This is a genomic window from Methylobacterium sp. 88A (assembly GCF_000376345.1).
GTDB lineage: Bacteria > Pseudomonadota > Alphaproteobacteria > Rhizobiales > Beijerinckiaceae > Methylobacterium > Methylobacterium bullatum.
Genome location: NZ_AQVT01000001.1, coordinates 3,712,550 through 3,769,765, shown reverse-complemented (window position 1 = coordinate 3,769,765; position 57,216 = coordinate 3,712,550). Strand labels below are relative to the sequence as shown.

49 protein-coding genes and 1 tRNA gene (1 of these 50 running past the window's edge) are annotated in these 57,216 nt (G+C 67.7%); 28 read left to right on the top strand and 22 right to left on the bottom strand.

Features of this window, described 5'->3' with window-relative positions; translation table 11 throughout:
- The 6 genes from A3OM_RS0118045 to A3OM_RS0118020 form a co-directional block, all read left to right on the top strand.
- Positions 1-400: the 3' portion of a UDP-N-acetylmuramoyl-L-alanyl-D-glutamate--2,6-diaminopimelate ligase gene (locus A3OM_RS0118045; protein ID WP_018045178.1), read on the top strand. Its footprint begins 1,070 nt before the window's first position; the window shows 400 of its 1,470 coding nt (coding positions 1,071-1,470); the start codon falls outside the window, past its left edge; its stop codon occupies positions 398-400.
- Positions 401-659: 259 nt separating this feature from the next.
- Positions 660-2,123 (top strand): UDP-N-acetylmuramoylalanyl-D-glutamyl-2,6-diaminopimelate--D-alanyl-D-alanine ligase, encoded by a 1,464-nt coding sequence (locus A3OM_RS0118040; protein ID WP_018045177.1) that lies wholly within the window; start codon positions 660-662, stop codon positions 2,121-2,123.
- Positions 2,124-2,249: 126 nt separating this feature from the next.
- Positions 2,250-3,332: a phospho-N-acetylmuramoyl-pentapeptide-transferase gene (gene mraY / locus A3OM_RS0118035; RefSeq protein ID WP_018045176.1), complete on the top strand. Its 1,083-nt coding sequence runs from the start codon at positions 2,250-2,252 to the stop codon at positions 3,330-3,332.
- 136 nt (positions 3,333-3,468) lie between these two features.
- Entirely contained in the window at positions 3,469-4,827 is a 1,359-nt protein-coding gene (murD, locus tag A3OM_RS0118030; RefSeq protein WP_018045175.1) for a UDP-N-acetylmuramoyl-L-alanine--D-glutamate ligase, read from the top strand.
- A gap of 227 nt (positions 4,828-5,054) precedes the next feature.
- On the top strand, positions 5,055-6,281 hold the full coding sequence (locus A3OM_RS0118025) for an O-antigen ligase family protein (RefSeq protein ID WP_018045174.1): 1,227 nt from the start codon (positions 5,055-5,057) through the stop codon (positions 6,279-6,281).
- A 184-nt stretch (positions 6,282-6,465) separates the two neighbouring features.
- Positions 6,466-10,125 carry a PAS domain S-box protein gene (locus A3OM_RS0118020; protein WP_018045173.1) on the top strand — a complete coding sequence of 1,220 codons (3,660 nt, stop codon included), beginning with the start codon at positions 6,466-6,468 and terminating at the stop codon, positions 10,123-10,125.
- Between the two features lie 10 nt (positions 10,126-10,135).
- On the opposite strand, the gene A3OM_RS0118015 is transcribed toward A3OM_RS0118020, so the two are convergent.
- From A3OM_RS0118015 to maiA, 3 genes are all read right to left on the bottom strand, one after another.
- Positions 10,136-10,459: a hypothetical protein gene (locus A3OM_RS0118015; RefSeq protein WP_018045172.1), complete on the bottom strand. Its 324-nt coding sequence runs from the start codon at positions 10,457-10,459 to the stop codon at positions 10,136-10,138.
- A 60-nt stretch (positions 10,460-10,519) separates the two neighbouring features.
- Complete coding sequence (locus A3OM_RS0118010; RefSeq protein ID WP_018045171.1) at positions 10,520-11,851, bottom strand: NAD(P)/FAD-dependent oxidoreductase; 1,332 nt, start codon at positions 11,849-11,851, stop codon at positions 10,520-10,522.
- A gap of 116 nt (positions 11,852-11,967) precedes the next feature.
- Positions 11,968-12,612, bottom strand: a complete 645-nt coding sequence (maiA, locus tag A3OM_RS0118005) for a maleylacetoacetate isomerase (RefSeq protein ID WP_018045170.1) — start codon at positions 12,610-12,612, stop codon at positions 11,968-11,970.
- Between the two features lie 184 nt (positions 12,613-12,796).
- Between maiA and dgcN the strand changes: the two genes are divergently transcribed.
- The 5 genes from dgcN (at position 12,797) to coaA (ending at position 17,186) form a co-directional block, all read left to right on the top strand.
- A complete protein-coding gene (dgcN, locus tag A3OM_RS0118000) occupies positions 12,797-13,819 on the top strand; it encodes an N-acetyltransferase DgcN (RefSeq protein WP_018045169.1) in 1,023 nt (340 codons plus the stop codon).
- Entirely contained in the window at positions 13,816-14,805 is a 990-nt protein-coding gene (dgcA, locus tag A3OM_RS0117995; RefSeq protein WP_018045168.1) for an N-acetyl-D-Glu racemase DgcA, read from the top strand. The genes dgcN and dgcA overlap by 4 nt, the downstream gene beginning before the upstream one ends.
- 157 nt (positions 14,806-14,962) lie before the next feature.
- Positions 14,963-15,739, top strand: a complete 777-nt coding sequence (gene hisF, locus A3OM_RS0117990; protein ID WP_026176174.1) for an imidazole glycerol phosphate synthase subunit HisF — start codon at positions 14,963-14,965, stop codon at positions 15,737-15,739.
- Between the two features lie 101 nt (positions 15,740-15,840).
- Entirely contained in the window at positions 15,841-16,164 is a 324-nt protein-coding gene (locus tag A3OM_RS0117985) for a phosphoribosyl-ATP diphosphatase (protein WP_018045166.1), read from the top strand.
- A 29-nt stretch (positions 16,165-16,193) separates the two neighbouring features.
- Positions 16,194-17,186 (top strand): type I pantothenate kinase, encoded by a 993-nt coding sequence (gene coaA / locus A3OM_RS0117980; protein WP_026176173.1) that lies wholly within the window; start codon positions 16,194-16,196, stop codon positions 17,184-17,186.
- A gap of 15 nt (positions 17,187-17,201) precedes the next feature.
- Here the strand turns inward: coaA and thpR are convergent, their stop codons facing one another.
- Both thpR and A3OM_RS0117970 read right to left on the bottom strand, forming a co-directional pair.
- Positions 17,202-17,744, bottom strand: coding sequence for an RNA 2',3'-cyclic phosphodiesterase (gene thpR, locus A3OM_RS0117975; RefSeq protein WP_018045164.1), 543 nt, complete (start codon positions 17,742-17,744; stop codon positions 17,202-17,204).
- Between the two features lie 4 nt (positions 17,745-17,748).
- The gene (locus tag A3OM_RS0117970; RefSeq protein ID WP_051074337.1) at positions 17,749-18,366 is read right to left on the bottom strand and encodes an arylesterase; all 618 of its coding nucleotides are present in this window, start codon (positions 18,364-18,366) and stop codon (positions 17,749-17,751) included.
- Positions 18,367-18,516: 150 nt separating this feature from the next.
- On the opposite strand from A3OM_RS0117970, the gene A3OM_RS0117965 reads away from it, so the two are divergent.
- The 4 genes from A3OM_RS0117965 (at position 18,517) to A3OM_RS0117950 (ending at position 23,239) form a co-directional block, all read left to right on the top strand.
- Entirely contained in the window at positions 18,517-19,212 is a 696-nt protein-coding gene (locus A3OM_RS0117965) for an ABC transporter ATP-binding protein (RefSeq protein ID WP_026176171.1), read from the top strand.
- A gap of 39 nt (positions 19,213-19,251) precedes the next feature.
- A complete protein-coding gene (locus A3OM_RS0117960) occupies positions 19,252-21,822 on the top strand; it encodes an ABC transporter permease (RefSeq protein WP_018045161.1) in 2,571 nt (856 codons plus the stop codon).
- A gap of 300 nt (positions 21,823-22,122) precedes the next feature.
- Entirely contained in the window at positions 22,123-22,890 is a 768-nt protein-coding gene (locus A3OM_RS0117955; protein ID WP_018045160.1) for a Bax inhibitor-1/YccA family protein, read from the top strand.
- Between the two features lie 91 nt (positions 22,891-22,981).
- Positions 22,982-23,239 (top strand): hypothetical protein, encoded by a 258-nt coding sequence (locus A3OM_RS0117950; protein WP_244478991.1) that lies wholly within the window; start codon positions 22,982-22,984, stop codon positions 23,237-23,239.
- Positions 23,240-23,247: 8 nt separating this feature from the next.
- On the opposite strand, the gene A3OM_RS0117945 is transcribed toward A3OM_RS0117950, so the two are convergent.
- Positions 23,248-23,622, bottom strand: coding sequence for a DUF2794 domain-containing protein (locus tag A3OM_RS0117945; protein ID WP_018045158.1), 375 nt, complete (start codon positions 23,620-23,622; stop codon positions 23,248-23,250).
- A 479-nt stretch (positions 23,623-24,101) separates the two neighbouring features.
- On the opposite strand from A3OM_RS0117945, the gene bluB reads away from it, so the two are divergent.
- Entirely contained in the window at positions 24,102-24,758 is a 657-nt protein-coding gene (gene bluB, locus A3OM_RS0117940) for a 5,6-dimethylbenzimidazole synthase (RefSeq protein WP_018045157.1), read from the top strand.
- A gap of 188 nt (positions 24,759-24,946) precedes the next feature.
- Positions 24,947-25,462, top strand: coding sequence for a L,D-transpeptidase (locus tag A3OM_RS0117935; RefSeq protein ID WP_026176170.1), 516 nt, complete (start codon positions 24,947-24,949; stop codon positions 25,460-25,462).
- A gap of 8 nt (positions 25,463-25,470) precedes the next feature.
- Here A3OM_RS0117935 and A3OM_RS0117930 read toward each other — a convergent pair whose 3' ends face one another.
- Positions 25,471-25,689, bottom strand: coding sequence for a DUF1674 domain-containing protein (locus tag A3OM_RS0117930; RefSeq protein ID WP_018045155.1), 219 nt, complete (start codon positions 25,687-25,689; stop codon positions 25,471-25,473).
- An 86-nt stretch (positions 25,690-25,775) separates the two neighbouring features.
- Here A3OM_RS0117930 and A3OM_RS0117925 point away from each other — a divergent pair, with 86 nt between their 5' ends.
- Positions 25,776-27,173, top strand: coding sequence for an RsmB/NOP family class I SAM-dependent RNA methyltransferase (locus A3OM_RS0117925; RefSeq protein WP_018045154.1), 1,398 nt, complete (start codon positions 25,776-25,778; stop codon positions 27,171-27,173).
- 50 nt (positions 27,174-27,223) lie between these two features.
- Positions 27,224-28,324, top strand: a complete 1,101-nt coding sequence (locus A3OM_RS0117920) for a hypothetical protein (RefSeq protein WP_245257802.1) — start codon at positions 27,224-27,226, stop codon at positions 28,322-28,324.
- A gap of 9 nt (positions 28,325-28,333) precedes the next feature.
- Here A3OM_RS0117920 and A3OM_RS0117915 read toward each other — a convergent pair whose 3' ends face one another.
- Positions 28,334-28,888 (bottom strand): hypothetical protein, encoded by a 555-nt coding sequence (locus A3OM_RS0117915; protein WP_018045152.1) that lies wholly within the window; start codon positions 28,886-28,888, stop codon positions 28,334-28,336.
- Between the two features lie 385 nt (positions 28,889-29,273).
- Here A3OM_RS0117915 and A3OM_RS0117910 point away from each other — a divergent pair, with 385 nt between their 5' ends.
- The 3 genes from A3OM_RS0117910 to A3OM_RS0117900 all read left to right on the top strand — a co-directional run bounded on the left by A3OM_RS0117910 (position 29,274) and on the right by A3OM_RS0117900 (position 34,159).
- On the top strand, positions 29,274-31,058 hold the full coding sequence (locus A3OM_RS0117910; protein ID WP_018045151.1) for a heparinase II/III family protein: 1,785 nt from the start codon (positions 29,274-29,276) through the stop codon (positions 31,056-31,058).
- A 74-nt stretch (positions 31,059-31,132) separates the two neighbouring features.
- On the top strand, positions 31,133-32,731 hold the full coding sequence (gene purH / locus A3OM_RS0117905) for a bifunctional phosphoribosylaminoimidazolecarboxamide formyltransferase/IMP cyclohydrolase (RefSeq protein WP_018045150.1): 1,599 nt from the start codon (positions 31,133-31,135) through the stop codon (positions 32,729-32,731).
- Positions 32,732-32,788: 57 nt separating this feature from the next.
- The gene (locus A3OM_RS0117900) at positions 32,789-34,159 is read left to right on the top strand and encodes a DUF2252 domain-containing protein (protein ID WP_018045149.1); all 1,371 of its coding nucleotides are present in this window, start codon (positions 32,789-32,791) and stop codon (positions 34,157-34,159) included.
- Between the two features lie 143 nt (positions 34,160-34,302).
- Here the strand turns inward: A3OM_RS0117900 and A3OM_RS0117895 are convergent, their stop codons facing one another.
- From A3OM_RS0117895 to A3OM_RS24275, 7 genes are all read right to left on the bottom strand, one after another.
- Positions 34,303-36,042, bottom strand: coding sequence for an MFS transporter (locus A3OM_RS0117895; RefSeq protein WP_018045148.1), 1,740 nt, complete (start codon positions 36,040-36,042; stop codon positions 34,303-34,305).
- Positions 36,043-36,428: 386 nt separating this feature from the next.
- Positions 36,429-38,123 carry a cation acetate symporter gene (locus tag A3OM_RS0117890; protein ID WP_018045147.1) on the bottom strand — a complete coding sequence of 565 codons (1,695 nt, stop codon included), beginning with the start codon at positions 38,121-38,123 and terminating at the stop codon, positions 36,429-36,431.
- Positions 38,120-38,428 (bottom strand): DUF485 domain-containing protein, encoded by a 309-nt coding sequence (locus tag A3OM_RS0117885; RefSeq protein WP_018045146.1) that lies wholly within the window; start codon positions 38,426-38,428, stop codon positions 38,120-38,122. The genes A3OM_RS0117890 and A3OM_RS0117885 overlap by 4 nt, the downstream gene beginning before the upstream one ends.
- Positions 38,429-38,674: 246 nt before the next feature.
- On the bottom strand, positions 38,675-40,624 hold the full coding sequence (acs, locus tag A3OM_RS0117880) for an acetate--CoA ligase (protein WP_018045145.1): 1,950 nt from the start codon (positions 40,622-40,624) through the stop codon (positions 38,675-38,677).
- 168 nt (positions 40,625-40,792) lie between these two features.
- On the bottom strand, positions 40,793-41,053 hold the full coding sequence (locus A3OM_RS0117875; RefSeq protein WP_018045144.1) for a hypothetical protein: 261 nt from the start codon (positions 41,051-41,053) through the stop codon (positions 40,793-40,795).
- Between the two features lie 113 nt (positions 41,054-41,166).
- Complete coding sequence (locus A3OM_RS0117870) at positions 41,167-42,459, bottom strand: ABC transporter substrate-binding protein (protein ID WP_018045143.1); 1,293 nt, start codon at positions 42,457-42,459, stop codon at positions 41,167-41,169.
- Between the two features lie 141 nt (positions 42,460-42,600).
- Positions 42,601-45,237, bottom strand: coding sequence for an ATP-binding protein (locus A3OM_RS24275; protein ID WP_157196506.1), 2,637 nt, complete (start codon positions 45,235-45,237; stop codon positions 42,601-42,603).
- Between the two features lie 484 nt (positions 45,238-45,721).
- Here A3OM_RS24275 and A3OM_RS0117860 point away from each other — a divergent pair, with 484 nt between their 5' ends.
- The 4 genes from A3OM_RS0117860 to A3OM_RS0117845 all read left to right on the top strand — a co-directional run bounded on the left by A3OM_RS0117860 (position 45,722) and on the right by A3OM_RS0117845 (position 47,599).
- A complete protein-coding gene (locus A3OM_RS0117860; protein ID WP_026176167.1) occupies positions 45,722-46,210 on the top strand; it encodes a phasin in 489 nt (162 codons plus the stop codon).
- 271 nt (positions 46,211-46,481) lie between these two features.
- Positions 46,482-46,742 (top strand): DUF2798 domain-containing protein, encoded by a 261-nt coding sequence (locus A3OM_RS0117855; protein ID WP_018045141.1) that lies wholly within the window; start codon positions 46,482-46,484, stop codon positions 46,740-46,742.
- Positions 46,743-46,957: 215 nt separating this feature from the next.
- On the top strand, positions 46,958-47,125 hold the full coding sequence (locus tag A3OM_RS26190; protein ID WP_018045140.1) for a hypothetical protein: 168 nt from the start codon (positions 46,958-46,960) through the stop codon (positions 47,123-47,125).
- Between the two features lie 141 nt (positions 47,126-47,266).
- Positions 47,267-47,599 (top strand): hypothetical protein, encoded by a 333-nt coding sequence (locus tag A3OM_RS0117845; protein ID WP_018045139.1) that lies wholly within the window; start codon positions 47,267-47,269, stop codon positions 47,597-47,599.
- Between the two features lie 73 nt (positions 47,600-47,672).
- Here A3OM_RS0117845 and A3OM_RS0117840 read toward each other — a convergent pair whose 3' ends face one another.
- The 6 genes from A3OM_RS0117840 to A3OM_RS0117815 all read right to left on the bottom strand — a co-directional run bounded on the left by A3OM_RS0117840 (position 47,673) and on the right by A3OM_RS0117815 (position 52,811).
- Complete coding sequence (locus tag A3OM_RS0117840; RefSeq protein ID WP_026176166.1) at positions 47,673-48,326, bottom strand: L,D-transpeptidase; 654 nt, start codon at positions 48,324-48,326, stop codon at positions 47,673-47,675.
- Between the two features lie 110 nt (positions 48,327-48,436).
- The gene (locus A3OM_RS0117835; RefSeq protein WP_018045137.1) at positions 48,437-49,243 is read right to left on the bottom strand and encodes a transglutaminase family protein; all 807 of its coding nucleotides are present in this window, start codon (positions 49,241-49,243) and stop codon (positions 48,437-48,439) included.
- A 72-nt stretch (positions 49,244-49,315) separates the two neighbouring features.
- Positions 49,316-50,236 (bottom strand): transglutaminase family protein, encoded by a 921-nt coding sequence (locus A3OM_RS0117830; protein ID WP_051074427.1) that lies wholly within the window; start codon positions 50,234-50,236, stop codon positions 49,316-49,318.
- A 221-nt stretch (positions 50,237-50,457) separates the two neighbouring features.
- The gene (locus A3OM_RS0117825) at positions 50,458-50,988 is read right to left on the bottom strand and encodes a response regulator (protein ID WP_026176164.1); all 531 of its coding nucleotides are present in this window, start codon (positions 50,986-50,988) and stop codon (positions 50,458-50,460) included.
- A 287-nt stretch (positions 50,989-51,275) separates the two neighbouring features.
- Complete coding sequence (locus A3OM_RS0117820; protein WP_018045134.1) at positions 51,276-52,421, bottom strand: transglycosylase SLT domain-containing protein; 1,146 nt, start codon at positions 52,419-52,421, stop codon at positions 51,276-51,278.
- A gap of 313 nt (positions 52,422-52,734) precedes the next feature.
- A tRNA-His gene (locus tag A3OM_RS0117815) sits at positions 52,735-52,811 on the bottom strand.
- A 235-nt stretch (positions 52,812-53,046) separates the two neighbouring features.
- Here A3OM_RS0117815 and A3OM_RS0117810 point away from each other — a divergent pair.
- Positions 53,047-54,879: a chloride channel protein gene (locus A3OM_RS0117810; RefSeq protein WP_018045133.1), complete on the top strand. Its 1,833-nt coding sequence runs from the start codon at positions 53,047-53,049 to the stop codon at positions 54,877-54,879.
- Between the two features lie 94 nt (positions 54,880-54,973).
- Here the strand turns inward: A3OM_RS0117810 and A3OM_RS0117805 are convergent, their stop codons facing one another.
- Positions 54,974-56,335 carry an MFS family transporter gene (locus tag A3OM_RS0117805; protein WP_018045132.1) on the bottom strand — a complete coding sequence of 454 codons (1,362 nt, stop codon included), beginning with the start codon at positions 56,333-56,335 and terminating at the stop codon, positions 54,974-54,976.
- A gap of 400 nt (positions 56,336-56,735) precedes the next feature.
- On the opposite strand from A3OM_RS0117805, the gene A3OM_RS26675 reads away from it, so the two are divergent.
- Positions 56,736-57,173: a hypothetical protein gene (locus A3OM_RS26675; RefSeq protein ID WP_018045131.1), complete on the top strand. Its 438-nt coding sequence runs from the start codon at positions 56,736-56,738 to the stop codon at positions 57,171-57,173.
- Positions 57,174-57,216: the final 43 nt, after the last annotated feature.

The following is a 57,216-nucleotide window of genomic DNA, read 5'->3' as shown; positions in this document are numbered from 1 at the left end:
GCCCGAAGCCCTGGAGAGCGTGCTCGACGCGCTCCGCCCCTTCGCGACAGGTCGCCTGACCTGCGTCTTCGGCTGTGGCGGCGACCGCGACACCGGCAAGCGCCCGCTCATGGGCGCCATCGCGGCACGCAAAGCCGACCTCGTCATCGTCACCGACGACAATCCGCGCAGCGAGGATCCGGCCTCGATCCGCGCCGCCATCCTCGCCGCCTCTCCCGGCGCCATCGAGATCGGCGACCGGGCCGAGGCGATCCGCACCGCCATGCGCGGGCTCCGGCCCGGCGACGTGCTGGTGGTGGCCGGCAAGGGTCATGAAACCGGCCAGATCGTGGGCGCACAGGTGCTTCCGTTCTCGGATCACGAGGTGATCCGGTCTGCGATCGCGGAGGTGGGGGCGTGAAACGGTCGTCGGTCGATCCGATGCGAAGGGTGTGCGTCCCCCTCTCCCCGCAGGCGGGGAGAGGGCTTCCTGCACCTCGCCGTGCAGGAAGCGAGCGGAGCGACGGTGAGGGGGGATCTCCGGAGGAGACTCGTCCGTCGTCGCCCCCTCACCATCGGCTGCCGCCTCGCCGTGCTCCCCGACAGGGTGGAGACACGGCCCTCTCCCCGCAGGCGGGGAGAGGGGATGCGTCCGACCGTTCATTACGAGTGACTCGCCGATGACGACGCCCCTCTGGACCCCCGAGGCCCTGGAAGCCGCCACCGGCGGCAGCCTGCTCGGCAATCCGAAGCCGATCACCGGTGCCTCCATCGACACGCGGACGCTGCAGCCGGGCGACCTGTTCTTCGCCATTCGCGGCGAGGCGCGGGACGGCCATGATTTCGTTCGCGATGCCCTGGCGCGCGGTGCCGGAGCGGCCGTGGTCGCCGCCGACCGGGCCGAGGAATTCGCCGGGGCGGGCGGCGTCCTTGCCGTGTCGGGAGCGGGCGAGGATCCGATCCTCGAGGCCATGCGTGCCCTCGGTGCGGCCTCGCGCCGGCGCACGGATGCCGGCATCGTCGCCGTCACCGGCTCCGTCGGCAAGACCGGCACGAAGGAGGCCCTGCTCCACGTCCTGTCCGCGCAGGGGCGGACCCATGCGTCCATCGCCTCCTACAACAACCATTGGGGCGTGCCGCTGACCCTGGCGCGGATGCCCGCCGACAGCGATTACGGCGTGTTCGAGATCGGCATGAACCACGCGCGCGAGATCGTGCCGCTGACGGCCATGGTCCGGCCGGACATCGCGCTGATCACCACCGTCGAGCCGGTGCATATCGAGCATTTCGCCTCGCTCTCGGCCATCGCCGATGCCAAGGGCGAGATCTTCTCCGGCCTGAGCGCCGGCGGGACCGCGATCATCAACCGCGACAACCCGAACTTTTCGCGCCTGCTCGCCCATGCCCATGCCTCGCAGGCGGGGCGGGTCGTCACGTTCGGCGAGCACGAGGAGGCCGATGTCCGCGCCCTTCGTATCGTCATGCGGCCCGATCTCTCCGTGGTGGACGCTTCGGTGATGGGTATCCCCGTGACGTACCAGCTCGGAACGCCCGGCCGACACACGGCGATGAACTCGCTGGGCGTCATGGCGGTGGTCCATGCCCTGGGCGCCGACCTGGCGCGAGCCGCCCTGTCCCTGGCCGCGTTGAAGCCCCCCGTCGGGCGCGGCGAGCGCACGGCGCTCAAGCTCAAGGACGGCGAGGCCTTCCTGGTGGACGAAAGCTACAACGCCAACCCGGCCTCGGTGCGCGCGGCCCTGGCCACCCTGGCCGGCATCGAGACCGGATCGCGCGGGCGCCGCATCGCGGTCCTCGGTGACATGCTGGAACTCGGAGCGGCGGCGGAAGAGCACCATCGCTCCCTCGCCTCGGCCGTGGAAGAGGCCGGGATCGATCTCGTCTTCACCGCCGGCCCGATGATGCGCCACCTGTTCGAGGCGCTGCCGGTGAGCCGGCGCGGCGTCTCGGCCGGAGCGTCGTCGGATCTCGTCGATCCGCTCCTGGGTGCCCTGCGCGCCGGAGACGCCGTGATGGTCAAGGGATCGAACAGCATCCGCATGGGCCGCATTGTCGAAGCCCTCAAAGCCCGCTACGCGGGCGCCGTGGACCGCGCCGAGTCGGCGCAGGCCGCGATCCGCCAATAGACCTCCGTGTCAGGCCCGGCTCGCCGGGAGAGCCCGCGAGCCGGGCGGCATGGCGGGGATGGAAAGGCGCGCGGCCTCCTCCAACCCCGACGATCCATTCCCAGACAAACCGCGACCGGGTGTCGGATGCTGTATCTCCTGTCGGACCTGAGCGGCACGCTCTCGCCCCTCAACGTCTTCCGCTACATCACCTTCCGTACCGGCGGCGCGCTGTTCACGGCGGGCTTGTTCGTGTTCTGGTTCGGGCCGCTCATCATCTCGCTGCTGCGCCTGCGCCAGGGCAAGGGGCAGCCGATCCGCGAGGACGGGCCTCAGACCCACCTGACCAAGCGCGGCACGCCGACCATGGGCGGGCTCATGATCCTGGCCGGCGCCATCGTGGCGATCCTGCTCTGGGCCAATCCGCGCAATCACTTCGTCTGGGTGACGCTGGCCGTGACCCTCGGATTCGGCGCCATCGGCTTCTACGACGACTACCTCAAGGTGACGAAGCAGTCGCATAAGGGGTTCTCGGGCAAGTTCCGGCTGCTGCTCGAAGCCTCCATCGCCATCTCGGCCTGCACCCTGATCTCGTATTATTCGGCGCCCGCGCTCCAGAACCAGCTCGCTTTCCCGGTCTTCAAGGATGCGCTCCTCAATCTCGGCTGGTTCTATGTCCTGTTCGCCGGCTTCGTCATCGTCGGCGCCGGCAACGCGGTGAACATCACGGACGGCCTCGACGGCCTCGCCATCGTGCCGGTGATGATCGCCTGCGGCACGTTCGGGGTCATCGCCTATCTCGTCGGCAACGTCTTCACCGCCAACTACCTCCAGGTGAATTACGTCCGCGACACCGGCGAACTCGCCGTCGTCTGCGGCGCGGTGATCGGCGCCGGGCTCGGCTTCCTGTGGTTCAACGCCCCCCCGGCGCAGATCTTCATGGGCGATACCGGGTCGCTCGCCCTCGGCGGCCTCCTCGGCACCGTGGCTGTCGCCACGAAGCACGAGATCGTGCTGGCCATCGTCGGCGGCCTGTTCGTCCTGGAGATCATGTCGGTGATCATCCAGGTCGCCTCGTTCAAGCTCACCGGCAAGCGCGTCTTCCGCATGGCGCCGATCCACCACCATTTCGAACAGAAGGGCTGGAAGGAGCCGCAGGTCGTGATCCGGTTCTGGATCATCGCCGTGATCCTGGCGCTGGCCGGCCTCGCGACGCTGAAGCTGCGCTGAGCGTCGTATGACGGTTCGCCACAACCGGTCTTCCTCCCGCCGATCACCTCGTCCTGAGGCCCGCTCGCGCGGGCGCCTCAGGATGAGGTAGAGGGAGGGGGACAAAGATCAGAGCATTGGCGAGTTCGAGACCCGCATGACCCCCGCCACCACCTTCGCCGGCCGCACGGTCGCCCTGTTCGGCCTCGGCGGCTCCGGCCTCGCCACGGCGGTCTCGCTCCAGGCCGGGGGCGCCCGCGTCGTCGCCTGGGACGACAGCCCCGAGAGCCGGGCCAGGGCGCGCGAACGGGGCATCGGCGTCGCGGATCTGCGCAGCGCCGACTGGTCGGGCTTCTGCGCCCTGATCCTGGCCCCCGGCGTACCGCTGACCCATCCCGCTCCGCACTGGACCGTCGATCTCGCCAAGGCGGCCGGAATCGAGATCGTCGGCGACGTGGAGCTGTTCTGCCGTGAGCGGGCCAAGATCGCCCCCGATGCGCCGTTCGTCGCCATCACCGGCACCAACGGCAAGTCCACCACCACGGCGCTGACCGCGCATATCCTGAGCGACGCGGGCCTCGACGTTCAGATGGGCGGGAATATCGGCACGGCGATCCTGTCGCTGGAGCCGCCGGCTCCGGGGCGCTACCACGTCATCGAACTGTCCTCGTTCCAGATCGACCTGACGCCGTCCCTGAGCCCGAGCGTCGGCGTGCTCCTCAACATCACGCCCGACCATCTCGACCGGCACGGGACGATGGAAAACTACGCGGCGATCAAGGAACGGCTGATCCGGGGCTCCGCCCTCGCGGTGGTCGGCGTCGACGACGAGCCGAGCCGCGCCATCGCCGACCGGCATCGGGGACCCCTCGTACGGATCGGTGTCGCGCGGCAGGACGTGGACGGGCTGACCGTCCGCGACGGGATCGTGGCCGGGCGCTCCGGGGAGGCCATCGCGGATGTCGCCGGCATCGGCTCGCTCCGGGGCGCCCATAACTGGCAGAACGCCGCCGTCGCCATCGCCGTGGCCCAGGCTCTCGCCGTGACCGACGGGCAGATCGCATCGGCACTCGTGAGTTTCCCCGGCCTGCCGCACCGGATGGAGGAGGTCGGCCGGCGCGGGCGGGTCCTGTTCGTCAACGATTCAAAGGCCACCAACGCGGATTCCACCGAGAAGGCCCTCACGGCCTTCCGCGACATCCACTGGATCCTCGGCGGCAAGCCGAAGGAGGGCGGCATCGACCTGCTCGCGCCGCTCTTCGACCGCGTCGCCCACGCCTACCTCATCGGCGCGGCCAGCGACGCCTTCGCCGCGACGCTGGAGGGGAGGGTGCCCTATACGCGCTGCGGCACCCTGGACGTGGCGACGAAGCAGGCGGCGGAGTCCGCTGCGAGATCAGAAGCGTCGGAGCCGGTGGTCCTCCTCTCGCCGGCCTGTGCTTCCTACGACCAGTTCAAGAGTTTCGAAGATCGGGGCGACCAGTTCCGCGCGCTCGTGCGGGGGCTGATCGGATAATCCGACGCCGCGTTGCTCAAATCCTGGTCCGCCCCCGGCTTCCCGGGACAGCGACGGCCTGACGCTCGGGCGACCGCCCTCGGCATGCGAGGGACGTGAGACCGTCGGTTTAAGTCTTCGCTGACGGGGAGTGCCTCATGCTGAGGCCGGGCGCGTATCCTGAGGCGGGTTGGACGGGCGGAATGGCGGCAGGCGGGAGATGGAGCGCGGATGAGGCGGGCGTCGCTATGGTGTCGGCTGCTCCTCGCCGTGTCTCGTCGGGCCCGCTCCACACCCTCGGCTACACGCTGTTGGCGCTGGTCATCTTCTTCACGTGCTTCACCTTCATGAAGCCGTCGCCCTATGATTTCCTGGCATTGCCGACGATCGCGTTGTGGTTCCTGCTGGGGATCAGGCTCTACCGCTCGACGATCCTCATCGTCGCACTTCTGCTGACCTATCTGTCGGCCATCGTCATCGCGTTGATCCCCTATCTCGACGAGACCAATTCGGTCGAGTGGACCTATCAGGCCATCTATCTCGGGCTGACCGGCATTTTCTTCGTGATGTTCTTCTCGGACGAGACCTCCGACAGGGTCGGTTTCGTCCTCAAGGCCTACCTCGCGGGAGCGCTTTTTGCCGCGATCTGCGGCATCTTCAGCTATTTCGACGTGCTCGGCGAAGACGTGCTGTTCAAGATGGACGGACGCGCCTCGGGCGTGTTCCAGGACCCCAATCTGCTCGGATCCTTCCTCATCCTGTCGGTGCTGTATCTCATCCGCAGGATGCTGGTGGGGGAGACGCGGCGGAACTTCCTCTCCGCGACGGCACTGCTCGTCCTGCTGGCCTGCGTCTTCCTTTCGTTCTCGCGCGGGTCCTGGGGAGCCTGCCTCCTCGGCATCTGCCTGACGATCGGCCTCACATGGGCAACCTCACCATCGCGGGCCATTCGGCGGCGCATCGCCCGGCTGTCGGCCCTCACCGTCCTCGTCGGCGCGCTCCTGATCGGCGGCCTCCTGTCGATGGAGGGGGTCTCCGAGCGCTTCACCGATCGGGCGCAGGTCACGAAGGATTACGATGAAGGCGAGACCGGACGGTTCGGCAACCAGCGTCGCGGCATCCCGATGCTCATCGATCGCCCCCTCGGTTTCGGGCCTCTGAGATGGCGCGTGGTCTTCGATCTGGAGCCGCACAATTCCTATATCGGCGGGTTCGCGAATGGGGGATGGCTCGGAGGTTTCGCGTTCGTCTCCATCGTCCTGACATCCATCTTCGTCGGGTTTCGCCTGTGCCTCAAACAGTCACCCTATCAGGGGCTCGCCCAGATCGTGTTTCCGGCCCTTCTGATGTTCTTCCTCCAGGCATTTCAAATCGATATCGAGAAGTGGCGTCACGTTTACATGATGCTCGGGATGCTATGGGGGCTCGAGGCCGCACGTGTTCGCTGGGTGTTTCAACAGCGATCCCCCACATGAAGTCTCACACTGGGTCTGTTGCCGTGGCGTCGAAGTCTCGCCGGCGAAGGAAATGATGCTGTGTGCCGTCGCAAATGAGGCGGCGGAGGGCGAAATTCTCACGCGAGACATAGAACGTTATCCTAGCGGCCTGCATATGTGATGCTCCGCAAGGCTGCCACCGCAGCGCAACGAGGCCCGATCCTTGATCACGCCGTCTCATGAAGCCGAGCGCGTCGCCGCGCTTCACGGCCTGGGTATCCTCGATACGCCCCCCGAAGAGCATTTCGAGGCGGTGTCGCGCACGGCCAAACGCCTCTTCGGGGTCGAGAAGGCCTATGTCGCCCTCATCGATTCCGACCGGCAGTGGATCAAGTCGGACTGTGACCTCGCCGGCAAGGAGATGCCGCGCCTCGAATCGTTCTGCCATCACACCATCGCCGGTGGCGACATGCTCGTGGTGCCGGATGCGCGCCTCGATCCGCGCTTCGCCGGGAACCCCTTGGTGACCGGCCCCGATCCCATCGTCTTCTACGCCGGCGTGCCACTGTGCCTCGAATCGGGTTTCCGCGTCGGCTCGTTCTGTCTCATTCACAGCACGCCGCGCCCGTTCAGCGCGGAGGATGAAGCGGCTCTGCACGACCTCGCGGTCACCGTCACCGCCCATCTTCGCCTCGCGGACGCCCATGTGAGGCTGGTCCGCGAGGCCGAGGAACGCGCGGCCCATCAGGCGACGATCGCCGACCAGCGGGAAGAGTTGCAGCAGCGCCAGAGCGCGCTCGCCAGCGCGCATCACCTGCTCGCCATGGCGGAGGAGGTCGCCGGGATCGGCCATTGGCGCGTCCGGCTCGCCGATGGCCAGACCTTCTGGTCCACGGGCATCTACGGGATTGCCGGGCTCGATCCCGCGACCTCCGCGCCGACATTCGACGGGGCCCTCGATCTGCATCATCCCGACGACCGTGAACTGGTTCGGTCCAGCATTTCCGATGCGCTGGAGCGAAGAGGTGCTTTCGCCTTCGAAGCGAGGATGGTTCGTCCGAATGGGGAGGTCCGAACGATGGTCGTTCGCGGCATCTGCGAATGCGACGTGGCGGGTCTGGCCGTCGGGCTGGTCGGCACCGCCATCGACGTTACGGACGCCCGCAATTCCGACGCCGCCCTGCGGGAGCGGACGAGCCAGTTCCGCCGTCTCGTGGACGCGGTGAGCGATTGCGCCTTCGTCACCCTCGACCGGACCGGCCACGTCGCCAACTGGAACAGCGGGGCCGAGCGGATCACCGGCTATTCCGCGAAGGATGCCATCGGGCGTCACGTCTCGCGCTTCTATACGACGGAGGGGCTCGAAGCGGGGGCGCCGCGCATCGCGCTCGCCACCGCCGCCTATGAGGGGCGGCTCAAGTTCGAGTGCTGGCGGGTTCGCCGCGACGGCTCGCAATTCTTCGCCAGCGTCGCCATCGATGCCATCCGCGACGACGAGGGGGCCGTGGTCGGCTATGCCGAGATCACCCGCGACATCACCGAGCGCCGCGCGGCGGAACTCGAACTCCAGCGCAGCGAGGATCGCTACCGCACCCTCGCGGAGGCCCTGCCCGCCCTGATCTGGACGACCCGCCCGCCGGACGGGACGGCGACCTATGTGAATCCGGCCTTCACCGATTTCTACGGTGATATCGGTCCCCAGCGGAGCGAGCGCACCGCGCGCAACCATCCCGACGATGCCGAACGCATGGAGGTCGCGTGGCGGAACGCCCATGCCTGGGGGCGGACCTTCACGGTTGAGGGACGCCTGTGCCGCCATGACGGCGTCTACCGCTGGCATAAGATCGTGATGATCCCGATCCCGACCCATGACGACCGGGCGCCCGATGCCGCCGAATGGCTCGGCACCGCCCTCGACATCGACGACATCATCACCGCACGCCAGCGGTTGGAGGAGACCACCGACCTGCTGCGCATCGCCCAGGACGCGGCCGATGCGGGCACCTGGGATCTCGACCTCTGGACGGATACCATCACCCTCAGCCCGAAAGCCGTCGGCCTGTTCGGCCTCCCCTGCGAGGGCGCCCGGGCCATGCCCGTCCAGGACTGGATCCCGCTGGTCCATCCCGATGACCGGCAGGCGGTCCGAGAGGAAGCAGCCAACGCGATCCGAAACCGGACCAACTACCTCGCCGAGTACCGCATTGTCGTGGACGCGGAGGAGCGCTGGATCTCGACCTGCGGTCGCGTGCTCTACGACGCGGCCGGCGCGCCCTATCGGATGGTGGGCCTGCATTTCGACATCACCGAGCGCAAGACGGTGGAGGCCGCGTTGCAGGCGGCCACAGTCAGGGCCGAGCAGGCCAGCGCTGCGAAAAGCGAATTCCTCGCCGCCATGAGCCACGAGATCCGGACGCCGCTCAACAGCATCCTCGGCTATGCCGACCTCCTGCTGGAGGAGCCGAGCCGGACGCCGGACGACAGGCACCGCCTCGAACTGATCGGAGGGGCGGGCGCCGCGCTTCTCACCATCGTCAACGACGTCCTCGACTTCTCGAAGATCGAGGCGGGGCAGTTCACCCTGGAACTGCTCCCCTTCCCGTTGCGCGACCTCATCGAGAATACGGTGGAGATCGTGCGCGGCAGCGCGCTCAAGAGCCCCGTGACCATCCTCTCGCGGCTCGACCCCGCGCTGCCGCCCTGGGCATTGGGGGATGCGAACCGGCTCCGGCAGGTGCTGCTCAATCTCCTCAACAACGCGGTGAAGTTCACCCCTGCGGGTTCCGTCACCCTGAACGTCAGACAATGCGGCGAGGAGGCGGGCGGCCCCGTCCTGCGCTTCGAGGTGGTGGATACCGGTATCGGCATCTCGGAGGAGGAGCAGATCCATCTGTTCCAGCGCTTCAGCCAGGTCGATTCCTCCATCAGCCGTCGCTTCGGCGGCACCGGACTCGGCCTCGCCATCTGCCGCCGTCTCGTCTCGATGATGGATGGGGAAATCGGGGTCACGAGCCGTCCCGGCGAAGGATCGACCTTCTGGTTCACCCTCGCCCTGCCGCGCACGGAGGCCGCGAGCGGCCCCGCTGAGGCCGGGGAGGGGAGAGTGGTGGCGAGGAGCACCTTGGTCCCGAGGCCGGTGCGGATCCTCGTCGCCGAGGACGTTCCGGTGAACCAGACCCTGGCTCGGGCGGTCCTCGAACTCGCCGGCCACAGTGTCGACGTGGTGGGCAACGGTGCCGAGGCGGTGGCCGCGATCCAGGCCCATGCGGGCGGACCGCTCGCTTTCGATCTCGTCCTCATGGACGTCCAGATGCCCGGCATGGATGGGCTCGCCGCCACGCGCCTGATCCGCGCCCTGCCTGCCCCCGCCTGCGCGGTGCCGATCATCGCCATGACCGCCAACGTCCTGCCCGAGAAGGTCGCCTCGCTGACGGCCGCCGGGATGGACGACCATGTCGGCAAGCCGTTCAAGCGCGATGCACTCTACGCGGCCATCGCCCGTTGGAGCGGCCCCGTGGCTGCCGGCGACGCGCCGGCCCTACCGACCATTCTCGATCTCGAGGTCTACGAGTCGCTGAGGGACATGGTGGGGCCGGAGCGGGCGACGGTCCTGCTGTCGATGCTGGCCGACGAACTCATCGACCGGTTCGGATCGTCGCCGCAGGCCGTGGATCTGTCGGGTATGGAGCCGGCGGATCTGGCCTACGACGCGCACGTCATGGTGTCGGCCGCCGGGCTGCTCGGCTTCGTCGGTCTGTCGGATCTCTGCCGCGAGATCGAAACAGCCTGCCGCAACGGGGACGACCTCGCTCTGCTGGTCCAGCGTCTCGTCGTCGTCCGGGACGGTACCCTTGGAACGATCAGGATGCTGCAAGCCGCCTGACCGTTCGGTCTCATTCGGTCTCGGGCGTCGGCTCGTCTTCCGGCTCGGGTTCCGCCGTCCAGGCCGTGGCGAAGGCGGCGAGCTGCATGGCATCCTTGAAGGCCATCACCGAGACACTGCGCTCGGTGGGCATTCCACCCGGATAAGGAGCGATCAGGACGGTCTCCTGGGACAGACGCGCGCCGGGGGTCTTCTCGGCGATCCAGGCCTCCGCCTCGGCGCAGAGACGTGCCGGGTCGGAGGGATCTCGTGCGCGGGAATCCGAGCGCAGCACGAGGACGTAGGGGCCGAGCGTCGGATTGCGCTGCTGCAGGCCCTGGATGATGTCGATCATGATCGTGTCTCGTCACGTTCCTGCCGGGGGCGCGGCACGGCCCCCGGCGAATCCGGTCGTTCAATGAAGCTTGACCCGCGGCTCCGTGCGCCGCGTCAGGGCGCGGGCCGTGGCGTCGAGGGCGGTCTTGATCGTGCCGTGCAGGGCGCGCTCGTGCATCTTGTAGAGCGACCAGTACATCATCCGCGCGAACAGCCCGGCGATGAACATGTTCTTTCCCTGGATGAAGCCCATCAGGTTGCCCACCGTGGAATATTCCCCGAGGGACACCAGCGAGCCGAAATCCCGGTACTTGAACGGCTTCAGGGGCTCCCCGGCCATCTTGATCGGGATCTGCTTGATGAGATGGCTCGCCTGCTGGTGCGCCGCCTGCGCACGCGGCGGGATCGGCGTGTCCGAGCCCTGCTCCACCAGATAGGCGCAATCGCCCATGGCGAAGATGTCGGGATCGCGCGTGGTCTGGAGAGTCGGCGTGACCACGAGCTGATTGTTGCGCGTGGTCTCGAGGCCGCCGATCTCCTGCAGGAACGGCGGCGCCTTCACGCCGGCCGCCCAGACCACGAGTTCGGAGGGGATGAACCCGCCATCGGCGAGCTGGACGCCGTCGGCTCGGACTTCCGTCACCCGTGCCTGAGTGCGGACCTCGACGCCGATCTTGTTCAGCAGCGCCATCACCTCCGCCGAGAGACGCTCGGGGACGGCCGGCAGGATCCGGCTCGCCGCCTCGACGAGGGTGATCTTCAGGTCCTTGGCGGGGTCGATCTTGTCGAGGCCGGTGGAGGCCACGTCGCGGGTGGTGCGATGAAGCTCCGCCGCCAATTCGGTGCCGGTGGCGCCGGCCCCGATCACCGTCACGTGGAGCTGGCCGGGGCGCACCGGCCCGACCTGGGTGTGCGCGCGCAGCATGCCGTTGACGAGGCGCTGGTGGAACCGCACCGCCTGGTCCGGCGTGTCCAGGGCGATGGCGTTCTCCTTCACCCCCGGCGTGCCGAAATCGTTGGTGGTCGAGCCCACCGCCAGGACCAGCGTGTCGTAGGGGATCGAGCGGACGGGCGTGACCTCGCGGCCCTCGGCATCGTGGCTCGCGGCGAGCTGGATCGTGCGCGCGGACCGGTCGAGCCCCGTCATCGAGCCGATGCGATAGCGGAAATGATGCTGATGCGCGTGGTGGAGATAGTCCACGGCGTGGTGACCGACATCAAGGCTGCCCGCGGCGACCTCGTGCAGCAGCGGCTTCCAGATATGGGTCCGCGCCCTGTCCACGAGGGTGACGTGCGCCTTGCCCTTCCGGCCCAGCGTGTCGCCGAGCTTGGTGGCGAGCTGAAGCCCAGCCGCGCCTCCACCGACGACCACGATGCGGTGGAGGTTGTCCACGGTTTCGCCCGGTACCATGCGTCCCTCGTCCCTTGAACTTGAGCGGCAGGCGGCCCGCCTTTTTCTCCGCTCGGGTCTTATAGGCAAAATCTTTTTTGAACGGCAGCCTCAGCTACGCGGCCCGGCCGATATTCTCACGCGGGCGCGCCGGGCTGGCGTAGGGGATGCGCCCTGGCGAACGCCTCCTGCCCCAGGCAATCCTCGGCGATCCGCCTCACGGTGGGATAGGGCGCGGTCTCGACGCCGAAGATGCCGGTGCCGACCCAGAGGCTCACGAGGCAGAGGTCGGCATGGCTGATCGCGTCTCCCTGCGCATAGCGGCCGGTGCCGGGCTCGTGGGCGAGGCGGGTCTCCAGCGTCTTGAGCCCGGTCTCGAACCAGTGCCGCACGAACCCCATCATGCCGTCCTTCGGGATGTCGTAGGCCGACATCAGGTAGTTGCGCACCCGCGGAACATAGAGCGGATGAGTATCGCAGGCGACCACCTGCGCCAGGGACCGCGCGCGCGCCCGGGCTTTCGGATCGCTCGGCAGCAGGGCCGGCTCGGGATGGATGTCCTCGAGATAGTCGAGGATCGCCAGCGATTGGGTGAGGGGAGGGCCGTCGCCGTCGAAGAAGGCGGGCACGGCGCCCTGCGGGTTGATGGCGAGATACTCGGGCTCGAACTGGTCGCCGGCATCGAGATCGATGAAGGTCTCCTCGCAAGCGAGGCCCTTGAGGTTGAGGGCGATGCGCACCCGGAAAGCGGCGGCCGAGCGCCAGTTGCCGTACATCTTCATGGCCGTCTCCCCTTCAGCCTTTGGTCGCCGGGGACCACACCCGACAACGAAGCCGATCGCAAGTGCCGATTCCGTCAGAGGGACCCGGAGGTTCTGGCCATGATCGTGCATTTGGCAGCGAGGCCGCCTTCGCGCATAGACGGAGCGAACCGGCCACCATCTCAGTCCGACGGGTGAATGCGAGATGCAGATCGAAACGCCCTACCTGATGTTCCTCGGCGACGTTCCCGATACGTTAGCAGCCAAGACCGCCTACGGCATCGCCGACTGGCGGCCGGACTGGTGCGTCGGCCAGTTGCGCCTGCCCGGCTGCGCCGCCGATCTCGGCATCCCGGACCTGACCCTGGACGAGGCCGTGGCCCAGGGCTGCCGGACCATGATCATCGGCGTCGCCAATGCCGGCGGCGTGCTCCCGACGCATTGGGTCTCGGAGGTCGTGGCCGCCCTGAATGCGGGGCTCGACATCGCCAGCGGCCTTCACGTGCGCCTCGGCTCGCTGCCGGAGATCGCCGAGGCGGCCGAGAAGAACGGGCGCCAGTTGCACGACGTGCGCCACACCACCGAGACCTTCGACACCGGCAAGGGCATCCGGCGGCCGGGACGTCGCTTGCTGAGCGTCGGCACCGATTGCTCCGTGGGGAAGAAATACACCGTCCTCGCCCTGGAGCGCGGCATGCGCGAGCGCGGCCTCGATGCGGATTTCCGGGCCACCGGCCAGACCGGCGTGTTCATCTCCGGGCGCGGTGTCGCCATCGATGCGGTGGTGGCCGACTTCATCTCCGGCGCCGTGGAATGGATCGCTCCCGCGGCCGACCCGGACCATTGGGACCTGATCGAGGGTCAGGGCTCGCTCTACCACCCGTCCTTCGCCGGCGTCAGCCTCGGCCTGCTCCACGGTGCCCAGGCCGATGCCTTCGTCGTCTGTCACGAGCCGAGCCGCAAAGCCATGCGCGGCGTGGCGCATCCGCTGCCGTCGATCCAGCAGGTGATCGACCTCACGATCCAGCTCGGAAGCCTCACCAATCCCGGCATCTGCCCGGTGGGGATCGCGGTGAACACGCAGAAGCTCGGGGAGGACGAGGCCCGCACCCTGCTCCAGGATCTGACCAAGGAGCACGGGTTGCCCGCCACCGATCCGGTCCGCTTCGGCGTCGACGGGATCATCGACCGTCTGCTGGCGGAGTTCCCCGCCGGGAGCGCCGCATGACCCGCCGCCTCACGGTCGCGGTGGAGCGCTTCCCCATCGCCGGGGCCTTCACCATCGCGCGGGGCAGCCGCACGGAAGCGGTGGTGGTGCTCGCCACCATCACGGACGATGCCGACGGCCATCTGGGCCGGGGCGAATGCGTGCCCTATCCGCGCTACGGCGAATCCCCCGAGGGCGTCTGCGCCTTGATTTCCGAACAGGCCGACGCGATCGCGGCGGGGGCCACGCGCACCGATCTGCTCACGCTGATGAAGGCGGGAGCCGCGCGCAACGCCGTCGATTGCGCCCTGCTCGATCTGGAGGCCAAGCAGCGCGGTCGCCCGGCCTGGGAAATCGCGGGCCTGAGCCTGCCGCAGGTCGCCACCACCGCCTATACGCTGAGCCTCGGCACGCCGGAGAGCATGGAGGAGGCCGCACGCGGCGCGGCGCACCGGCCCCTGCTCAAGGTCAAGCTCGGCGGAGAAGGCGATCCCGAGCGCATCGCCGCCGTTCGTCGCGGCGCGCCGGAATCGCGCCTGATCGTCGATGCCAACGAGGCGTGGAGCGGAGAGACCATCGAGGCGAATCTGGCCGCCTGCCTCGCCGCGGGGGTCGGCCTCATCGAGCAGCCGCTCCCGGCCGGCGAGGACGCGTTGCTCGCCCGTATCGCCCGGCCGATCCCGATCTGCGCCGACGAGAGCCTGCACGACCGCGCCGGCCTCGACGCGCTCTCCGACCGCTACGACGCCATCAACATCAAGCTCGACAAGGCCGGCGGCCTCACCGAGGCGGTGATGCTGGCGCACGAGGCAAAGGCGCGGGGGCTCTCGCTGATGATCGGCTGCATGGTCGGCACGTCGCTGGCCATGGCGCCCGCCATGCTGCTCGCCCACCACGCGGATTATGTCGATCTCGACGGGCCCCTGCTGCTGGCGCGGGACCGCGAGCCGGCCCTGCGCTTCGACGGCAGCCTGATCCATCCGCCGACGCCGGACCTCTGGGGATAGGGCCGAGAGTTCTCGACGCCCGGTTCGGGTTTCAAATCTCGCCGAACGACCCTGCAAAATGGTGCCGATCCCCGTCGCCGAGTTGACGGAATGGTGCAGGGACGGGCATGGCCCGATGCGTGCGACCCGGATCGGCCGCAAGCGTGACAGGTCCACCATGTTGAAGACCCGAATCATTCCCTGCCTCGACGTGAAGGACGGGCGCGTCGTCAAGGGCGTCCAGTTCCTGGAACTGCGCGATGCCGGCGATCCGGTGGAGGCGGCCAAGGCCTATGACGCGGCCGGCGCCGACGAACTCTGCTTCCTCGACATCACCGCGAGCCACGAGGCCCGCGGCACCCTGCTCGACGTGGTGAGCCGCACGGCCGAGGCCTGTTTCATGCCGCTCACGGTCGGGGGCGGCGTGCGCACGGTGGAGGACATCCGCACCCTGCTCCTCGCCGGGGCCGACAAGGTCTCGATCAACACGGCGGCGGTGAACGACCCCTCCTTCGTGGAGCGCGGCGCCCTCAAGTTCGGCAGCCAGTGCATCGTCGTCGCCATCGACGCCAAGCGGACCTCCGCCCCGGGCGAGCCGGATGCCTGGCAGATCTTCACCCATGGCGGGCGCAAGCCCACCGGGCTCGACGCCATCGACTTCGCCCGGACCGTGGCGGCGCGCGGTGCCGGTGAACTCCTCGTCACCTCCATGGACCGGGACGGGATGCGCTCGGGCTACGACATCGCCCTGACGCGGGCGATCTCGGACGCGGTCTCGGTGCCGGTCATCGCCTCGGGCGGCGTCGGTGGCCTCGACGACCTCGTGGCAGGCGTGCGCGACGGTGGCGCCAGCGCGGTGCTGGCCGCCTCGATCTTCCATTTCGGCCAGCACACCGTCGCCGAGGCCAAGGCGCATATGGCGAAGGCCGGCTTGCACATGCGGCTCGACCCGTGACGGGTCGCGGCGCCGAGGTCCGACCCTTGCCCAATCCCTTCCCGTGCCGCAGGCTCGTCGCCGTTGCGTGCATCGTCCGGCCTGCCGAGAGCTAGGATCGCATGACCGATTTCACCCTGAGCGATCTGGACGCCCTCATCGCCGACCGCGCCGCCGCGCCGCCGGACCAGTCCTACACGGCCAAGCTCCTGGCCGGCGGGCCGGCCAAGCCCGCCAAGAAGCTCGGCGAGGAAGCGGTCGAGGCTGCCATCGCCGCCGTGCAGGGCGATCGTGACGGGCTCGTGAGCGAGGCGGCGGACGTGCTCTACCACCTCCTCGTGCTGCTGCGCGCCGGCGGCGTCGCCCTGCCGGAGGTGATGGCGGAACTCGAGCGCCGCACCGCCCAGAGCGGCATCGCCGAGAAAGCGGCCCGGAGGCACCCGTGACCGTCGAGCCGTCACGGCCCATCGCCATCGTGTCCGAGCGCGATCCCGCCCTCGGCCAGGACCCGGTGACGGGGATCGGCCCCGAGCGCCTGTCGCCCTATCGCCTGTTTTCCCGTGAGGAATGGGCGCAGTTACGCGCCGATACCCCGCTGACGCTGACGGGGGACGATGTCAGCCGCCTGCAATCGCTCAACGATCCCATCTCCATCGAGGAGGTGGTGGCGATCTATCTCCCGCTGTCGCGGCTGCTCTCCCTCTACGTCGCGGCGACGCAGGGGCTGTTCAAGGCGACCCAGCGCTTCCTGCTGGCCGAGCGCGAGGCCAAGGTTCCCTACATCATCGGGGTCGCCGGTTCGGTGGCGGTGGGCAAATCCACCACCGCCCGCGTCCTCAAGGCTTTGCTCGCCCGCTGGCCGAACACGCCGAAGGTCGACCTCATCACCACCGACGGGTTCCTGCTGCCCAATGCCGAGCTGAAGCGCATGGGCGCGATGGAGCGCAAGGGCTTTCCCGAGAGCTACGACACCGCCGCCCTCCTGCGCTTCCTCACCGACATCAAGGCCGGTAAGAAGAGCGTGGCGGCGCCGCTCTATTCCCACCTCGTCTACGACGTGGTGGCGGGCGAGGAGCGGGTGGTGGAATCCCCCGACATCCTCATCGTCGAGGGGCTCAACGTCCTCCAGCCGGCGCGCCTGCCGCGCGACGGCACCGCGATCCCCTTCGTCTCCGACTTCTTCGATTTCTCGATCTATCTCGACGGGCACGAGGACGACCTGCACCGCTGGTACGTCAACCGCTTCCTGCGCCTGCGCCAGACCGCCTTCCGTGATCCGCTCTCGTATTTTCGGAAATACGCCGAGGTGACGGAGGCCGAGGCCCTCGATATCGCCGACAACCTCTGGACCACGATCAACCTGCCGAACCTGCGCGACAACATCCTGCCGACGCGCCAGCGCGCCAGTCTGATCCTGGCCAAGGGCGCGAGCCATCGCATCGAGAGCGTGGCGCTGCGGCGGTTGTGAGCCGGAGCGTATCCCTCAGCCCAGCGGATACGCCGCCTCCACCACATACGGCCCGCCGCCCCGCGATTCCCGCGCCGAGAACAGAGCCACCCGCGTCGCGGTGAACCGCAAAGCCGGAAACAGGCCTCTCTCGGCGAAATACTCCGCCACGTCCGGTGCCTGGGTGTCGCGCTTGGCGAGACGAGCCAGGGTCACGTGGGGCGTGAACTTGCGTCGCTCCGGCTCGGCACCGGCGGCGCGGGCGATGCGCTCGTGCTCCTCCTGCAGGTCGAGGAGGTCGGGCCCGGCAGTCATGCTTGCGATGATCGCGCGGGGCCTGTCGCCGCCGAACGCGTCGAGGCCGGACAGCGTCACGTCGAGAGGCGGGCGCGGGCGCGCTTCGACGAGGCCGGCATGGAACGCCTCGGCCACTTCGTCCTCCACATCGCCGAGGAAGCGCAGGGTGATGTGGAGGTCGCCGCGCTCGATCCAGCGCGCGCCGCGCAGGCCGCATTGATAGCGCGACACGGCCTCGGCGATGTCGTCGGGGAGTTCGAGGGCGGTGAACAGGCGCGGCATCGGTCTATTTCTGCGCCGTGCCGAGCCGGTCGAGGAATGTCTCCACCGTGGGCAGGATGCCGGAGACGATGGTCTCGACGCCCTTCACATTGGGGTGGAGCCCGTCCTCCAGGTTGAAGCGCCGGTCGTTGAGGATGCCTTCCAGAAAGAACGGATAGAGGACGAGGCCGTATTGCCGGGCGAGATCGGGATAGATCGCGTTGAACCGCGCGACGTAGTCCGGCCCGAGATTGGTCGAGGCCTTCATGCCGGCGAGCAGGACCGGGATATCACGGGCTTTGAGCCGGGAGACGATGGTGTCGAGGGCCTTTCTCGTCACGGCGGGGTCGGTGCCGCGCAGCATGTCGTTGGCACCGAGTTCGAGGATGACCCCGTCGGTCCCGTCGGGGACCGACCAGTCGAGACGGTCGAGCCCCCCGGTGCTGGTGTCGCCGGAGACGCCCGCATTGGCGATCGACACGGCGCGGCCCCTGGCCTTCAGTTCGCGTTCCAGCACGGAAGGGAAGGCCGCGGCCGAGGGCAGGCGGTACCCGGCAGTCAGGCTGTCGCCGAAGGCCACCAGGTTGAGGGGACGTGCGGCGGCGTGGCCGATTCCCGTACCCAATGCGGCAAAGAGTGCCATCACCAGCGTCGCCCGGCGGGAATGCTGGCGTGGTGGAGCGAGACGAACCATATCGACCTCATCGCGTGACGTATGACACAGACCCATTCCCGCACAGCCTCGACCTATGGTGTTCATGACGATGGTCTCACACAGATCGGTCCTGCCGTGATGCCCGGCAAGGTGGACGCTCCCGCGATCGCCCTGTCGCGGATCGATCTCAGCCTCGGTCGGGGGGCGGCGCGGGTCCATGTCCTGAGGGGCATCTCCCTCGATGTGGCCCGCGGCGAGGCGGTCGGCCTCGTCGGCCCCTCCGGCTCGGGCAAGTCGACCCTGCTGATGGTGATGGCGGGCCTGGAGCGGCCGGAATCGGGAACGATCCATGTGGAGGGCACCGATCTCGGCGCACTCGACGAGGATGCCCTGGCGCGGTTTCGCGGCCGGCGCATCGGCATCGTGTTCCAGGCCTTCCACCTCGTGCCGACGATGACGGCCCTGGAGAACGTCGCGCTGCCCCTCGAACTCGCCGACAAGCCGGGTGCGCACGAGCGGGCGCGGGTGGAACTGGAAGCGGTCGGCCTCGGCCACCGGCTGCACCACTACCCCGCCCAGCTCTCGGGCGGCGAGCAGCAGCGCGTCGCCATCGCCCGCGCCATCGCGCCCGACCCGGCGATCCTGGTGGCCGACGAACCTACCGGCAATCTCGACGAGGCCACGGGCCGGCAGATCGTGGACCTTCTCTTCGCCTTGAAGCGCGATCGCGGCGCGACCCTCGTCCTCGTCACCCACGATCCCGGCCTCGCCAAGCTCTGCGACCGCACCGTGCGTCTGCGCTCGGGGCTTGTGGACGAGGCGGTGGCGGCGTGATCCGGCTGAACCCGCGCGTTCGGCGGAAGGCCTGACCCCATGCATGGCACCCTGCCTCGTCCCGCTCCGCGCCCCAGCCGCGTCCCGCTCACCCTGCGCCTCGCCTTCCGCGAGTTGCGCGCCGGGCTCGCCGGTTTCGTCGTGTTCCTCGCCTGCATCGCGCTCGGCGTCGCGGCCATTGCCGGGGTCGCCTCGATCTCGCGCTCGCTCACGGATGGTCTCGGCCGAGAGGGCAAGCGCATCCTCGGCGGCGATCTCACCTACAGTCTGATCAACCGCGAGGCGACACCCGACGAGCGGGCCGCCCTCGACGCGCAGGGCAAGGTCTCGGTGGTCACGACCCTGCGGGCCATGGCGCTGGCCGGGGACAAGGGCGCGGCCCTGGTGGAACTCAAGGCGGTGGACGGTGCCTATCCCGCCGCCGGGGACCTCGTCACCGACCCGGCCTTGCCGCTCCCCGATCTGCTGGCCGAGAGGGATGGGGTGTTCGGCGCCGTCGCCGATCCGGTCCTGCTGACGCGCCTCGACCTCGAGGTCGGCGACCGCATCGAGATCGCCGGCAAGCCGATCGCCATCCGGGCCACGCTGGTCTCCGAGCCGGACAAGATCGCCAACGGCATCGGCTTTGGCCCGCGCCTCCTCGTCTCCGCCGAGACGCTTCAGGCGACGGGGCTGATCCGCCCGGGCAGCCTCAACCGGTGGAGCTATCGCATCCAGGCCCCCGCCGCCGACGATGCGGAACTGGAGCGGCGGATCGCGGCCGTCGCCCGTGCGGTGCCGGATGCCGGCTGGGAGATGCGCTCGCGGTCCAATGCCGATCCGCGTTTCGCCAAGAGCGTCGAGCGCTTCACCCAGTTCCTCACCCTGGTCGGGCTCACGGCGCTCATCGTCGGCGGGGTCGGGGTCGCCAATGCGGTGAACGCCTTCGTGGCGCGGAAGCGCGGGTCCATCGCCACCCTGAAGAGCGTCGGCGCGCCGGGAGGGCAGGTCGTCGGCATCTATCTCACACAGGTGATGCTGGTGGCCGGGCTCGGCACCGTGATCGGGCTCGCGATCGGGGCGGGCCTGCCATTCCTCCTCGATGCCCTCTTCCACGATGCGCTTCCGCTGCCGTTGAACCCGACCCTGGCTCCGGCGGAGCTGTTGTTGGCCGCCGCCTACGGACTGCTCACGGCGCTCGCCTTCGCCATCATTCCCCTGGGCCATGCCCATGACGTGCCGGTCTCCGGCCTGTTCCGGGACGTGGTCGATCCCGACACCCGCAAGACGCGGTTGCGCTACCGGCTCATCCTCGTCGCGGCGCTCGCCGCCCTGGTGGCGCTGGCGCTGGCCACGGCTTTCGACCGGAGGGTCGCGCTGATGTTCATCGTGGCGGCCGGCCTCGCCTTCGGGCTGCTGCGTCTCGTCGCCCTCGGCCTCATGGCCGGGGCGCGGCGCCTGCCCCGGCCGCGCTCGGCGGCGCCCCGCATGGCTTTGGCCAACCTTCACCGCCCCGGCGCGCTCACCCCCGCCATCGTCCTGTCGCTCGGCCTCGGGGTGACCCTGCTGGTGACGCTGAGCCTGATCGACGCCAACGTCCGGCGGACGCTGACGAGCTCGCTGCCGGCTCGTGCGCCGAACCTGTTCTTCCTCGACATTCCGGCGGCGGAGGCGGACGGGTTCCATGCGGAACTCGGCAAGCTCGCGCCGGGGGGCAAGATCGAGCGCGTGCCGATGATGCGCGGGCGCATCGTCGCCATCAACGGCACCCCCGCCGCCGCGATCAAGCCGCCCGAGGATGCCGCCTGGGTGCTCGATGGCGACCGCGGGATCACCTATGCCGAGGATCTCCCGGAGGGATCGAACCTCGTCGCCGGCTCGTGGTGGAATGCGGAGGAGGGGGCGAAACCCCTGGTGTCCTTCGATGCGGAACTCGGCCGCGCGCTGAACCTGGCTGTCGGCGGCACCGTCACGGTCAACGTCTTGGGGCGGAATCTGACGGCGAAAGTCGCGAACCTGCGCAAGGTCGAATGGCGCAACCTCGGCATCAATTTCGTCATGGTCTTCTCGCCCGGCACGTTCCGGGGCGCGCCGCATTCGGACCTCGCCACCCTCACCCTGGCGGGCGGGCCGGATGCCGGGACCGAGGCCCTGATCCTGCGCGACGTCGCCCGCGCCTTTCCGTCGGTGACCAGCGTGCGGGTGAAGGACGCCTTGGACACCGTCAACGACATCGTCGGCAAGCTGGTCCTGGCGATTCGCGCCGCCAGCGGCGTCGCCGTGGTGGCGAGCCTGTTCGTGCTCGCCGGCGCCATCGCGGCGGGGCACCGCGCCCGGCTGTACGATGCCGTCGTGCTGAAGGTCCTGGGCGCCACGCGCGGGCGCCTGCTCCTGGCCTACACGCTGGAATACGGCGCCCTGGGCATCGCCACCGCCCTGTTCGGGCTTCTCGCCGGCACGCTCGCGGGCTGGACCATCGTGACCCGCGTGATGAAGCTCGACTTCGCCCTGGACCTCTCCGGTGCCCTCGTCGCATCCACCCTCGCGGTGGTCTTCGCGATCGTCCTCGGGCTGGCCGGGACATGGCGCATCCTCGGCCAGAAACCGGCTCCCTACCTGCGTCAATTCTGAGGCCGGAGGTCGTCCGCCTCCCAATCGACGGAGAAAGACGACGCCGAAGTCATGGTTTATGACTTGTCACTATAGCTCTGGTGCGCCGCGCGGATGATGAACGAGATTTAATCCGCCCTCATCCAAATAAAGATAGAGGTCAGAAGCGGTGATTCCCTGGCCGCAAAGCTCGGCCGCCCCCTTGTGCGGAGCGGCATGACGGAACATATTTCGGCTCAAGGCGCGGTCACGTGCCAGAGGTCCTGTGCGTGAGCCTCGGTTCCAAATCACACGCTGAGAGAGCTTCCAAGGGAATCTCCCATGGCATTCGATAACAGTCCCTTCCGCTACGGCGCCCAGCCCCAGGGCTATGCCGGCTCCCAGGTCGATGTCGATCAGGGCCTGCGCAGCTTCATGCTCGGCGTCTACAACAACATGGTCGTCGGCCTCGGGATCTCCGGCCTCGTGGCCCTCGGCCTGAACATGGCCGCCACCGCGCAGACCGCTACGGGCAAGCTCGCGCTCACCCCGTTCGGCCAGATGCTCTACACCAGCCCCCTCAAGTGGGTTCTGATGCTTGCGCCCCTCGCGTTCATTTTCATCTTCACGATGCGCATGGACAAGATGTCGGCCTCCTCGGCGCGCATGACCTTCTTCGCCTTCGCGGCGGTGATGGGCGCGTCGATGTCGACCCTGCTGCTCGTCTTCACGGGCGCCAGCGTGGTCCGGGTCTTCTTCATCACGGCGGCGACGTTCGGCGGTCTCAGCCTCTACGGCTACACCACCAAGCGCAGCCTCTCGGGGATGGGATCGTTCCTGATCATGGGCGTGATCGGCCTCTTCATCGCATCGATCGTGAACATCTTCCTGGCCTCGAGCGCGCTTCAGTTCGCCATCTCGGTGCTCGGCGTCCTGATCTTCGCAGGCCTCACCGCCTACGACACGCAGAAGCTCAAGGAGATGTTCCTCTACAGTGGAGCCGATGCCGAAGGCGCGGCCAAGCTGTCGGTGAACGGCGCTCTGACCCTCTACCTGGACTTCATCAACATGTTCCAGTTCCTGCTCCAGCTCCTCGGCGATCGCCGCTAAGCGAGCCATCGGAACGCGGATCGAAAGGCCTCGGCGGAAACGCCGGGGCCTTTTTTCGTTTCCGCTGCTGCGAACCTGCGAGGATGTCGCGGTGGGTAAACCGGTGGTGCCGAAAATCGGGCGTGGCCCAGAGCGGGAGACGCCGCAGCCCAGCGACGTGCCGACCTACGCCATCGTCGGCGTGAGCGTCGCCGCAACGATCGTCGCCGGCGCATGGGCCGGCATCGGTGCGGCCATCATCGCCGGCATCGCTACGCTGTTCGTGATCGGCGCCCTGTATTCCATCGGCGCGCGGCGATGGGGTTGGCCTCCTATCCGTTGGGAGGCGCTCCCGTTCTTCATCCCGTGACGGGGCGATCACACCACGCGAAGAGGCTTTTCCAGCGCCGCCAGGACACGGGCGAGGTCGTGCCCTCGCTTGAGCACGATGCCGGCGGCGGAAATTACCGCGAAGGCGCCCTGGCGTCGCGCGAGTTTGGGATCCTTCTCCACCCGGAACAGGGGGGTCTCGGATGAGCGGCGGTAGATCGAGAACACCGCCTTGTCGCGGCGGAAGTCGAGGGCGTAGTCACGCCATTCGCCGGCCGAGACCATGCGGCCGTAGAGGTTGAACAGGGTCCTGAGTTCGGAACGGTCGAAGGCGACCTGTGGCACCACCGGAGCCGTCGGGAACGGCACGACGCGGCCGGTGGAATCCTTCGATCGCGGCTCGGCTCCGGTCCCCTCGTCCATCCTCGCTCCTCGGTTCCGGCGACGCGACGAGCGCCGCCAAGGAGGAATGATGGGCCTCCCACTCCGAGCCTGCAAGCCCGGTCGACCGCCGCGTGCGCACCGGCACCAGCCACGGACCGGCAACACAACATCACGATTTCGCCCCGTTATCGCCCATCGTCGGCCGCGATAGAAGATGATACCTGTGGCCGAACCTCGTCGGTTCCGTGCTCGGTCGGGCGGCCGATATCCATGCTCCCCAGCTTTCGGGAGTCTGCCGATGTCACGGGAGCGACACTCCAGAGGTTTCGAGACCCAAGGACTTCAGGCCGCCTCTCCGGAGTGCGGCCTTTTTTTCTGCCATGACGGTCCGCTCTGGTCTAAAAATCCTTTTCGATGCCCTCGGCCCCTCTTCGCATTCTACCGCCGCTTTGGTGGACTGCCGGATTCCGGCGGTGGCCGACAGGGGCGGGCGGCAGAGGCGGCCTCGTCGACAAGGGATGGCAGTGATTGGACGGCAGGTCTTGGTGAGGTTCGATCCCGGCTTTCGCGAGACGCTCGGCGACCTGTTCGCCTGGCGTCGTGACGTGCGCCGCTTTCGCAGCGATCCCGTCGATGAGGCCGTGTTTCAGCGCTGCCTGGCCCTGGCGATGCTGAGCCCGTCCGTGGGCAACAGCCAGCCCTGGCGTTTCGTCCGTGTCGCCGACCCGGCGCGGCGCAGCGTGGTCACCGCGAGTTTCGAGCGCTGCAACGATGCGGCGGCCGAGACCTACGAGTGCGAGCGCCGCGAAGCCTATACCCGCCTGAAGCTCGCGGGCTTGCGCGAGGCACCCATCCATCTCGCGATCTTCTGCGATGAGGATACGAAGAACGGGTTCGGCCTCGGCCGCGCCACCATGCCGGAAATGCTGCGCTATTCGGTGGTCACGGCGGTGCACACCTTCTGGCTCGCCGCGCGGGCGCACGGCCTCGGCGTCGGCTGGGTGTCGATCATCGAGCCCGATTGCGTCACGTCGCATCTCGACGTTCCCGCCTCCTGGCGCCTCGTCGCCTATCTCTGCGTCGGCTATCCGGTGGAAGAGCACGACGATCCCGAACTCGTCCGGCATGGCTGGCAGGAGCGCGACGAGACGGCTTCCGTCCTGCTGGAGCGGTGAGCGAGGTGAGCCTTTATCAAATCCTAATCGGACCGTTCGCCTTTAGCGCGAGTGTGAGGGGCGCCGTTTAACCGCGCTCCATCATTCCGGTGCGTATCCGGCCGATGACCCCCACCGGTAACCGGAACGGCAATCTCGATCGCTGCTTATCGTGAAGCTCACGGTCTCGCTTTCGGGGATGACGACAGATGTTCGCGCGTAATGGGTTCGCCGCTTGTTTGGCCGCAACGGTCTTGAGTGTGGGGTTTGCCGCGTCACCGGCCGCGTCCCGCGAACTCGTGGCCTTCGACCAGGCCGTCATGCCCGGTACCGTGGTGGTCCGCACCTCGGAGCGCCGGCTCTACCTCGTCAACGGCGACGGCACGGCGATCCGCTATCCCGTGGCGGTGGGCAAGCCCGGCAAGCAATGGACCGGCGCCACCAAGATCGACGGCAAATATGTCGAGCCGGCCTGGTCGCCGCCGCGCGAGGTCAAGCGTGACAACCCGCGCCTGCCCGACGTGATCGCCGGCGGCTCGCCGCACAACCCGATGGGCGCGGCGGCGATGACCCTGGCGGGCGGTGAGTACGCCATCCACGGCACCAACCGTCCGAATTCGGTGGGCACCTACGCGTCCTATGGCTGCATCCGCATGTACAATCAGGACGTGGTCGATCTCTACGGGCGCGTCTCGGTGGGCACGCAGGTCTACGTCACGCGCTGAGCCCGCGCTCAGAAGTCGACGGCGATGCCTTTGACTTCCCAATCGTCGTAGCGGACGGGCTCCAGGCCACCACGGCCCTGGCGCTCGCGGGCGGCGGAGATCTCCGCCGCCTTCGCGTCGATGGCAGCGCGTCGGTCGGCGGCCTCGGCCAGAGCCCGCTCTGCGGCGGGCGTCAAGGCGGGGCGGGGCGGGATCTCGGCGTTTTCCGCGTCGTCGGATGTCGTCATGGCTTGCATCTCGGTGGGCCGGATGGGAGGGCATCCGTTGGGATTGGCTCCGGGTGACCGGGCCTCGGACACGGAAAGTGGCATTCATGGCGACACGCCGCAACGCGGATGGGCCGGCGACGACGATCGACCGCACGGTTCCAGGCCTCGCCGCCCGGCAGGTGGCCCATGCCGCCGTGGCCGATCTCCTCGTGCAGGGCCGCGCCTTCGCCCTCGAGGACGCCCTGGCCAAGGCGGGCGTCGACGCCGGCCTCGACGCCGCCGACGCATCGCTGGCGCGGGCCATCGCCACCGCCACCTTCCGCCGCCTCGGCTTCCTGCGGCGGATGCTGGCCGCCCGCATGACTCAGGGCCTGCCGCCGGACCAGCCGAGGCTGGTGGCCCTCCTCGTCACCGGCGCCGTGCAGATCCTCGATCTCAACGTGCCGGACCATGCCGCCGTCGATCTCTCGGTCCGCCTCGCCAAGGGCGACCCCTACCTGCAGCACACGCCCGGCCTCGTGAACGCCATCCTGCGCCGGGTGATCCGTGAGCGGGACGCCATCGCGGCCGAAGCGTCCGATCCCCTGGCGCAGAACACCCCGGACTGGCTCGCCGCCCGCTGGAGCGCCGCCTATGGACCCGACACGGCCCGGGCCATCGCCTCGGCCCATCTCTCGGGCGCTGCCCTCGACATCACACCGCGCGGCAGCGCGACGGAATGGGCCGAGCGCCTCGGCGGCGTCGCCCTGCCCACCGGCAGCATCCGCCTGCACGAGGTGCGCTCGGCGGTCTCGGATTTGCCCGGCTACGGCGAGGGCGCGTGGTGGGTGCAGGACGCCGCCGCCGCCATCCCCGCCCGCCTGCTCGCGGTCGGGCCGGGGCAGCGCGTGGCCGATCTCTGCGCCGCGCCGGGCGGCAAGACCGCCCAGCTCGCCGCCACGGGGGCGGAGGTGGTGGCCGTGGACCGTTCGGCCCCGCGCCTCGAACGTCTGTCCCAGAACCTCGCCCGCCTCGGGCTGGAGGCAGAGATCCGCGTCGGCGATGCCACCCAATTGCCCGAGACCGACGCCGGAACGTTCGACGCCGTGCTCCTCGACGCGCCCTGTTCGGCCACCGGCACCATCCGCCGCCATCCCGATGTCGCCTGGACCAAGGCCGGCGGGGATGTCGGTCGCCTCGGCGGGCTGCAGCGCCGCCTCCTCGACCGCGCCGCCACACTGGTGAAGCCGGGAGGGCGTCTCGTCTATTGCACCTGCTCGCTGGAGCCCGAGGAAGGCGAGGGGCAGGTCGCCGCCTTCCTCGCCCGCAATCCGGCTTTCGAACGGCTCGCGATCCGCCCCGAAGAGGTCGGCGGCCTCGGCGAGCTCATCAACGGCGACGGTGACCTGCGGACGCTGCCCTCGCATCTGTCCGGCGATAGGGTCGATGGCGAAGGTGCCCCTCCGGTGGTCCGTGGCGGGATCGACGGGTTCTTCGCGAGCCGTCTGGTTCGGAAAGCTTAAGGCGCACGGTGCGGGGCTTCCGCCATGCCATTGCCGGACTGTTCGCGGTCTTGCCTCTCGTCGGCCAGGCCGGGGCCGACGGGATCGACCGCCGCATCCTGCCGGTGGCGCCAGCCTATGCCCGCAATCCCGCCTGTGCCCCTGTCTCGCTGACGATCCCGTTCGAGATCCATACCGGTACCCGCGACGTGGGGATCTCGCCCTCGCCGAAAGACCTGCCCCTGAACCAGGGCGAGAGCGCGATCTGTTTCGCCTACGCCACGGCGGACATGATCTCGCACCGAGTCGGCAAATCGGTCTCGCCCCTCGACGTGGCGACGAAATTCTACTTCGCCGACCCGGCGCGCCTGGAGGCGATCCCGGATCCGCATCTGAAAGGCCATCTTCGCGCGCACCCTGCCTACCGGGCCGACATCGCCTGGAGCCGCAACAATGCGGAGGTGACCAAGGACGGTAATCCGAGCCTGGAACCGTATTTCGACAAGATCGAGGGCGGCGAAGAGGATACGGCGGCGCTCCTCTACAATATCGGCGGGTATTGCGAGGACCGTGACCTGCCGTCCAACGACGGCTATCGCTACGTGCTGCCGACATTGCGCTCGCTGCGCTACCGGACGAAGCTTCGCCCGACGCGCCAGAGCTTTCGCGCCGTAGCCGCCACCGCGACCCATCTGCGCGGGCGATGGGCCGATCCGTTTAACGCGGCCTGGATCGCCCATGTGGAGGCGGCCTGCCGCCGGACGCCGCTGCCGGTGCCGCTCCTGCCGGTCTCCTACCGCGTGGCGGCGAGCCAGGCCGATTTCGCCGACATGCTCGAATCCGGCCGCCATCCGAGCAGGCCGAAGCTCGACCGCATCCTGGCCATGGTGGACTACGCGCTCGACCATGGCCGCGTGCCGACCGTGGGCTACAGCTGGTATCTCCTGGAGGACCGAGACCCGAAGGATCCCGACCTGTTCGCCGACCATGCGAGCCCGGTCATCGGCCGCCGCAAGGCGGGCGATGTGTGCCAGTATCGAATCCAGGACAATACCGGCGAATATTGCGGCCGCATGCGCGACGGCATCCGCGAGCGCTGCGACAATGGTCGCATCTGGGTGACGGAGAGCGAGTTGCGACGAACTTTGTATAGCGTCACGTATCTGCGGTAGGCGCCCGCCCTACGGCGTGATCACCCGCATGGAGACGGTCTGAATCTGCGCCGCGCCGTTCACGTCGCTCGCGGGTGTCGACTTCTTCAGCCGGGCCATGAACTTGCGCACCTCGTCGGGCGGCAATGCGCCCACCGGGGCGATCATCATGGACAGGAGCGCCTTGGTCTTGCGATCGACCGAGGCGGAGCGGCTGACCGGCTCGAAATCCCGCGCGGTATGGGTCTTGTCCTCGTTGCCGGTGAAGACGCGGGCGCCGTCCTTCAGCACGACGATGTCGCCGGGGCGCAGGGTCGGATCCTTGAGGAGGGCGGCCATCGGCCCGGAGGAGAGCGGGATCGGCGTCTGGCGGTCGCCGATCTGCAACTGCAGCGGCTCGCTCTTCGGCAGGGCGGCGTAACGGATCTTCGGGCGCGGGCGGTTCGCCTCGCGCCGGATCGTCAGGGACCTTTGCGGCAACTCGATCGCGGGAGCGGGCTGCTGCGCTTCCACCGCTGGGCGGGCCGGAGAGAACAACGCCTCGAACAGGCCGCCGAGACCACGGTCTTGAGCGTTCTGGGCCATCGCAGCGCCAGACGTGCACAATAACGCTGCGGCGGACATCAAGAGACCGGCGCGCTTGAAGGCGGGGATGACAGTCACAGGCACACTGCCATTGCTGGAGGCTGCAGGAACGAAACTCGCTGGCGCTGTGTATAACCTGTGCAGCATTCAACCGTTCCGGCCGAGTTCGCCAAAAAATACAGTTTGCCGGGCCGTGGTGGTGCCCAACCTTTCCCCTGTGCGCGGCGCCACTCGGGAGGGGGAAATCCCGAGCGGATAGGCCACGAGGCGGCGCGATGAGTATCGGCATCCTTAATTGTTGGTTAATAGGCACGGCTTAGCTTCCAGATGGGACGACATCCGGCACGATGGCCATCCGGGTCGCGGTGCTGGAGGAAAGGCGTGCGTGGGTTGGGGGGCTGATCGTTGGCGTTTCTATCGGCTCGTCGGGCGTGAGATCGCGCGCTCGGCGCGGGGCGTCTCCGCACGCCTCACCGCGAGCCCGGACCTGCTCGCGCGCGCCCGTGTCAGCGCTCTGGTGATCGCCCCGCACGATCTGCGCACCAGCGACGCCACCTTCGCCGACGATATCTATGCCGGCCTGTTCGTCTTCGCGGGGCGCTCGCTCTCGGTGAGCGGCCGCTCGCCCTTCGATTACGCGCCGCCCTCGCCGGAATGGGCGGACGCGTTCTACGGTTTCGGCTGGCTGCGCCACCTGCGCGCCGCCGACACGGCGCTGGCGCGCGCCAATGCCCGCGCCTTCGTGGCGGATTTCATCGCCGGCCGTGGCGACGAGGCCCTGGCCGCGCCCGTGCCCGTGGCGGCACGGCGGCTGATCTCCTTCCTGTGCCAGTCGCCCCTCGTGCTGGAAGGGGCGGACCACGCCTTCTACCAGGCCTTCCTCAAGGCGGTGGGGCGCGGCGCCAGAGACCTCGAACGCTCCCTGCGCCGGGGCCTGCCACCGCAATCGCGGCTCCTGGCGGTGGTGGCCCTGTGCTATGCCGGATTGTGCTGCGAGGGCATTCAACCGATCCTGCGCCGGGCCACGCGCATCCTGTCGCGCGAGCTCGACCGGCAGATCATGGCGGATGGCGGCCCTCGTAGCCGCGACCCGCGCTTCGCCATGGAGCTCCTCCTCGACCTTCTGCCCCTGCGCCAGAGCTTCCTCAGCCGCAGCCTCGATCCGCCGGTGGCCTTGCTCCATGCCATCGACCGCATGCTGCCCCTGCTGCGCCTCCTGCGCCACGGCGATGCGTCCCTGAGCCATTTCAACGGCATGGGCGCCACGGCGGCGGACCATCTCGCCACCTTGCTGGTCTATGACGGCGCCCTGGCGCAGCCGATGATGCACGCGCCGAATTCCGGCTACGAGCGGCTGGAGAGCGGCCGGGTCGTCGTGGTCGCCGATGTGGGTGCGCCGCCGCCGCTGCCCTTCTCGATGAATGCCGGGGCCGGCTGCCTTTCCTTCGAGATGTCGAGCGGCCCCCAGCGGGTGGTGATCAATTGCGGCCTGCCGGCGAGCGGTCCGGAGCTGCGGCGCCTTGCCCGCAGCACCGCCGCCCATTCCACCGCGACGGTGGGAGATTCCTCGTCCTGCCGCTTCCTCGGCGCCAGCGAGGGGGTGGGAAGTCGCTGGGCGTCGGACTGGCTCATCGGGCGGATCGGACCCGTTCTGGTGCGCGGCCCGCGTGCGGTCAAATCCGAGCGGACGAGCGATGGCGGCTCGCTGATCCTCGCCGGCCGCCATGACGGCTATGCCGCGGAATTCGGGATCGTCCACGAGCGGCGCTGGTGCCTCCTCCCGGACGGCGCCGGGCTCGAAGGCGAGGATGCCTTCGTGTCGGTGGCCCACAAGGGGAATCGCATCCGGCTGCGCCCGCCGGAGGCGGCGATCCGGTTCCACCTCCATCCCGCCATCGCGGCCAATGCGGCCGAGGGCGGAGGGATCGATCTGGCCTCGCCCCTGGGAGAGGTCTGGCGGTTCGAGGCCGACGGTGCGGCCCTGGCCCTGGAGGAGAGCGTGTATTTCGCGGGGCTGACGGGTGCGCGTCGGACCGACCAGATCGTCCTCTACGTGACAGCGGGGGAGGGCACGCGAGTGCGATGGCGCTTCCTGCACCTCGCGCAGGCGCCGGGGCGGAACGATCCCGCCCGGAGCGAGGCGCCGGTGGCCGATGAGGCGGCGCGGTAGCCGATAGGGCGCCATCTGTGGTACCCGCCGCGTTTCAGGGGCAGAGTCTGCCCTGTGCCGGACGGTTCTCGACGATGTCGCATGATCAGGCGCGGGTTGCCCGCGCACTCCTTTCCGTCTCCGACAAGACGGGCCTCGTGGATTTCGCCCGCGCGCTGTCCCAGCGCGGCGTCGCCCTGGTCTCCACCGGCGGCACGCACCGGGCCTTGAGCGAGGCGGGACTGCCGGTCACGGAAGTCGCCGAGATCACCGGCTTTCCCGAGATGATGGACGGGCGGGTGAAGACCCTGCACCCGGCGGTGCATGGCGGCCTCCTCGCGGTGCGCGACGATCCCGAGCACCAGGCGGCGCTGGCCGCCCACGGCATCGGCGCCATCGACCTCCTCGTGGTCAATCTCTATCCGTTCGAGGCGACGATCGCGAAACCCTGCGCCTATGACGACGCGGTCGAGAACATCGATGTGGGCGGCCCGGCGATGATCCGCGCCGCGGCCAAGAACCATGCCGACGTGGCGGTGGTGGTGGATGTGGCCGATTACGGCGCGATCCTCTCGGAGCTCGAATCCGGCAACGGCACGCTGGGAGCCGCGACCCGCAGGCGGCTGGCGCAGAAGGCCTTCGCCCGCACCGCTTCCTACGATTCCGCCATCGCCTCCTGGCTCGCCGACCATGTGGAGATGGAGGCGGCCCCGGCCTTCCGCGCCTTCGGCGGCACGCTCGCCCAATCCCTGCGCTACGGCGAGAACCCCCACCAATCGGCGGCCTTCTACCGGACGCCCGGCCTCGTTCGGCCCGGTGTGGCCAGCGCCCGCCAGCTCCAGGGCAAGGAGCTGTCCTTCAACAACCTCAACGATACCGACGCGGCCTACGAATGTGTGGCCGAGTTCGACCCGGCCCGCGCCGCCGCGGTGGCGATCATCAAGCACGCCAACCCGTGCGGCGTCGCCGAAGGCGACACCCTGGCAGAGGCCTACAAGCGGGCGCTGGCCTGCGACCCGACTTCGGCCTTCGGCGGCATCGTCGCCCTCAATCGCACGCTGGATGCCGAATCGGCCGCGCGGATCATCGAGATCTTCACCGAGGTGATCATCGCGCCGGACGCCACCGAGGAGGCGATCGCCCTCATCGCGGCCAAGAAGAACCTACGCCTTCTCCTCGCGGGCGGCCTGCCCGACCCGCGCGCCAAGGGCTTCGCCATGCGCAACCTCGCCGGCGGCATCCTGGTCCAGGGCCGCGACGCCGCCGTGGTCGACGACATGACGCTGAAGGTGGTGACGAAGCGCGAGCCCACGGCGCAGGAATATGCCGACCTGCGCTTCGCCTACCGCGTCGCCAAGCACGTCAAGTCGAATGCCATCGTCTACGCCAGGAACGGTGCCACGGTGGGCATCGGCGCCGGGCAGATGTCGCGGGTGGATTCCTCGCGCATCGCCGCCTGGAAGGCGGCGGAGGGCGCCAAGCGCATCGGCGCGGCGGAGAGCCTCGCCAAGGGCTCGGTGGTGGCCTCGGACGCTTTCTTCCCCTTCGCCGACGGCCTGATCGCGGCGGCGGAGGCCGGCGCCACGGCGGTGATTCAGCCCGGCGGATCGATGCGGGACGCCGACGTGATCAAGGCCGCCGACGAGGCCGGACTCGCCATGGTGTTTACAGGACATCGCCACTTCCGGCACTGATGCCGCGCGGTGTGCGGCGAACGGCCTGCGCGCATCGCCCTGTCGAGGCTATCTTCCATGACCAACACGTATCTTTCCTCCAATCGCGCGGAGCGCCGGGCGGCCGGCAAGCGCCTGCGCGATTCGGTCCCCCGGGAGTCGCATGCCGATTGGTACCCGGCCGAAGACCGCGATCCGCTGGCTGTCTTGCGGGCGAACGATGCCGGCCGGCTACTCGAGCTGATCCCCCTGCGCCACGAGCGGATGCGGGCCAGTCCCTTCGCCTTCCTGCGCGGGGCCGCCGCCGTGATGGCATCCGATCTCGCGGGCGTTCCGGTTCCGGGCATCCCGGTCCAGGCCTGCGGCGATTGCCACATCGGCAATTTCGGTGTGTATCGCAGCGCCGAGGGCCAGACCCTGTTCGACATCAACGACTTCGACGAGACGCTCTGGAACGTCGATTTCACCATCGACGTGAAGCGCCTCGCCGCCAGCGTCGCCGTCGCCGCCTTCGCCCAGGGCGAGGACAAGGCGTATCGCGCGGCTCGCGCCAGCGTCTGCGCCTATCGCGAGCACATTCGCGAGTTGTCCTATCTCTCGCCCCTGGCCATCTGGCACAGCCGCATCGACCTCGATGACGAGATCGGCCGCCTCGGCGATGGGGACCTGTGCCGGCGCCTCCTGGCCGATGCGGCCTCCGAGACTGCCGACGGTCTGAGCCATGGCGATGCCCCTGACCTCGACCCGGCGACCTTCCATTCGGACCCGGCCCAGTGGCGCATCGCCGACAAGGACCCGACGATCTTCCACGAAGGGCCGAATGGCCTGACCGAGGCGGTGCAGGAAGCGGCCGCCGCGTTGCTCGCCTATCCGCAGAGCCTCCAGGCCGACCGCAACTTGTTGACCCTGCGCTACATGCAGCGTGACGTCGCCTTCAAGGTGGTGGGCATCGGCTCGGTGGGCACGGTCTGCGCCGTGGGGCTCTACTCCGACGCGGATGGCGCGCCGCTCTTCCTGCAGATCAAGGAAGCCCGGCCTTCGGTCCTGGGTCAGCTCGCCCTGAGCCCGTTCTTCCTCGCATCCGAGGGTCAGCGGGTGATCGACGGCCAGCGCATCATGCAAGCGGCCAGCGACATGTTCCTCGGCACCGCTCATTCCGAGGTGAGCGGGCGCTCCTATTACGTGCGCCAGCTCAAGAACAAGAAGCTCTCGGCCGTCGCCGAGATCCTCGCCGAGAGCGGCCCCAAAGCCTATGCCCGGCTCTGCGGCACCACGCTCGCCCGTGCCCATGCCCGCTCCGGGGACGCGGCGATGATCGCCGGCTATCTCGGCAAGGGCGACGCCTTCGACGAGGCGGTGGCCGAGTTCGCCATGCGCTATGCCTGGCAGACGATGGCCGATCATCACGCCCTGCAGGCGGCCCATGCGGAGACCGTCGAGGCCGCTTGACGGCACACGGGCTTCGCGCGCGGACGACACGAGAAAGGGCCCCGGAGCGATCCGGGGCCCTTTTTTCATGGCGGAACATCGGGGGCTTCACGTCCGGCGCCGGACCGTGGCGGAGAGCCCGGTCCGACGCCCCCGTTCGAGGACTACCGCGCCGGGCGGTCGTCCCAGGTGAAGATGTCCCTGTCCTTGGTCTCGGGGATGAACAGGGCACCGATGACGGCCGTCGCGAGGGCGATGACGATCGGGTACCAGAGGCCGAAATAGATGTCGCCGGTCTGGGCCACCATGGCGAAGGCCGTGGCCGGCAGAAGGCCGCCGAACCAGCCGTTGCCGATATGGTAGGGCAGCGACATCGAGGTGTAGCGGATACGCGTCGGGAACAGTTCGACGAGGGCCGCCGCGATCGGGCCGTAGACCATCGTCACGTAGAGGACGAGGATCGTCAGGATACCGATGATCGTCAGCTTCTGGACCGAGAAGATGTCGATCATCTTGGCGAAGTTCGACAGGCCGTCCTTCGGTTCGATGGCGATCTTCACGATGCTCGGGTTGGTGGCGGTCGGGTAGCCGGAGGCGGTGAGGGCCGCGCCGATATCCTTGGCGAAGGCCGGATCGGCGGCGGCGAACTCCTTGCCGGCGACGGTGACGGTGGCCTTGGTGCCGGGTGTGGCGGGCTCGGTGGTGTAGTTCACGGCCGAGCGCGCGAGCAGCGCCTTGGCGATGTCGCAGGAATTGGTGAACTTGGCCGTTCCCACCGGATTGAACTGGAACGAGCAATCAGCCGGATCGGCCTTGACCACCACCTGTGTGCTCTGCTGGGCCGCGTGCAGGGCCGGGTTGGCGGCCGCGGTCAGTGCCTTGAACAGCGGGAAGAAGGTCAGGGCCGCGATCACGCAACCGCCGAGGATGATCGGCTTGCGGCCGATCTTGTCGGAGAGCGCGCCGAAGAACAGGAACCCGCCGGTGCCGAGAATGAGCGACCAGGCGATGAGCACGTTGGCCGTGAACTGATCGACCTTCAGGATCGTCTGGAGGAAGAACAGCGCGTAGAACTGGCCGGTGTACCAGACCACGGCCTGGCCGGCGGTGAGGCCGAGGAGCGCGAGGAGCGCCCATTTGGCGTTGCGCCACTGGCCGAACGCCTCCGAGAGCGGCGCCTTCGAGCCGGTGCCCTCGTCCTTCATCTTCTTGAAGGCCGGGCTTTCCTGCATCTGCAGACGGATCCAGACCGAGACGCCGAGCAGCACGATCGAGACCAGGAACGGAATGCGCCAGCCCCAGGCGGCGAAGGGCGTGATCGTCCCGGCCGATCCATCGGCGAGGGTGGTGGCGACGGGCGCGTAGTTCGCGTTGACGTAGATCTGGGTGAACAGGATCACCATCAGCGACAGCAGCAGCCCGAGGGTTGCCGTGGTCTGGATGAAGGCGGTGTAGAAACCGCGACGCCCAGGAGGAGCGTGCTCGGCCACGTAGACCGCCGCGCCGCCGTATTCTCCGCCGAGCGCGAGGCCCTGGAGCATGCGCAACGCCAGCAGCGCCACGGGTGCGACCCAGCCGACGCCGTACTCGTTCATCGTGGCGTAGGACGGCAGCAGGCCGACCACGAAGGTCGATATGCCCATGATCAGGATAGTGACGAGGAAGGTATACTTGCGGCCCACCAGGTCGCCGAGACGTCCGAACACCAGCGCGCCGAAGGGGCGGACCAGGAAGCCGGCGGCGAAGGCCATCAGGGCGAAGATGTTGCGCGTGGCTTCCGGATAGGCCGAGAAGAACTGTGCGCCGATGATCGCGGCGAGCGATCCGTAGAGATAGAAATCATACCACTCGAACACGGTGCCGAGCGAGGAGGCCAGGATGACCTTCTTCTCGCCGGCACTCATGGGCCGTGCGGCATCCTTTGGTAATGGGACCGCTGACGTTGCAGACATGGGGGGAACCTCCAAAATTTTTTATACTTCCAGGCTTTTGCAGGCCTGGCTTTCATCACTTCAGAGACTTGGGCACTGCGTCGGCGTTCGCAGTCGCCCCAGTCCTGGCGCGCGCTGGTCTTACCGCTCACGGAAAAGAGAGCGATCGACGCTACCTCACGCCATGATTTCGCCCAAGAGTGAAAAAGCTGTACGGCACAAGGATACTCACGTTTTTATGCAAACGTGTCACTTTGGTGCCGATTGATCGGGCCGCCGCCCGGCGGGATGCGATGAATGAGAAAGGGCGCGGCTTCCGCCGCGCCCTTTCAAGCATTTGTCGAATGATCTTGAAACCGTCAGTGAGCGTGAGCGCCGTCGGCTCCGATCCCGGTCTCCGAGCGCACGAACTGCTGTTCGAACAATGCGCGCTCGCGCTTGGCCCTTGCAGTATTGTCGAGCTTCGACACCACATAGATCGTGAGGAAAGCGAGCGGCATCGAGAACAGGGCCGGGTTGTCGTAGGGGAAGATCGCCACCGGATTGCCGAAGGTCGTCACCCACACCGCCTTCGACAGGATCACCATGCCGACCGCCGCGAAAAGGCCGACGAAGCCGCCGATGAGGGCACCCCAGGTGGTCGTGCCCCGCCACAGGATCGACATGGTGAGGATCGGAAAGTTGCAGCTCGCCGCCACCGAGAAGGCGAGGCCCACCATGAAGGCGACGTTCTGGTTCTCGAAGACGTAGCCGAGATAGATCGCCACGATGCCGATGACGACCGCCGAGATCTTCGAGAGCCGGACCTCGGAGGTCTCGTTGCTGCGCCCGCGGGCGATGACGCTGGCATAAAGGTCGTGGCTCACCGCCGATGCGCCGGCGAGGGTCAGGCCGGCCACCACCGCGAGGATCGTGGCGAAGGCCACCGCCGAGATGAAGCCGAGGAAGTACGGTCCGCCCACGGCATTGGCGAGGTTCACGGCGACCATGTTGGTGCCGCCGACCATGCCCTTGAGCTTGTCGAAGGCGCCGGCCGGATCGAGTTTGAAATAGGCCGGGTCGGACATCAGCAGGGCGATGCCGCCGAAGCCGATGATGAAGGTGAGAATGTAGAAGTAGCCGATCAGGCCGGTGGCATAGAACACCGACTTGCGGGCGGCCTGGGCGTCGGAGACCGTGAAGAACCGCATCAGGATATGCGGCAGGCCGGCGGTGCCGAACATCAGGCCGACGCCGAGGGAAATCGCCTCGATCGGGTTCGAGACGAGGCCGCCGGGCGCCATGATGGCGTCGCCCTTCGGGTGCGTGGCGACGGCCGCCGAGAACAGGGCCTCCGGGTTGAAGCCGTATTTGTAGAGGACCGCGCCGGCCATGAAGGTGGCGCCGCCCAGCAGCAGGCAGGCCTTGATCACCTGGACCCAGGTGGTCGCCTTCATGCCGCCGAAGGCCACGTAGACGATCATCAGCACGCCGACGATGACCACGGCGTAGAGGTATTCGAGCCCGAACAGGAGCTGGATCAGCTTTCCCGCGCCGACCATCTGGGCGATCAGGTAGAAGGCCACCACGACGAGGGTGCCCACCGCCGAGATGATGCGGATCGAGGTCTGGTCGAGGCGGAAGCTCGCCACGTCGGCGAAGGTGAACTTGCCGAGATTGCGCAGGCGCTCGGCGATGAGGAACAGCACGATCGGCCAGCCCACGAGGAAGCCGGTGGAGTAGATCAGCCCGTCGAAGCCGGACGTGTAGACGAGGCCGGAGATACCGAGGAACGAGGCGGCCGACATGTAGTCGCCGGCGATGGCCAGCGAGTTGGTGCCGGCCGATATGCCGCCCCCGGCGGCGTAGAAGTCGGAGGCCGATTTGGTGCCCTTGGCCGCCTTGTAGGTGATGCCGAGGGTGAAGAGCACGAAGAACGCGAACATGCCGATGGCCGGCCAGTTCGTCTGGGCCTTCGTGACGGCGCCGATATCCGGGCCGGCCGCATAGGCGGCACCCGCGAGAATGACCGCGAGGGTGGTGCCGAGGGCGATGGGGTGGGCGAAGCGGATCATCGGCCGAGGTCCCGCTTGAGCGCGGCGGTCAGTTCGTCGAAGCGGCCATTGGCGCGCTGGACGTAGATGCCGGTGAGGATGAAGGCGAAGACGATCACGGCGACACCGAGGATCAGGCCCAGGGACGTCGTGGCGCTCCCGATCTTCAGGGCGAGCAAAGACTTGTCGAAGGCGATGAGGCCGATGAAGCCGAAATAGACCAGCAGCATCAGGATGGTCAGCGTCCAGCCGAAGCGGGTGCGTTCGTGCACGAGCTCCTTGAACCGCGGGTTCTGCGCAATCCGCGCAGTCTCGATATCGGACATGGCGTACCTTTCCCTGGAGCGTCGACCCTTCTGAACGGGGTCTCGGTCTCGACGAATACTGTAGCGATGAAGGAGCGGGCGCGCTTAAGTCTGCCGATCTTGTCTCATGTCCCGAGGCGCGTCAGCGCAAGCGTCGCAGGGTCACGATATCGTCAGGTCAAACGGAAGCGACGGCTCGGGATCCGGCCAGGACGCGATCGGCGCATCTCCTTCGAGATGCGCCGCTTCGTTGCGGGAGTTTGGCGATCAGGACGCGCGGTTCTGCCGGTTCTCGATCAGGTCGTCGACCACGGCCGGCTCGGCGAGGGTCGAGGTGTCGCCCAGCGACGAGAACTCGTCCTCGGCGATCTTGCGCAGGATGCGGCGCATGATCTTGCCGGAGCGGGTCTTGGGCAGGCCGGGGGCGAACTGGATCAGGTCCGGCGAGGCGATGGGGCCGATATCCTTGCGGACCCAGGCTACCAATTCCTTGCGCAGTTCGTCCGAACCGTCCTCGCCCTCCATCAGGGTGACGTAGGCGTAGATGCCCTGTCCCTTCATGGAATGCGGGTAGCCGACGACGGCCGCTTCCGACACCTTCGGATGGGCGACGAGGGAGGATTCGACCTCTGCCGTGCCCATGCGGTGGCCCGAGACGTTGATGACGTCGTCGACGCGACCGGTGATCCAGTAATAGCCGTCCGCGTCCCGGCGGCAGCCGTCGCCGGTGAAGTAGAGGTTCGGATAGGTGGAGAAGTAGGTCTGCTCGAACCTCTCGTGGTCGCCATAGACCGTGCGCATCTGGCCCGGCCAGGAATCCGCGATGCAGAGGTTGCCCTCGCAGGGGCCGTCGAGTTCCTTGCCCTCGGCATCGACGATCAGCGGCTGAACGCCGAAGAACGGGCGCGTGGCCGAGCCGGGCTTCAGCTTGGTGGCGCCGGGAAGCGGGGTGATGAGGATGCCGCCGGTCTCGGTCTGCCACCAGGTGTCGACGATGGGGCAACGGCTGTCGCCGACCACGCGGTAGTACCAGTCCCAGGCCTCCGGGTTGATCGGCTCGCCCACCGAGCCGAGGACGCGCAAGCTGGCCCGCGACGTCTTCTTCACCGGGCCCTCGCCGCCGCCCATGAGCGAGCGGATCGCCGTGGGAGCGGTGTAGAAGATGTTGACCTTGTGCTTGTCCACCACGTCCCAGAACCGCGACGTCGACGGGTAGGTCGGGATACCCTCGAACATCAGGGTCGTGGCGCCATTGGCCAGCGGCCCGTAGACGATATAGCTGTGACCCGTGACCCAGCCCACATCGGCCGTGCACCAGTAGACTTCGCCCTCGCGGTAATCGAAGACGTATTGATGCGTCATGGCGGCGTAGACGAGATAGCCGCCGGTGGTGTGGACCACGCCCTTGGGCTGGCCCGTCGAGCCTGATGTGTAGAGGATGAAGAGCGGGTGCTCCGCTTCTACGGCCACGGCCGGGCAATCATCGGTGACCTGGGCGGCGGCCTCGTCGTAATAGACGTCGCGGCCGGGCTCCATCGGCACGGCAGTGCCGGTGCGGCGCACGACGATCACATGGTCCACCGCATCCTTGCCGAGCCGCGCGATGGCGGCGTCGACATTGGCCTTCAACGCGACCTTGCGCCCGCCGCGCAGACCCTCGTCGGCGGTGATGACGAGCTTCGAGGCACAACCTTCGATGCGGCCGGCCAGGGAATCCGGCGAGAAGCCGCCGAAGACGATGGAGTGGATCGCGCCGAGCCGGGCGCAGGCCAGCATGGCATAGGCGGCTTCCGGGATCATCGGCAGGTAGAGGGTGACGCGGTCACCCTTGCCGACGCCGCGGTTGCGCAGCACGTTCGCCATCCGGCAGACTTCCGCATGAAGCTGGCGGTAGGTGATGTGCTTGGATTCGTTGGGGTCGTCACCTTCCCAGATGATCGCGACCTGATCGCCACGGGTGGCGAGGTGGCGGTCGATGCAATTGTAGGCGACGTTGGTCTTGCCGTCCTCGAACCATTTGATCGAGACGTTGCCCGGAGCAAAGCTCGTGTTCTTCACGGTGGAGTACGGCGTCGACCAGTCGATCCGCTTGCCGTGCTCGCCCCAGAACGCGGCCGGATCGTCGACCGAGGCCTTGTACATCGCCTGATACCCGGCATCGTCCACATGCGCGCCGTCTATCCAGGCCGCGCGGACGTCGACCACCTTCTCGTCCATGACGTTTTCCCTGCTGGTGCCCGATCGTATCGCGAAAACCGCGCAGCCGGGACTTCCACCTTGTTCTTATGCGCAGGAGCAGATTTACCGCAAGCGCGAAGGGGCATGATCCAACAGCGCCGGCACCCCCAATTGGGGGAATACTCCTCGCCAGCGGTGGCCTGCAGGTCAGTTGCAGCCGATACAGATCCCCTTGATGCCCGAACCTTCCGGTTTGGGCCGCTTGCCGTTGTCGTCACGCTTCACCGGCGTGTCGGGCGCGGCCGCGGCGCCGGGGGGCTTGGTGACGCCGGTGGGGGTGATGTTGCGGAAGGCGCCGGCCGAGTCGAGGTTCTGCCCGGTCGTCGAGGTGCCGCCCGTCTGGGCCAGGGCGCCGGTTGCTCCGGCCATGAAAAGTCCGGCGGCCAGAAGTCTCAGGGTTGTACGCATCGCGCTTCTCCATCTGTCGCGGAAGAACGGATGGGGTGCGCCGGGGTTGCTTACGGCCGGAGATCGGCGCCGTTGAAGTCGGTGCCGGAAGGCCTAGGCGAACCCAGGCCGTGTCAGGGAAGCGACCCGCAGGGCTCGGCGCGGGCCGGCAATGCCGGGTTGGCCGTCCGGAACTCAGCCACCACTGCATCGAGGCGCGCATCCACGATGTCGCTCATCTGCGGAACCCCCTCGGCCACCCGGAGCCATTTCGCGCCATCCCAGACCTGCACGAAGCCGGAAGGCCGTCCGCCGTGATCGCGGCAGGTGAAGGTGAGGGAATGGGCAAAGCCCGCCAGCCCGAGTCCTTTCCAGCGGCTGTCGTCGATCGACAGGCCCTCGAAGGCGAGGCGCACGTCCGCGCCGCGCAACGGTGCGCCGCGCCGCGCTCTCTGGGCCTCCGCGATGGCTTCGGCGGCGAGCACCGCGTTGTAGACGCCCCGGTTATAATGGGTCTCCCCCGAACCGTCCTTCGGCGTCGAGGACAATCCGCGATCGGCGACGAAGGTGTCGATGGCATCGAAGGCGGGGAAAGCATCGCCGAAAGCGTGGCGGCTCACCTCCTTGAAGCCGCGACTCGCCGAGCCGGTGCGGCGGATGCCGTCCTGATCGGGCCAGCGCAGGGCGATCATCCGGTCGGGCGGGAAGCCGACCTTCAGGGCCTCCTCAATGGAAACTCCACTCCGCGTGCCCTGGCCGAGGAGGATGACATGGTCAGGGCGCGCGGCGGCGATGCGTGTCCACAGGGCGGCCTTGCCGGCCTCGGTCTCGTCATCGGCGAAGAGCAGCGTCGAGAACCCATACCGGGTGCCGAGTTCCTGCAGGATGACGAGGGCGGACGGATCGGCGCCCGCGTGGCTGTAGACGAGGCCGATGGAGAGGCCCTGCAGTTCGGACAGGCCACCGAGCCTATTGGCGAGATACCGGATCGCGATGGTGATGCCGCCGAGCACGGTGGAGGAGGGGTTGAACACCCATGGAAGCAGGTCGCCGCGCGTTCCGGCCGGGAAGCCGTCGGCGAGGGACAGGATCGGGATCCGCTCGCGCGCGGCCGGTTCCAGCAGGTCTTGGGTGATGCCCCGGTCCGGCGTCGTGATCAGGACCGTTCCGGACGCCTGCGCGGCGGCGTAGCAGGCCCGGGCGCGCTCGACCTCCGAGGCGACCTCGCATTCCTCCACCTGCAAGGGCACGCCGCCGATCCCGCCATCGCGCTGGTTCAGCATCTCCAGGTAATCGTGAACGCCATTGGCCACCCGCGCGCCGATGGCGGCGCCGGGACCCGTGCGGTTGGTGAGGAGGGTCATGCGGACGGGCTCGGCGGCTTCGGCCGACAGGCAGAACGCCAGGATCAGGGCCGTCACGGCCATCGGAGGCAGGCGTCTCGTCATGGAGAGTGCATGGGACCCGGTCCTCCGCAGGCCGCGCGTCGCAGGCGCGACGCACGCCGCATGGCCCGCCGATGATGGCAGATGCCCGGCCGTGAGACGAGTCCGCGCCCGCCTCGACGGTCAGGCGGTCCTGACCGCCGCCTGGGGCGGGAACAGCATTTCCACCAATGTGCCCTCGTCCTTCCGGCTCTCGATGCGGAAGCTTCCGTGATTGGCCTCCACCAGGGCCTTCGTGAGCGGCAGGCCGAGGCCGGTGCCGGTGCTTCGCCCATCCGCCCGCCCCTTGGGCGAGGCCGCCACGGCGATCTGCCGAAACGGTTCGAGGGCGGTCTCCACCTCGTCCGGGCTCATCCCGATCCCGGTGTCGCGCACGCGGAGGGCGATCTCGCCCCGGTCCGCCAGGGTGGTGGAGACGATGACCTGCCCGCCGGCCTCGGTGAAGGCGATGGCGTTGGCGATGATGTTGAGGGCGGCCTGCCGCAACGAGCGCTCGTCGGCGACCAGGGGCGGCAGGTCGTGGGAGAAGCTCGTGCGCAGGACGATCCGGTCACGCATCGCCTGCGGCTGCAGCATCGCCACGCAATGGGTGACGACGTCGTTGAGGGGCACCTCCTCGAAGGACAGGTCGAGGCGCCCAGCCTCGATCTTTGCGAGGTCGAGCAGGTCGTTGACGAGGCTGAGGACGTGGGTGCCCGAGGCGTGGATATCGCCGAGATAGTCGCGGTAGCGCTCATGGCCGATGGGGCCGAACGGCTCGGCCAGCATCATGTCGGCAAAGCCGAGGATGCCATTCATCGGCGTCCGGATCTCATGACTGATCCGGGCGAGGAAATCCGACTTGCGCGCGCTGGCATATTCCGCCGCGCGCCGGGCGTTCGAGGATTCAGCTTCGACGCTTCTGGTAGCGCGCACGTCCCGGACGGTCATCACCATGCGGCCGTCGTCCCGCCCGGCGAGAGGCGCCACATGGATCAGCATCGGCAGCATGCCGGCGGCCGCCCGGGCGATGACATCGGGCACCGGTTGCGACTGAGCCGCCTGTGCCGGGCCGGCGATGCCATGGACGCTGGCGAGCACGGCCACGGCGCTTTCCGGCGCGAACAGGCTGAGAATGCCGGCACCGACGACCTCGCGCGGGTCGAGACCGAACGTCGCCGCCGCGCTGCGGTTGAGCCCGATGATCCGGGCATTCCGGTCGAGGGTGACGACGCCGTCTTCCAGGCTGTCGAGCACGGCCTGCGCGTCGGCGGCGCGGGCACCGGCGAAGGCGTCGGCGATCTGCATCGCCGCGCGCTCGCGGGCCGGCTCCCCCGCGACCGCATCGCGGACGAGGAGCAGCTGGGCCGGCGCGCCGGTCCAGTCGACTTCGGACGCCTGGATATCGACGCTCAGGCGGTCACCGGCCTGGGTGGTGAGCAGAGCGGGCGCGCCATCCGCCGACCGCTCGTGTGGGATGAGCCCTCCGAACAGCCTGTCGAGGCCACCCGACGCGGTGAGCTCGGCGAGATCGGCGAACCCTGCCATGGTCAGCAGGCGACCATTGGCGAACAGGACGCTGTCGTCGCGATAGATCATCACGCCGCCGGGCAACCGTTCGAGCGTCGCCGCCACGGCGGCGTTCGGGCCTTCCGGAGCCGGTTCTACATTGCGCGCCATCGCGGAGGGGAACGGGGTCACCGATCCGCTGGCCGGCCGTTCGTCGTCCGTCGTGACCTCTTCATCGGATTCGGAATCGCCGGCAAAGCGCGCGCCCAGGGCGCGGGCGATCTCGCGGAACGCCGCATGCTCGTGGCTCGACAGATGAGAGTCCTGGAGCGTCGGCCAACCGCTCTGGGCGTCGGACGAAGGCTCGGTGGCGAACTCGACCGGTTCCGGCGGCGCGTCGGCCTCCGAAACGAGCGGCGGCGGGGCGGGGGGGGCATCCGCGTCCACCACCGTGCTCGCCGCGTCGGCGACGAGACCGGGCGAGGGTTCGGCGACGGGCGGGAGCGCCGCCGCCTCGATTGCCGGAACCCCGGAGGAAACGGGCGACCCGGTGCCATTGGATAGAGTGGCGACGGGGGCCGTCACCTCAGCTGGATCGGCAACGGTGCCGATGCCGCCTGCCGCCTCCGGGACGGGTCGCTCGCTCGGAGACTGATCGGGGGACGCTTCCGCATCGTCCGTGCTCGTCACGACATCCTGTGCCGAGGGGGACACGGAGGGGCGGACCATGGCGAAGCCGTTGAATCCGGAGAACTCGTCTCCGACGCGCCGGGTCGGCGTACCGGAGATGTCGAGATCCATCGCATCCGGCGCCCCGTCCGGCTGCAGGGTGACGGAGATCGCCCGGAAGGTGCGGCGCTGGGCGAGGGCGAGCAGGAGCCCCTCCGCATCGAGGAGCGTACGGGTCTGTGACAGGGCGGACCATGTCCGGCCGAGCATCGCCGGTTTGACCGACGCGGCGGCAGCCCCGGAAATGTCGGTGAGCCTGTCGTCGGCATCGCTGCGCCATACCAGGCGGCCGGTCTGCATCGAAGGAGTGTCCTGCGGCGAAGGCACGCCTTCCGCGACCGGGGACAGGCCCGCGGGCGCCGTCACCTCCTCGGCCTGCGGGAGGGCGGGCTCCACGACGGCTTTCTGTGGCGATGCGCGGTGGTTCGACAAGCGGTCGAGAAGCGCCACGATCAGGAGGTTGCGCCCCGACTTGTCCTTCGTCCGCAATACGAGGCACGTCGTGGCCGCTCCGAGACGGCGCGTTTCGAACCGAAGCTTCATCAGCGTCGGCCGATCCAATGGGAGACGGCGCGGGCGAACCTGGTCGCACAGGCGAATTGCATCGACCCGGCCCGATTCGTCGGTGCCGATCGCACGGCCGAGGCCGTTTGCCGCCGTCGAAGCCAGCAGGACTCGCTCCGCTGTCCCGTCCAACACGAGCCAAACGGCATCCGGGGCGCTCAGGCGAAGCCCGAACCGCGAATCACCACTCCAGTGTCTGACGAGGTCGCCGAGGTCCGGGTCGGGGCCGGACGTCGGTTCTTCAGCCCCTTTTTCGAACATCCGTACCCGTTTCGCCTGGCATGTAAGTGATTCGCGCTCTTTTTTACCCGCAACGCGCCGCCGATATAGACACCAAGCGCTGCCGGTGCGCGTTTACCTTTTGTCATCCTTAATGCCACGCACGAGGGTGGCATAGGGCAGGCGATGTGTTATTGTGCAGCGCACAACAAACGATCAACAAGCAAGTTCAGAGGAGACGGACATGAGCAACACCCCGAACTATGAAGTGCCTGCTGAAATGCGCGATTTTGCCGAAAAGAGCGTCGATCAGGCCCGCAAGGCTTTCGATTCGTTCATCGGTGCGGCCCGCCGCACCGCCGACACGGTTCATGGCTCGGCCGATACGGCCCGCACGAGCGCGCATGACGTCTCCGCTCGCGGCTTCGAGTTCGCCGAGCAGAACGTGAATGCCGCCTTCGACCTCGCCCAGAAGCTGGTTCGCTCGCGCGACCTGCAGGAGGCCATGCAGCATCAGGCCGAGTTCGTCCGCAGCCAGTTCGCTGCGATCCAGGCCCAGGCCAAGGAGTTCGGTGGCCTGGCGCAGAGCGCCATGCAGCAGGGTGCCGAGAAGGCCAAGGCCGCTATGCAGGAGACTGCCGAGAACACCCGCAAGGCGATGGAACAAGGTACGGAAGCCGCTCGCAAGGCCGGCGCCGATGCCGAGCAGGCCATTCGCAACGCCAATTCCTGATAGTTTCGAAATGCGACGGATCTGATCCGTCCGACGATAGAGGCCCGCCCCGCCCGCACGGTGAGGCGGGCCTCGCTGTTTTTTTCAGAAGACGGGCTCGATGATCCGGCTCGATATTCGGTTGTTGACGGTCCCGGCCAAGCTGTCTTAGTCAAGTTTTGCCGCGCCGAACGCGTGCCGTAAGCGTCTGACGTCAAGCAACGCATTTTCCGATCCGTCATCCGGTCGGTGTCAGTGCTGCCCCGGATTACGGTCCAGACGTCGGGTTATCATGAACCGCCTGCAATCGTTCCGTCTCCGCGGATGCCTGCCGCCGAGCAGTCAGCGGCTCCTCATGCCTCTGGTGCTCTCCATCCTGATGACGCTCGTCGTCTCGGCGATCTCCACCTACAAGACCTTGCGGGCCGACGCGGCTTTCCTCGACCATTGGCCGCCGGCCTGGGCTTTGTCCTGGGTGGTGGCGTTCCCGACGCTTCTCCTGGTCCTGCCCCTGGTCCGCCGGATCGTCGGGTTCCTGGTTAGATCAGCCTGACGCCCGCCCCGGCCTACAAACATCAGATGTCCGGAAGGACGATCCGGACCGAGCCAGAGAGGGCTGAGGCAGGTTCTCAGACGAGCCGGCACGGCATAAGAAACTCCCGCATCGCTCCCGAGGCCATGCCCTGTGCGGTGCGGGAGACTTGCTCGAGAGCCTCGAGACTAAAGCTCAGGATCGACAGGCGGCGCAGATCGGGGGAATGGGGATCGATGACCATCAAGCCGGGTGATTACGTAGGGTCGGACGACAACGAGGCGACCATGACCGTCGTCGAGATCGTGGACGACAGGGCCCTGTGCCGCTGGTTCGTGGATGGCGACGTCGACGGCGACGAACTGGAAGCGTGGCTGCCGATCGCCTCCCTCACGGTTCTTTGAAAGGCGCGCGATCGCCGGTGCCGTAGTCCCGTCGGTGACGGCAGCGAACGACGTGCGACACGGCGCTTGCACCGCGGCGAGCGGTCTCCTAACCCTGGCGCCCCGCCCGGATTTCGGGCTCGTCGAAGAGGGCGATCCTCCATGCGACCTGGTTTTTCGCGCTCCGCCCAGCGTTTCGGCCTGTTGGCCCTCACTCTGGCTGGTGTGCTCTCCGCTGGCGCCGCCAGCGCGCAATACGATGACGAGGGCTATTACCGTCCGCCGCCGCGCCGTGATTACTACGACGATCGCGGCCCCCCGCCCCGCCGGGCCGTGGGCCTGAACTGCGATGCGGTTCAATCGGGCATCACCGGGCCGCAGCCTTATTCCTGTCCCCTGCCGGGGCCGCGTCCGCTCGGCGCGCGCTGCTTCTGCGACATGCCAATCGCGTCCTTCAGCGCACCTCAGACGGCAGTGGGGCGCGTCGTCCCGTAAGGGTCGAGCCGACGACGAAGAACGCCGCGCCATCCAGCGATGACGCGGCGTTGTATCTTGAGCCGGATGTCGTTCAGTTGAGGACGACGACCTTGGCGCCGACCTTCACACGCTCGTAGAGATCGGTGACGTCGTCGTTGGTCATGCGGATGCAGCCGGAGGAAACGGCCTGACCAATCGTGTCGGGCTCGTTCGAGCCGTGGATCCGGTACTCGGTGTTGCCGATATACATGGCACGTGCGCCGAGCGGGTTCTCAACACCACCGGCCATGTAGCGCGGCAGGTCGGGGCGACGAGCGATCATCGCGGCCGGGGGAGTCCACGACGGCCACTCGCGCTTGGCGGTGACGGTCTTGGTGCCCGACCAGGTGAAGCCCGGGCGGCCGACACCGACGCCGTAGCGGATGGCTTCGCCGTTCGGCAGGACGAAGTAGAGACGCCGCTCGGCGGTCGAGACGACGATGGTTCCCGGCTTGTATGCGCCGTTAAATCCGACGATCTCGCGCGGGATCGGCGCGACCTGGGCCTGGGGAGCGGCCTGAGCGCCCTGGCCGACGGTGCCCTGATAGCCATAGGGATCGTAGGAGGGCTGAGCGTACTCGGTCTCGGGGTAGTAATCGTCGCCACCCGTTCCGAACGGATCGTAGGAGGAGGCGGCGAGGACGGGGGTGGAAGCGAGGATGCAAGCACCCATGATGCCTGCAAGAGCGGTCGCCAACGTCTTCATGGTCGGATGCCTTGGCTGTACGGTAACCTTTGCTATACAAGCGTAAGCGTAGGCCGGTGGTTCCACCCCCCGATGCAGATTTCACATCTCGTTAACGTGAGCTTCCAAAATCAGTACACCTCGTCGGTATGCACGTCGAAGCGGGCGAGGTGCGAGTATCCGAAGTTGGTGGTGATCGCGACGTCGGTGGCGTCGCGACCCCGCGCCATGACGATGCGGCCGATGCGCGGCGTGTTGTGGCGGGCGTCGAACGTGTACCAGCGCCCGTCGAGATAGACTTCGAACCAGGCCGAGAAATCCATCGGGTCGGGGACGGGCGGGATGCCGATATCGCCGAGATAGCCGGTGCAGTAGCGCGCGGGAATGTTCATGCAGCGGCAGAAGGCGACGGCGAGATGCGCGAAATCGCGGCACACGCCCTGCCTCTGCATGAAACCGTCCCATGCGGTGCGCGTGGCGTCGGCGAGCATATAGTCGAAGCGGATGCGGTCATGGACGTAGTCGCAGATCGCCTGGACCCGTGACCAGCCCGGCATCGTCCCGCCGAACAACGACCATGCGGTCTCCGAGAGCTTGTCGGTGTCGCAGTAGCGGCTGCCAAGGAGGTAGACCAGCACGTCGCTCGGCAGGTTCTGGACATCGATCTGCTGTGCGTAGGGCGCGTATTCGTCCGGCATTCCCGTGTCATAGACAGTGAAGTCGGCCGAGATGTCGAGACGCCCCACCGGCGTGACGATGCGGGTGCAGATGTTGTCGTAGACGTCCCGGTATTCCTGGAAGGGGATGGGCGGATTGAAGCTGATGACGTGCGGGGTCATCACATCCGGCATGCGTGACGGGTGCACGCTCAGTTCGAGGATCATGGGCGTCGGCTGAACCGATTCGAAGGCGATGTCGAACCCAGTCCTGATCTTCATCGTAATGGCCCCATGTCTGTAAAAATCTGGTCTGAACCCGGTCGCCGTCCGGCGACAGGGACGTGATCGTTGTCAACGCACGAGGATCGGATCCGGTGTGCGCTGCTCGACGGAACCCGGTTCGATTTCGTCGACCTCGACACTCACCGACATGCCGAGATCGTCCGCGGGAAACCCGAAGAAGGAGCCGTGCAACGGCACCGCCTGGCGCGGGTCGCGCGCGACGGCGACGCGGATGAGGTCGCGGTTGCCGACGATGCCGTTGGTGGGGTCGAACTCGATCCAGCCCGCGCCCGGCAGGTAGACCTGCACCCAGGCATGGGTCGAGCCGCCGCCCACATGGCGGTTGCGGTCCCCGCGCGGGTTGTAGAGGTAGCCGGAGACGAAGCGGGCGGCCATTCCGAGAGCGCGCACGGCCTCGATCATGAGCACCGCGAAATCGCGGCAGCTTCCGCGCTTGAGGCGCAGGGTGGTGACGGGATCCTGAACGCCTTTTTCCGAGCGGGCGAGATAAGCGAAATTGCGTCGGACATGGCGCGTCATGTCGGCCAGCAATTCCTGCGTGCCGACGCGGCCGGCGGGCGGGACGAAGCTGCGCGCCCAGGCATCGACCTCGTTCTTCGGGTCGCGATGCTCGCGCTCGATGGAGCGGCTGAGATCGGGCATGTCGTCGGCGCCGTAGCCGAAGGGGTAGAAGGCCGCATGCGGCGCGATTGGGAATTCCGGCGCCAGTTCAGGCGTGTGGTCGAGGGTGATCGAGCAATCGAAGATGAGGGACGAGGCCCGCCCCTGAAAGGTGGCCACCGCGACGCAATTGCCGAACACGTCGTGAAGCCAGCGCAGGGACGAGGGCTCCGGCGTGATCTTCAACGTCGCTGCGAGCAGGCGCTGGTCGTAGCTGTCGCGAGGCCGGAACATGATTCGATGCTCGCCCAACCCGACGGGCTGGCGGTAGCGGTACGTGGTGATGTGTCGGACGGACAATATCGGCACGTTGACGGGCTCCGCGGCACCGGTCGGTACCACTCTCTTGGATCGACGCAATGCAAGAGGTGCGCCCAACTCCGTGGCGGAGCAGGATTCCGCCGCCACGTCTGCGCAGCATTGTCCTGGATATCATCGCCGGGGCAATGGTCGGCGGGCCTGCTCGACAGGGATGTTTTTGGATGAAGGACCGTGCGGCCCGAGTCGATGTCTCGGTGCGCAGCCGTCCATCAGGGTACGGCCGGCGGAGGATTGCTCGTTGCGTGCTCGGCCTCCACCAGAACGTCCTGCGGTCGCCAGGGTTTAGGGATGAACACCACTCTCTCGGGCAACGCGTCCGGTCGCGGGGCGCGCCGGCCGGAGGTGACGACCATGCGGGCCGTGGGCCACAGCATGGCCACGGCCCGTGCGAGCTGCAGGCCGTCCATGACACCGGAGAGCTGGATATCGGCAAAGACGAGAGCGACGTCCCCACCCCGGTCCCGCATCACGGCGAGCGCCTCTTCCGCCGAGCTGCAGCCGATCGTGTCGAGTTCGGTCTCATCGAGAAGGGCGACCGCCAGACCTTGCGTCGACGCGTCGTCTTCCACCACCAAGGCGAGGCGACCGGACTTGCGCACCGGTGCGGAGACGACGGGCTCCGGCTCGGCCGCAGCGTCCGGCGAAGGAACCTGACGAACGAGGGCCGCCAGATTTTCGGGGATGCCCTCGGCGATCAGGTCGTCATAGAAGGAAGCGAGCGCCTCGCCGATCTGATCCAGGGCGAGGCTGGGCGCGAGGGTATCGTGACCGGCGCGCTTGGCGGGAGCGGCCTTGAACGGTGTGGGGGACCGATCCTTCAACGGGCCTTTTGGATCGAGCACGTCATCCCTCCGACTTTCGTAATCCGCCCCCGCACGACCTGCGCGACTGCAAGCTCAACGTCGGGAGTTCGGCGTCAGTTGCCCAATGGACAACAAGAGGGGCCGGCATGCGGCGAACGCGGCCGTAAGGCGCGTGGTCCGTGCCGGCGACGGACAGCATGAAGATGGAAATCGGTCTCGCGCGCCTACTCGGCCGACGCGTCGGCATAGGCCATCACGCCCGAGAGCGAGCGGACATCGCGGTAGCGGGCGCCGCGGGTGCTCATCATGGTCTCGAACTTCTCGTGAACCTCGGCCACCGACAGGCTTGCGGCCTTGCGACGACCGCGCTGCGCCGCGAAGAAGATGGTGCGGTTGGCGCGTGCCGGGCCGGGCAGCATCTGTGCCGCGGCGGATTTCGGCTTGTCGACCACGCTGGCGAGGAATTCCTCGGCATCGTCCGGCCCGAGGAAGTGCGCGAGGTAGACCTCGCCGAGGGTGAGTTCGCGGCCGATGCGCAGGGAGATTCGCGCCGCGTCGCGCTTGAGCATCTCGCCCGCCATCAGGGCAGCGAGGTAGGGATCGCGCCGCAATTCGAGGATGCGGGTCCGCTCGGCGGCATCGGCGACGCTCGGCTTGCCATTGTCGCCGGAGACCACGAGGGCCGCTTCCTGCGTCAGCCCGTATTTCGGTCCGAAGTCGCGCACGACGCCGAGCCAGGTCCGCTCGATGAACTGGAACAGACCGGTGGCCGAGGAGGTCTTGGCCTGCACTTCGGTGATGAAGCTCGATTCCTTGTCGGCCACCGCCATCAGCAGGACAGGATCGGTCTGGACGGCCTGGGCCGCGCGGACGATCTTCTGCACGAGGTGGCGCCGGATCTTCATCGGCCCGAATTCGAGGATGTCGTTCGGGTCGCCGACGGCGCTCTCGGTGAGCAGATAATCGTAAGACACCCGGTCGACCGCATTGGAGCCGATCTCGGTGTCGAGGTCGTGGACGGCAGCGAATGCCGAGGACGCCGTGAGCACGGTGGGCGCCGCATCGAGGACCGCCGGTACAGACGATTGAATTCTGGGCTTGGGCATCGACGGCTCGGTCATCGCCTGAGCCGACTGCACCACGGCGCCAAAGCCGCTCGTGCCGGTGCCGTTGAGGACGACGGCGCTGAGGCCGCCGGCAACCAGCATCATCGCGATAACGGAGCGCGTGAGTGCGGGGCGGCTGCCATGGTCGCGGCCGACGCGATTCTTGAGGGTCAGAGCATCGGACGATGTCGCGACGTCACCGCCAGCGCCGAAGCGGCGCGAGGGAGGGGAAATTCGTGATGATCCGACCTTCTGAACCCGCATCTGATCGACTCGTCTCCGTGTGGTGGCGCACATCGGCATTTACGAGGACAGTTGTGGCGACAAAACGGCTAGGCTTGTGCTCATCCCGTGGCGTCGATGGCCGCTTTGAGGCAGCTTGGCCGTAAGTCGAGGCAACGGCCGCGCTATCGCGCGCTCGGACCCGCTCCGTGTCCATCGGACACTTACGGCATCGCCGATTCCAGACTTTCGATGGAGGGATGGCGTCTCGGCCGTCGGACCTCATGGAAGTCCGTGACGCGAACCCGTGCCCGATGCCTTGCCGGGCGTCTTCATACGCGCCCGGAAGGTCGAATGGTACCACTGCCCCGGCTCGAACGGGGGACCTCTTGATCCACAATCAAGCGCTCTAACCAACTGAGCTACAGCGGCACTCGGGCTGCGATGTATCCCGAGGCCGCGGGCATTTCAAGCGCCCGCGGCGCAGGGAATGCAGAATGGGGAAAACTCATTGTCGCGCGCAGGCGGGCTCGCACCGGAAACCGGTCGACGCCTCCGGCCTTTGCCCCCTAAGGTGGCGGCTGTTTCCCACCCCTTTCGTCTCACTCTTTCCCATCGGTCGATGAAGCCAAGAAGCGTGCCGCGCCGTGGATTTCCCGCCGGCCAGATGCTGGTTCACGTGCCCGGCCGATTGCGCGCCCTGGTGCGCGGCAGCGAGTTCGGCCTCGTGATCCTGGCCGCCTGCGTTGGAACCATCGCCGGGATCGCCGTCTCGGCCATGAGCCTCACGACTCAGGGCCTGCGGGAAATCCTCTATCGCCTGCCGCACGGCGCGCGCCTCAGCGCATCGACGGATGTGGATCCGCTCCTCATCCTGTTCGGCCCGGCCATCGGCGGCTTGGCTATCGGCTTCATCGCTTTCGGGCTCGCGCGCTGGCGCGGCGGCCCGCAACGGCCCATCGTCGATCCCATCGAGGCCAATGCCCTGCATGGGGGGCGGCTCTCGGTGAAGGGGTCCGTCGCCGTGGCGGCCCAGAACGTGATCTCGAACGGCAGCGGTGCCTCGGTCGGCCTCGAGGCCGGCTTCACCCAGATCTGCGCCAGCCTCGCCTCCCGTCTCGGCCTCGCCTTCGAGATGCGACGCTCCGATCTCCGGACCCTGGTGGGCTGCGGGTCGGCCGCTGCCATCGCCGCTGCCTTCGGCGCGCCGCTCACGGGGGCGTTCTATGCATTCGAACTCATCATCGGCACCTATTCCATTGCCACCCTGACACCGGTCGTGGTCGCGGCCCTGTGCGGCAGTCTCGTGGCCAAGGCGCTGGTGACGCAAAGCCCCCTCGTCACTGCCAACGGGTTCGATGCCCTGACGACCAGGACGATCACGGGAATCGACACCCTGCCGAGCCTCGCCCTCGGTCTTGCCTGCGCCGGACTCGGCATCCTGATCATGCGCGGCGTCACCCTGGTGGAGCAGGGTGTGCGGGCGACCCGTCTGCCGGCCTTCCTCGCGCCGGCCCTCGGCGGCCTCTGCGTCGGCGCCCTGGCTCTCGCGGTCTCGCCACAGATTCTCTCCGGCGGTCATGGTGCGCTCCATCTCCACCTCGATGTCGACATACCCGCCATGGGGATCGGTGCCCTGGCGCTGCTGTTCTTGGCCAAGGCTTCGGCCTCGGCGATCTCCATCGGATCGGGCTTTCGCGGCGGGCTGTTCTTCGCGTCCCTCTTCCTCGGCGCCCTGGCGGGGAAACTCTTCGCCGCGATAATGGCGGAGACGATCCCCGGCCTGTCCGGCCTCCACGGATTGTCCGGTCTGGAGAGCCTCACAATGTTCGGCCTCACGCCGCTCGCCTATGCGGTGATCGGCATGAGCGCCCTGGCGGTGGCCGTCATCGGCGGCCCGCTGACGATGACGTTCCTCGCCCTCGAGCTCACCGGCAGCTTTCCCATAACCGGCCTTGTCCTCGTGGCCGTGATCGCCTCGTCGATGACCGTGCGAAAGACCTTCGGCTATTCCTTCGCCACCTGGCGCTTTCACCTTCGTGGCGAGAGTATCCGCAGCGCGCACGATATCGGCTGGATCAGGTCGCTCACCGTGGGGGTGTTGATGCGCCGCGAGGTCGAAACCATGCCGGTCGACATGACGCTGCGCGATTTCCTGAAAGCCCATCCCCTCGGCTCGCCTTCGCGCGTGGTGCTGGTCGACGGGGAAGGGCGCTATGCGGGGATCGTGCTGGTGCCCGAGGCCCATGCCCTCGCTGCCGTCGATGGCGAAGCCGCTCTCGCCGAGACCATCCGGTATGCCGACGTGTTCCTCACCGCCGACATGAACGCCAAGCAGGCGGCCGCTGCCTTCGATGGTGCCGAGAGCGAGGCGTTGGCGGTGGTGGACGATCCGGCCTCGCGCCGGGTGGTCGGCTTGCTCACCGAGAGCCACACGCTCAAGCGCTACAGCGAGGAACTCGACCGGCAGAGGCGGGCGATCATGGGCGAGGCCGGATAAGCACTGGACGCTTCGCGATTTCCTGTGCTGGACCCGGAAGCTGGTTCCGCCATCGTCCCATCCGCCCGGGAAGGGGCGGATGGGATTGGTTGTTTCAGGCCGGCATCGCTCGGCGCGACTTGCGCATCAGCGCCTCTTCCACGGTGCCGTCGCCGTCGAGATAGCCGTGGCGCTTGGGGTTCGGCATGATCAGAGAGCCGATGAAGGCGATGGCGAGCATCGCCGTGACGTACCAGAAGAAGCTGCTCTCAGAGCCGATCTGCTTCAGATACAGGGCCACCATCTCCGCCGTGCCACCGAAGATGGAGTTCGCGACCGCGTAGGAGAGGCCGACGCCGAGCGCGCGGACCTGGGTCGGGAACAGCTCGGCTTTCACGATGCCGCTGATGCCGGTGTAGAAACTGATCACCGTGAGGCCGATCATGATTAGGCCGAACGAGAGGTACGGGTTTGTCGTGGCGCCGATGGCGGTCATCAGCGGCACCACCATCAACGTGCCGAGCCCGCTATAGAGCAGCATGTTGGTCTTGCGACCGATCCGGTCCGACAACCAGCCGAAGAAGGGCTGGATCACCATGTAGACGAGAAGCGCCGCCGTGGAGATCTGCGAGGCGGTGATCTTGTCGATATGCGCTGTGTTGAAGAGATACTTCGGCATGTAGGTGGTGAAGGTATAGAAACTCAAGGAGCCGCCGGCGGTGTAGGCGAGCACCACGCAGAACGCCCGCCAATGCTTGAACAGGGCGGAGAACGTGCCGGATTCCTTCGAGGCCATGTCCTCTTTCGTGGCGGTTTCCGCGAGCGACGAGCGCAGGAACAGGGCGACCACAGCCGCCATCGCGCCGATGAAGAACGGGATACGCCAGCCCCAGGCCGTGAGCTGCTGAGCGGTGAGGACGCTCTGCAGGACGATCAGCACCAGTGAGGCGAGGAGCTGGCCGCCGATCAGGGTGACGTACTGGAACGAGGCGAAGAACCCGCGCTGACCCTTGAGTGCGACCTCGCTCATGTAGGTGGCGCTGGTGCCGTACTCGCCGCCCACGGACAGGCCCTGGATCATGCGAGCGAGGAGCAGCAGGGCGGGAGCCCAATGTCCCACGCTGGCATAGGTCGGCAACACGGCGATCATCAGCGATCCGCCGCACATCATCAGCACCGAGATCATCATCGAGGTCTTGCGGCCGAGACGGTCGGCGATGCGGCCGAACAACCAGCCGCCGATGGGGCGCATGAAGAACCCCACGGCGAATACGGCCGCGGATTTCAGGAGTTGGCTGGTATCGTCACCCTCGGGGAAGAAGACTGGGGCGAAGTAGAGCGCGAAGAAGGCGTAGCAATAAAAATCGAACCATTCGACGAGGTTGCCCGACGACGAGCCGACGATGGCGAAGATGCGGCGACGGCGATCTTCCGGATCGTCGGGCCGCGAAGGATCGATCGCGATAGCGTCGGACATGTGGACTCCCAGACTTCGAGCAGGACCTTCGGAGTAGGTCTCTTGGGCGGCGACGTTAAGCACCGGTTCACGATTCACAAGGGCTTAAGCGCGGCTTTTCTACAGCGCGCTTGAAATGTCAGCCGTTCTTCGCGCCGGGGCGGTTTGCTGTTCAGAGCCAAAGGATAGGCGAGCGCGCCCGTCCAATGAAAGGCGCATCAGTCAAGCTTGAGCGTTCTTGAGCGTAGCGTTCTCCATGATGAGAGGCGTCATGTTACAAAAAATGAGGAACGGTTTTGCCGGTCTTTCTGTTTCGGCTTCGCATCGGCGCCTGTCGGCGTCTGAGTTCCACATGAGAATGGACTGATCGACATGAGCAAGCTCTTGCGGAGTACAATGACGGCTGCCGTTCTGGTCGTCGGTGCGGCGACTGCTTTCGCCCAAGGTGGGCCTGGAGCCGGCGGTGGAGGCGGTGCGGGCGGCGGCGCGGCAGGAGCCGGGGCGCCGGGTGGTGGCGGCGCAGGTGGTGCGGGATCGGCCGGAGGCGCCGGAATGCGTGGCGGCGGTGGCGCCGGAGCGGAACGTGGTGGAGCAGCAGGCGGTTCGGAGCGTGGCGGTTCCCCGGGGGAACGTGGCGGTCCGGCGGGCGAGCGCGGCGGATCTGCCGGGATGGAACGGGGCGGTGGCGACCGGAATGGCCGCATGGATCAGGGTGAACGTCCGGGTGCCGGCGGAAGAACAGATGCCGGCCGGCCCGATCGTGACGGCAAGGCCGATCGCGATGGTAAGCCTGAACGCGATGACAAGCTGGACCGGGGCGAGCGCATGGAGCGAGGCGGCAAGGCCGATCGCGACATGAAGGACGGTAAGGCGGACCGTGGCGAGCGGATGGATCGCGAGAG

Excerpts from the sequence above, each read along its gene's own strand:
- A3OM_RS0117860 (WP_026176167.1), top strand. The coding sequence starts at position 45,722 with ATGAGCAACACCCCGAACTATGAAGTGCCTGCTGAAATGCGCGATTTT.
- A3OM_RS26190 (WP_018045140.1), top strand. The coding sequence starts at position 46,958 with ATGACCATCAAGCCGGGTGATTACGTAGGGTCGGACGACAACGAGGCG.
- A3OM_RS0118040 (WP_018045177.1), top strand. The coding sequence starts at position 660 with ATGACGACGCCCCTCTGGACCCCCGAGGCCCTGGAAGCCGCCACCGGC.
- A3OM_RS0117870 (WP_018045143.1), bottom strand. The coding sequence starts at position 42,459 with ATGGCCGTGACGGCCCTGATCCTGGCGTTCTGCCTGTCGGCCGAAGCC.
- A3OM_RS0117845 (WP_018045139.1), top strand. The coding sequence starts at position 47,267 with ATGCGACCTGGTTTTTCGCGCTCCGCCCAGCGTTTCGGCCTGTTGGCC.
- bluB (WP_018045157.1), top strand. The coding sequence starts at position 24,102 with ATGGCAGTGATTGGACGGCAGGTCTTGGTGAGGTTCGATCCCGGCTTT.
- A3OM_RS0118015 (WP_018045172.1), bottom strand. The coding sequence starts at position 10,459 with ATGATCGACATCATCCAGGGCCTGCAGCAGCGCAATCCGACGCTCGGC.
- A3OM_RS0117890 (WP_018045147.1), bottom strand. The coding sequence starts at position 38,123 with ATGATCCGCTTCGCCCACCCCATCGCCCTCGGCACCACCCTCGCGGTC.
- A3OM_RS0118010 (WP_018045171.1), bottom strand. The coding sequence starts at position 11,851 with ATGGTACCGGGCGAAACCGTGGACAACCTCCACCGCATCGTGGTCGTC.
- purH (WP_018045150.1), top strand. The coding sequence starts at position 31,133 with ATGTCGCATGATCAGGCGCGGGTTGCCCGCGCACTCCTTTCCGTCTCC.
- maiA (WP_018045170.1), bottom strand. The coding sequence starts at position 12,612 with ATGAAGATGTACGGCAACTGGCGCTCGGCCGCCGCTTTCCGGGTGCGC.
- A3OM_RS0117810 (WP_018045133.1), top strand. The coding sequence starts at position 53,047 with ATGCTGGTTCACGTGCCCGGCCGATTGCGCGCCCTGGTGCGCGGCAGC.
- A3OM_RS0117965 (WP_026176171.1), top strand. The coding sequence starts at position 18,517 with ATGCCCGGCAAGGTGGACGCTCCCGCGATCGCCCTGTCGCGGATCGAT.
- murD (WP_018045175.1), top strand. The coding sequence starts at position 3,469 with ATGACCCCCGCCACCACCTTCGCCGGCCGCACGGTCGCCCTGTTCGGC.
- hisF (WP_026176174.1), top strand. The coding sequence starts at position 14,963 with ATGTTGAAGACCCGAATCATTCCCTGCCTCGACGTGAAGGACGGGCGC.
- A3OM_RS0117835 (WP_018045137.1), bottom strand. The coding sequence starts at position 49,243 with ATGAAGATCAGGACTGGGTTCGACATCGCCTTCGAATCGGTTCAGCCG.
- A3OM_RS0117840 (WP_026176166.1), bottom strand. The coding sequence starts at position 48,326 with ATGAAGACGTTGGCGACCGCTCTTGCAGGCATCATGGGTGCTTGCATC.
- A3OM_RS0117895 (WP_018045148.1), bottom strand. The coding sequence starts at position 36,042 with ATGAGTGCCGGCGAGAAGAAGGTCATCCTGGCCTCCTCGCTCGGCACC.
- A3OM_RS0117960 (WP_018045161.1), top strand. The coding sequence starts at position 19,252 with ATGCATGGCACCCTGCCTCGTCCCGCTCCGCGCCCCAGCCGCGTCCCG.
- thpR (WP_018045164.1), bottom strand. The coding sequence starts at position 17,744 with ATGCCGCGCCTGTTCACCGCCCTCGAACTCCCCGACGACATCGCCGAG.
- A3OM_RS0117855 (WP_018045141.1), top strand. The coding sequence starts at position 46,482 with ATGAACCGCCTGCAATCGTTCCGTCTCCGCGGATGCCTGCCGCCGAGC.
- mraY (WP_018045176.1), top strand. The coding sequence starts at position 2,250 with ATGCTGTATCTCCTGTCGGACCTGAGCGGCACGCTCTCGCCCCTCAAC.
- A3OM_RS0117805 (WP_018045132.1), bottom strand. The coding sequence starts at position 56,335 with ATGTCCGACGCTATCGCGATCGATCCTTCGCGGCCCGACGATCCGGAA.
- A3OM_RS0117970 (WP_051074337.1), bottom strand. The coding sequence starts at position 18,366 with ATGGCACTCTTTGCCGCATTGGGTACGGGAATCGGCCACGCCGCCGCA.
- A3OM_RS0117945 (WP_018045158.1), bottom strand. The coding sequence starts at position 23,622 with ATGGACGAGGGGACCGGAGCCGAGCCGCGATCGAAGGATTCCACCGGC.
- dgcA (WP_018045168.1), top strand. The coding sequence starts at position 13,816 with ATGACCCGCCGCCTCACGGTCGCGGTGGAGCGCTTCCCCATCGCCGGG.
- A3OM_RS0117935 (WP_026176170.1), top strand. The coding sequence starts at position 24,947 with ATGTTCGCGCGTAATGGGTTCGCCGCTTGTTTGGCCGCAACGGTCTTG.
- A3OM_RS0117930 (WP_018045155.1), bottom strand. The coding sequence starts at position 25,689 with ATGACGACATCCGACGACGCGGAAAACGCCGAGATCCCGCCCCGCCCC.
- dgcN (WP_018045169.1), top strand. The coding sequence starts at position 12,797 with ATGCAGATCGAAACGCCCTACCTGATGTTCCTCGGCGACGTTCCCGAT.
- A3OM_RS0118025 (WP_018045174.1), top strand. The coding sequence starts at position 5,055 with ATGGTGTCGGCTGCTCCTCGCCGTGTCTCGTCGGGCCCGCTCCACACC.
- A3OM_RS0117900 (WP_018045149.1), top strand. The coding sequence starts at position 32,789 with ATGACCAACACGTATCTTTCCTCCAATCGCGCGGAGCGCCGGGCGGCC.
- A3OM_RS24275 (WP_157196506.1), bottom strand. The coding sequence starts at position 45,237 with ATGAAGCTTCGGTTCGAAACGCGCCGTCTCGGAGCGGCCACGACGTGC.
- A3OM_RS0117820 (WP_018045134.1), bottom strand. The coding sequence starts at position 52,421 with ATGCGGGTTCAGAAGGTCGGATCATCACGAATTTCCCCTCCCTCGCGC.
- A3OM_RS0117925 (WP_018045154.1), top strand. The coding sequence starts at position 25,776 with ATGGCGACACGCCGCAACGCGGATGGGCCGGCGACGACGATCGACCGC.
- acs (WP_018045145.1), bottom strand. The coding sequence starts at position 40,624 with ATGGACGAGAAGGTGGTCGACGTCCGCGCGGCCTGGATAGACGGCGCG.
- A3OM_RS0117985 (WP_018045166.1), top strand. The coding sequence starts at position 15,841 with ATGACCGATTTCACCCTGAGCGATCTGGACGCCCTCATCGCCGACCGC.
- A3OM_RS0117915 (WP_018045152.1), bottom strand. The coding sequence starts at position 28,888 with ATGGCCCAGAACGCTCAAGACCGTGGTCTCGGCGGCCTGTTCGAGGCG.
- A3OM_RS0117875 (WP_018045144.1), bottom strand. The coding sequence starts at position 41,053 with ATGCGTACAACCCTGAGACTTCTGGCCGCCGGACTTTTCATGGCCGGA.
- A3OM_RS0117955 (WP_018045160.1), top strand. The coding sequence starts at position 22,123 with ATGGCATTCGATAACAGTCCCTTCCGCTACGGCGCCCAGCCCCAGGGC.
- A3OM_RS0117885 (WP_018045146.1), bottom strand. The coding sequence starts at position 38,428 with ATGTCCGATATCGAGACTGCGCGGATTGCGCAGAACCCGCGGTTCAAG.